This is a genomic window from Enterococcus sp. DIV0660C, assembly GCF_017316125.1.
Lineage (GTDB): Bacteria > Bacillota > Bacilli > Lactobacillales > Enterococcaceae > Enterococcus_B.
The window spans coordinates 57,672-115,342 of the sequence record NZ_JAFLWA010000010.1; the positions used below are offsets into that span (position 1 = coordinate 57,672).

At 36.3% G+C, this 57,671-nt stretch carries 65 protein-coding genes (2 of these 65 cut by a window edge); 10 read left to right on the forward strand and 55 right to left on the reverse strand.

Annotation, left to right across the window (positions count from 1 at the left end; genetic code table 11):
* The 21 genes from rplF to rpsL all read right to left on the reverse strand — a co-directional run.
* A protein-coding gene (gene rplF, locus DOK81_RS02420) for a 50S ribosomal protein L6 (protein WP_067483530.1) crosses the window boundary here: on the reverse strand, nucleotides 1-83 show its beginning. The gene continues 454 nt to the left of window position 1, outside the view; the window shows 83 of its 537 coding nt (coding positions 1-83); the start codon lies at nucleotides 81-83; its stop codon lies beyond the left edge, outside the window.
* 31 nt (nucleotides 84-114) lie between these two features.
* A complete protein-coding gene (gene rpsH, locus DOK81_RS02425; protein ID WP_067483532.1) occupies nucleotides 115-513 on the reverse strand; it encodes a 30S ribosomal protein S8 in 399 nt (132 codons plus the stop codon).
* A 36-nt stretch (nucleotides 514-549) separates the two neighbouring features.
* A complete protein-coding gene (locus DOK81_RS02430; RefSeq protein WP_002356214.1) occupies nucleotides 550-735 on the reverse strand; it encodes a type Z 30S ribosomal protein S14 in 186 nt (61 codons plus the stop codon).
* An 18-nt stretch (nucleotides 736-753) separates the two neighbouring features.
* The gene (gene rplE, locus DOK81_RS02435; protein WP_067483534.1) at nucleotides 754-1,293 is read right to left on the reverse strand and encodes a 50S ribosomal protein L5; all 540 of its coding nucleotides are present in this window, start codon (nucleotides 1,291-1,293) and stop codon (nucleotides 754-756) included.
* Between the two features lie 28 nt (nucleotides 1,294-1,321).
* A complete protein-coding gene (gene rplX, locus DOK81_RS02440) occupies nucleotides 1,322-1,630 on the reverse strand; it encodes a 50S ribosomal protein L24 (protein WP_067483536.1) in 309 nt (102 codons plus the stop codon).
* Between the two features lie 36 nt (nucleotides 1,631-1,666).
* Nucleotides 1,667-2,035, reverse strand: a complete 369-nt coding sequence (gene rplN / locus DOK81_RS02445) for a 50S ribosomal protein L14 (protein WP_002288669.1) — start codon at nucleotides 2,033-2,035, stop codon at nucleotides 1,667-1,669.
* Nucleotides 2,036-2,092: 57 nt separating this feature from the next.
* Nucleotides 2,093-2,359 carry a 30S ribosomal protein S17 gene (gene rpsQ, locus DOK81_RS02450; protein WP_067483538.1) on the reverse strand — a complete coding sequence of 89 codons (267 nt, stop codon included), beginning with the start codon at nucleotides 2,357-2,359 and terminating at the stop codon, nucleotides 2,093-2,095.
* Between the two features lie 24 nt (nucleotides 2,360-2,383).
* Nucleotides 2,384-2,572, reverse strand: a complete 189-nt coding sequence (rpmC, locus tag DOK81_RS02455) for a 50S ribosomal protein L29 (protein WP_002288664.1) — start codon at nucleotides 2,570-2,572, stop codon at nucleotides 2,384-2,386.
* Nucleotides 2,562-2,996, reverse strand: coding sequence for a 50S ribosomal protein L16 (rplP, locus tag DOK81_RS02460; RefSeq protein WP_067483541.1), 435 nt, complete (start codon nucleotides 2,994-2,996; stop codon nucleotides 2,562-2,564). The genes rpmC and rplP overlap by 11 nt, the downstream gene beginning before the upstream one ends.
* A 2-nt stretch (nucleotides 2,997-2,998) precedes the next feature.
* On the reverse strand, nucleotides 2,999-3,655 hold the full coding sequence (rpsC, locus tag DOK81_RS02465) for a 30S ribosomal protein S3 (protein ID WP_067483543.1): 657 nt from the start codon (nucleotides 3,653-3,655) through the stop codon (nucleotides 2,999-3,001).
* A gap of 13 nt (nucleotides 3,656-3,668) precedes the next feature.
* The gene (gene rplV, locus DOK81_RS02470; RefSeq protein ID WP_067483544.1) at nucleotides 3,669-4,016 is read right to left on the reverse strand and encodes a 50S ribosomal protein L22; all 348 of its coding nucleotides are present in this window, start codon (nucleotides 4,014-4,016) and stop codon (nucleotides 3,669-3,671) included.
* Between the two features lie 22 nt (nucleotides 4,017-4,038).
* Nucleotides 4,039-4,317, reverse strand: a complete 279-nt coding sequence (rpsS, locus tag DOK81_RS02475; RefSeq protein ID WP_002288655.1) for a 30S ribosomal protein S19 — start codon at nucleotides 4,315-4,317, stop codon at nucleotides 4,039-4,041.
* Between the two features lie 42 nt (nucleotides 4,318-4,359).
* Complete coding sequence (gene rplB, locus DOK81_RS02480) at nucleotides 4,360-5,193, reverse strand: 50S ribosomal protein L2 (RefSeq protein WP_206898898.1); 834 nt, start codon at nucleotides 5,191-5,193, stop codon at nucleotides 4,360-4,362.
* A gap of 40 nt (nucleotides 5,194-5,233) precedes the next feature.
* Entirely contained in the window at nucleotides 5,234-5,524 is a 291-nt protein-coding gene (rplW, locus tag DOK81_RS02485; RefSeq protein WP_067483546.1) for a 50S ribosomal protein L23, read from the reverse strand.
* Nucleotides 5,524-6,147, reverse strand: coding sequence for a 50S ribosomal protein L4 (gene rplD, locus DOK81_RS02490; protein WP_067483547.1), 624 nt, complete (start codon nucleotides 6,145-6,147; stop codon nucleotides 5,524-5,526). Before rplD ends, rplW begins: the two co-directional genes overlap by 1 nt.
* Before the next feature lie 27 nt (nucleotides 6,148-6,174).
* Nucleotides 6,175-6,804 carry a 50S ribosomal protein L3 gene (gene rplC / locus DOK81_RS02495; RefSeq protein ID WP_067483548.1) on the reverse strand — a complete coding sequence of 210 codons (630 nt, stop codon included), beginning with the start codon at nucleotides 6,802-6,804 and terminating at the stop codon, nucleotides 6,175-6,177.
* A 26-nt stretch (nucleotides 6,805-6,830) separates the two neighbouring features.
* Nucleotides 6,831-7,139, reverse strand: a complete 309-nt coding sequence (gene rpsJ / locus DOK81_RS02500; protein ID WP_005880808.1) for a 30S ribosomal protein S10 — start codon at nucleotides 7,137-7,139, stop codon at nucleotides 6,831-6,833.
* 332 nt (nucleotides 7,140-7,471) lie between these two features.
* Nucleotides 7,472-8,659: an elongation factor Tu gene (gene tuf, locus DOK81_RS02505; RefSeq protein ID WP_206898899.1), complete on the reverse strand. Its 1,188-nt coding sequence runs from the start codon at nucleotides 8,657-8,659 to the stop codon at nucleotides 7,472-7,474.
* Nucleotides 8,660-8,831: 172 nt separating this feature from the next.
* Complete coding sequence (fusA, locus tag DOK81_RS02510; RefSeq protein ID WP_206907753.1) at nucleotides 8,832-10,919, reverse strand: elongation factor G; 2,088 nt, start codon at nucleotides 10,917-10,919, stop codon at nucleotides 8,832-8,834.
* A 90-nt stretch (nucleotides 10,920-11,009) separates the two neighbouring features.
* Entirely contained in the window at nucleotides 11,010-11,480 is a 471-nt protein-coding gene (rpsG, locus tag DOK81_RS02515) for a 30S ribosomal protein S7 (protein WP_067483554.1), read from the reverse strand.
* A 90-nt stretch (nucleotides 11,481-11,570) separates the two neighbouring features.
* The gene (gene rpsL, locus DOK81_RS02520; RefSeq protein ID WP_002294318.1) at nucleotides 11,571-11,984 is read right to left on the reverse strand and encodes a 30S ribosomal protein S12; all 414 of its coding nucleotides are present in this window, start codon (nucleotides 11,982-11,984) and stop codon (nucleotides 11,571-11,573) included.
* Nucleotides 11,985-12,294: 310 nt separating this feature from the next.
* On the opposite strand from rpsL, the gene rpiA reads away from it, so the two are divergent.
* The 3 genes from rpiA (at nucleotide 12,295) to gpmA (ending at nucleotide 14,535) form a co-directional block, all read left to right on the forward strand.
* Nucleotides 12,295-12,984, forward strand: a complete 690-nt coding sequence (gene rpiA, locus DOK81_RS02525) for a ribose-5-phosphate isomerase RpiA (RefSeq protein WP_206907754.1) — start codon at nucleotides 12,295-12,297, stop codon at nucleotides 12,982-12,984.
* Nucleotides 12,985-13,101: 117 nt separating this feature from the next.
* Nucleotides 13,102-13,683: a recombinase family protein gene (locus tag DOK81_RS02530; protein ID WP_206907755.1), complete on the forward strand. Its 582-nt coding sequence runs from the start codon at nucleotides 13,102-13,104 to the stop codon at nucleotides 13,681-13,683.
* A gap of 165 nt (nucleotides 13,684-13,848) precedes the next feature.
* Nucleotides 13,849-14,535, forward strand: a complete 687-nt coding sequence (gene gpmA / locus DOK81_RS02535; protein WP_067483560.1) for a 2,3-diphosphoglycerate-dependent phosphoglycerate mutase — start codon at nucleotides 13,849-13,851, stop codon at nucleotides 14,533-14,535.
* A 58-nt stretch (nucleotides 14,536-14,593) separates the two neighbouring features.
* On the opposite strand, the gene DOK81_RS02540 is transcribed toward gpmA, so the two are convergent.
* The 13 genes from DOK81_RS02540 to DOK81_RS02600 all read right to left on the reverse strand — a co-directional run bounded on the left by DOK81_RS02540 (nucleotide 14,594) and on the right by DOK81_RS02600 (nucleotide 28,036).
* Nucleotides 14,594-15,778 carry an iron-containing alcohol dehydrogenase gene (locus DOK81_RS02540; RefSeq protein ID WP_206907756.1) on the reverse strand — a complete coding sequence of 395 codons (1,185 nt, stop codon included), beginning with the start codon at nucleotides 15,776-15,778 and terminating at the stop codon, nucleotides 14,594-14,596.
* Between the two features lie 73 nt (nucleotides 15,779-15,851).
* Complete coding sequence (gene deoD / locus DOK81_RS02545; RefSeq protein ID WP_206907757.1) at nucleotides 15,852-16,559, reverse strand: purine-nucleoside phosphorylase; 708 nt, start codon at nucleotides 16,557-16,559, stop codon at nucleotides 15,852-15,854.
* A 38-nt stretch (nucleotides 16,560-16,597) separates the two neighbouring features.
* Nucleotides 16,598-17,416: a purine-nucleoside phosphorylase gene (locus DOK81_RS02550; protein WP_206907758.1), complete on the reverse strand. Its 819-nt coding sequence runs from the start codon at nucleotides 17,414-17,416 to the stop codon at nucleotides 16,598-16,600.
* A 34-nt stretch (nucleotides 17,417-17,450) separates the two neighbouring features.
* Nucleotides 17,451-18,617, reverse strand: coding sequence for a phosphopentomutase (deoB, locus tag DOK81_RS02555; RefSeq protein WP_206907759.1), 1,167 nt, complete (start codon nucleotides 18,615-18,617; stop codon nucleotides 17,451-17,453).
* A gap of 102 nt (nucleotides 18,618-18,719) precedes the next feature.
* Nucleotides 18,720-19,676: an ABC transporter permease gene (locus DOK81_RS02560; protein WP_206907760.1), complete on the reverse strand. Its 957-nt coding sequence runs from the start codon at nucleotides 19,674-19,676 to the stop codon at nucleotides 18,720-18,722.
* A complete protein-coding gene (locus DOK81_RS02565; protein ID WP_206898907.1) occupies nucleotides 19,676-20,809 on the reverse strand; it encodes an ABC transporter permease in 1,134 nt (377 codons plus the stop codon). The genes DOK81_RS02560 and DOK81_RS02565 overlap by 1 nt, the downstream gene beginning before the upstream one ends.
* Nucleotides 20,802-22,364, reverse strand: a complete 1,563-nt coding sequence (locus DOK81_RS02570; protein ID WP_206907761.1) for an ABC transporter ATP-binding protein — start codon at nucleotides 22,362-22,364, stop codon at nucleotides 20,802-20,804. The genes DOK81_RS02565 and DOK81_RS02570 overlap by 8 nt, the downstream gene beginning before the upstream one ends.
* Nucleotides 22,365-22,578: 214 nt before the next feature.
* Nucleotides 22,579-23,664, reverse strand: a complete 1,086-nt coding sequence (locus DOK81_RS02575; RefSeq protein ID WP_206907762.1) for a BMP family protein — start codon at nucleotides 23,662-23,664, stop codon at nucleotides 22,579-22,581.
* 61 nt (nucleotides 23,665-23,725) lie between these two features.
* The gene (locus tag DOK81_RS02580; protein ID WP_206907763.1) at nucleotides 23,726-24,127 is read right to left on the reverse strand and encodes a cytidine deaminase; all 402 of its coding nucleotides are present in this window, start codon (nucleotides 24,125-24,127) and stop codon (nucleotides 23,726-23,728) included.
* 1 nt (nucleotide 24,128) lies between these two features.
* Nucleotides 24,129-24,791 (reverse strand): deoxyribose-phosphate aldolase, encoded by a 663-nt coding sequence (deoC, locus tag DOK81_RS02585; protein WP_206907764.1) that lies wholly within the window; start codon nucleotides 24,789-24,791, stop codon nucleotides 24,129-24,131.
* 14 nt (nucleotides 24,792-24,805) lie between these two features.
* Nucleotides 24,806-26,107 (reverse strand): pyrimidine-nucleoside phosphorylase, encoded by a 1,302-nt coding sequence (locus DOK81_RS02590; RefSeq protein WP_206907765.1) that lies wholly within the window; start codon nucleotides 26,105-26,107, stop codon nucleotides 24,806-24,808.
* Between the two features lie 140 nt (nucleotides 26,108-26,247).
* On the reverse strand, nucleotides 26,248-27,264 hold the full coding sequence (locus DOK81_RS02595; RefSeq protein ID WP_206907766.1) for a substrate-binding domain-containing protein: 1,017 nt from the start codon (nucleotides 27,262-27,264) through the stop codon (nucleotides 26,248-26,250).
* A 166-nt stretch (nucleotides 27,265-27,430) separates the two neighbouring features.
* Nucleotides 27,431-28,036, reverse strand: a complete 606-nt coding sequence (locus DOK81_RS02600; RefSeq protein WP_206907768.1) for a class I SAM-dependent methyltransferase — start codon at nucleotides 28,034-28,036, stop codon at nucleotides 27,431-27,433.
* A gap of 252 nt (nucleotides 28,037-28,288) precedes the next feature.
* On the opposite strand from DOK81_RS02600, the gene coaA reads away from it, so the two are divergent.
* On the forward strand, nucleotides 28,289-29,212 hold the full coding sequence (coaA, locus tag DOK81_RS02605) for a type I pantothenate kinase (protein ID WP_206898915.1): 924 nt from the start codon (nucleotides 28,289-28,291) through the stop codon (nucleotides 29,210-29,212).
* Nucleotides 29,213-29,269: 57 nt separating this feature from the next.
* Nucleotides 29,270-30,835: a glutamine-hydrolyzing GMP synthase gene (gene guaA / locus DOK81_RS02610; protein ID WP_206907770.1), complete on the forward strand. Its 1,566-nt coding sequence runs from the start codon at nucleotides 29,270-29,272 to the stop codon at nucleotides 30,833-30,835.
* Nucleotides 30,836-31,134: 299 nt separating this feature from the next.
* On the opposite strand, the gene DOK81_RS02615 is transcribed toward guaA, so the two are convergent.
* Together DOK81_RS02615 and DOK81_RS02620 are read right to left on the reverse strand one after the other, a co-directional pair.
* On the reverse strand, nucleotides 31,135-31,566 hold the full coding sequence (locus DOK81_RS02615; protein WP_206907772.1) for a thioredoxin family protein: 432 nt from the start codon (nucleotides 31,564-31,566) through the stop codon (nucleotides 31,135-31,137).
* Nucleotides 31,567-31,586: 20 nt separating this feature from the next.
* Nucleotides 31,587-32,390 (reverse strand): hypothetical protein, encoded by an 804-nt coding sequence (locus DOK81_RS02620; RefSeq protein WP_206907774.1) that lies wholly within the window; start codon nucleotides 32,388-32,390, stop codon nucleotides 31,587-31,589.
* A 181-nt stretch (nucleotides 32,391-32,571) separates the two neighbouring features.
* Here DOK81_RS02620 and DOK81_RS02625 point away from each other — a divergent pair, with 181 nt between their 5' ends.
* Entirely contained in the window at nucleotides 32,572-33,444 is an 873-nt protein-coding gene (locus DOK81_RS02625; RefSeq protein ID WP_206907776.1) for a hypothetical protein, read from the forward strand.
* 329 nt (nucleotides 33,445-33,773) lie between these two features.
* Here DOK81_RS02625 and DOK81_RS02630 read toward each other — a convergent pair whose 3' ends face one another.
* Nucleotides 33,774-34,553, reverse strand: coding sequence for a sulfite exporter TauE/SafE family protein (locus DOK81_RS02630; protein WP_206907777.1), 780 nt, complete (start codon nucleotides 34,551-34,553; stop codon nucleotides 33,774-33,776).
* A gap of 432 nt (nucleotides 34,554-34,985) precedes the next feature.
* Here DOK81_RS02630 and DOK81_RS02635 point away from each other — a divergent pair, with 432 nt between their 5' ends.
* Nucleotides 34,986-36,008 (forward strand): LLM class flavin-dependent oxidoreductase, encoded by a 1,023-nt coding sequence (locus DOK81_RS02635; RefSeq protein ID WP_206907779.1) that lies wholly within the window; start codon nucleotides 34,986-34,988, stop codon nucleotides 36,006-36,008.
* A 216-nt stretch (nucleotides 36,009-36,224) separates the two neighbouring features.
* Here the strand turns inward: DOK81_RS02635 and DOK81_RS02640 are convergent, their stop codons facing one another.
* From DOK81_RS02640 to DOK81_RS02665, 6 genes are all read right to left on the reverse strand, one after another.
* Nucleotides 36,225-36,896, reverse strand: a complete 672-nt coding sequence (locus tag DOK81_RS02640; protein WP_206907781.1) for an ABC transporter ATP-binding protein — start codon at nucleotides 36,894-36,896, stop codon at nucleotides 36,225-36,227.
* Nucleotides 36,897-36,905: 9 nt separating this feature from the next.
* Nucleotides 36,906-37,976 carry an ABC transporter permease gene (locus tag DOK81_RS02645; protein ID WP_206907783.1) on the reverse strand — a complete coding sequence of 357 codons (1,071 nt, stop codon included), beginning with the start codon at nucleotides 37,974-37,976 and terminating at the stop codon, nucleotides 36,906-36,908.
* A 155-nt stretch (nucleotides 37,977-38,131) separates the two neighbouring features.
* Nucleotides 38,132-38,539, reverse strand: a complete 408-nt coding sequence (locus tag DOK81_RS02650; RefSeq protein ID WP_206907785.1) for an NUDIX hydrolase — start codon at nucleotides 38,537-38,539, stop codon at nucleotides 38,132-38,134.
* A 341-nt stretch (nucleotides 38,540-38,880) separates the two neighbouring features.
* Nucleotides 38,881-39,246: a hypothetical protein gene (locus tag DOK81_RS02655; RefSeq protein ID WP_242589851.1), complete on the reverse strand. Its 366-nt coding sequence runs from the start codon at nucleotides 39,244-39,246 to the stop codon at nucleotides 38,881-38,883.
* Nucleotides 39,247-39,761: 515 nt separating this feature from the next.
* Complete coding sequence (locus DOK81_RS02660; protein ID WP_206907787.1) at nucleotides 39,762-40,004, reverse strand: helix-turn-helix transcriptional regulator; 243 nt, start codon at nucleotides 40,002-40,004, stop codon at nucleotides 39,762-39,764.
* A gap of 342 nt (nucleotides 40,005-40,346) precedes the next feature.
* Nucleotides 40,347-40,922, reverse strand: coding sequence for a TMEM175 family protein (locus DOK81_RS02665; RefSeq protein WP_206907789.1), 576 nt, complete (start codon nucleotides 40,920-40,922; stop codon nucleotides 40,347-40,349).
* Between the two features lie 163 nt (nucleotides 40,923-41,085).
* Between DOK81_RS02665 and DOK81_RS12255 the strand changes: the two genes are divergently transcribed.
* Complete coding sequence (locus DOK81_RS12255) at nucleotides 41,086-41,286, forward strand: hypothetical protein (protein ID WP_242589853.1); 201 nt, start codon at nucleotides 41,086-41,088, stop codon at nucleotides 41,284-41,286.
* A 150-nt stretch (nucleotides 41,287-41,436) separates the two neighbouring features.
* Here the strand turns inward: DOK81_RS12255 and DOK81_RS02670 are convergent, their stop codons facing one another.
* Nucleotides 41,437-42,255, reverse strand: coding sequence for a ZIP family metal transporter (locus tag DOK81_RS02670; RefSeq protein WP_206907790.1), 819 nt, complete (start codon nucleotides 42,253-42,255; stop codon nucleotides 41,437-41,439).
* A 154-nt stretch (nucleotides 42,256-42,409) separates the two neighbouring features.
* Here DOK81_RS02670 and spxB point away from each other — a divergent pair, with 154 nt between their 5' ends.
* Nucleotides 42,410-44,137 carry a pyruvate oxidase gene (gene spxB / locus DOK81_RS02675; RefSeq protein ID WP_206907792.1) on the forward strand — a complete coding sequence of 576 codons (1,728 nt, stop codon included), beginning with the start codon at nucleotides 42,410-42,412 and terminating at the stop codon, nucleotides 44,135-44,137.
* Nucleotides 44,138-44,182: 45 nt separating this feature from the next.
* Here the strand turns inward: spxB and DOK81_RS02680 are convergent, their stop codons facing one another.
* Nucleotides 44,183-44,713, reverse strand: a complete 531-nt coding sequence (locus DOK81_RS02680; protein WP_242589855.1) for a DUF308 domain-containing protein — start codon at nucleotides 44,711-44,713, stop codon at nucleotides 44,183-44,185.
* Between the two features lie 220 nt (nucleotides 44,714-44,933).
* Here DOK81_RS02680 and DOK81_RS02685 point away from each other — a divergent pair, with 220 nt between their 5' ends.
* Nucleotides 44,934-46,556: an ATP-binding cassette domain-containing protein gene (locus DOK81_RS02685; protein ID WP_206907803.1), complete on the forward strand. Its 1,623-nt coding sequence runs from the start codon at nucleotides 44,934-44,936 to the stop codon at nucleotides 46,554-46,556.
* A gap of 55 nt (nucleotides 46,557-46,611) precedes the next feature.
* Here the strand turns inward: DOK81_RS02685 and DOK81_RS02690 are convergent, their stop codons facing one another.
* The 10 genes from DOK81_RS02690 to gyrB form a co-directional block, all read right to left on the reverse strand.
* Complete coding sequence (locus DOK81_RS02690; protein WP_206907806.1) at nucleotides 46,612-47,475, reverse strand: DegV family protein; 864 nt, start codon at nucleotides 47,473-47,475, stop codon at nucleotides 46,612-46,614.
* Nucleotides 47,476-47,703: 228 nt separating this feature from the next.
* Complete coding sequence (locus tag DOK81_RS02695) at nucleotides 47,704-48,996, reverse strand: adenylosuccinate synthase (RefSeq protein WP_206907808.1); 1,293 nt, start codon at nucleotides 48,994-48,996, stop codon at nucleotides 47,704-47,706.
* Nucleotides 48,997-49,205: 209 nt separating this feature from the next.
* The gene (gene dnaB / locus DOK81_RS02700; RefSeq protein WP_206898959.1) at nucleotides 49,206-50,573 is read right to left on the reverse strand and encodes a replicative DNA helicase; all 1,368 of its coding nucleotides are present in this window, start codon (nucleotides 50,571-50,573) and stop codon (nucleotides 49,206-49,208) included.
* Nucleotides 50,574-50,831: 258 nt separating this feature from the next.
* Complete coding sequence (gene rplI / locus DOK81_RS02705; RefSeq protein ID WP_206907811.1) at nucleotides 50,832-51,284, reverse strand: 50S ribosomal protein L9; 453 nt, start codon at nucleotides 51,282-51,284, stop codon at nucleotides 50,832-50,834.
* A gap of 5 nt (nucleotides 51,285-51,289) precedes the next feature.
* The gene (locus DOK81_RS02710) at nucleotides 51,290-53,263 is read right to left on the reverse strand and encodes a DHH family phosphoesterase (RefSeq protein ID WP_206907813.1); all 1,974 of its coding nucleotides are present in this window, start codon (nucleotides 53,261-53,263) and stop codon (nucleotides 51,290-51,292) included.
* A 156-nt stretch (nucleotides 53,264-53,419) separates the two neighbouring features.
* Nucleotides 53,420-53,656: a 30S ribosomal protein S18 gene (rpsR, locus tag DOK81_RS02715; protein ID WP_016623165.1), complete on the reverse strand. Its 237-nt coding sequence runs from the start codon at nucleotides 53,654-53,656 to the stop codon at nucleotides 53,420-53,422.
* Between the two features lie 24 nt (nucleotides 53,657-53,680).
* On the reverse strand, nucleotides 53,681-54,193 hold the full coding sequence (gene ssb / locus DOK81_RS02720; protein ID WP_206898961.1) for a single-stranded DNA-binding protein: 513 nt from the start codon (nucleotides 54,191-54,193) through the stop codon (nucleotides 53,681-53,683).
* A gap of 47 nt (nucleotides 54,194-54,240) precedes the next feature.
* The gene (rpsF, locus tag DOK81_RS02725) at nucleotides 54,241-54,540 is read right to left on the reverse strand and encodes a 30S ribosomal protein S6 (protein ID WP_067483652.1); all 300 of its coding nucleotides are present in this window, start codon (nucleotides 54,538-54,540) and stop codon (nucleotides 54,241-54,243) included.
* Nucleotides 54,541-54,722: 182 nt separating this feature from the next.
* Nucleotides 54,723-57,215, reverse strand: coding sequence for a DNA gyrase subunit A (gene gyrA / locus DOK81_RS02730; RefSeq protein ID WP_206907815.1), 2,493 nt, complete (start codon nucleotides 57,213-57,215; stop codon nucleotides 54,723-54,725).
* Between the two features lie 21 nt (nucleotides 57,216-57,236).
* Nucleotides 57,237-57,671: the final stretch of a DNA topoisomerase (ATP-hydrolyzing) subunit B gene (gene gyrB, locus DOK81_RS02735; RefSeq protein WP_206907817.1), read on the reverse strand. It continues 1,512 nt past the right edge of the window; only the last 435 of its 1,947 coding nucleotides appear in the window; its start codon lies off the right edge, out of view — the gene reads right to left on this strand; its stop codon occupies nucleotides 57,237-57,239.

A 57,671-nucleotide genomic window follows, 5' to 3' on the forward strand; every position in this document is an offset into this window, starting at 1 on the left:
CCTTTAACTGTAATATCATTTCCATCTTGAGTAACAGTTACTCCTGCAGGAATGACTACGATTTTATTTCCGATACGGCTCACTTAAAGACACCTCCTTGTAGATTCTACTTAATTACCATACGTAAGCGATAACTTCGCCGCCGACATTTTTTTCACGAGCTTCTTTGTCAGTGATAACACCGTCAGAAGTCGAAATAATTGCGATACCTAAACCATTTAATACTTTTGGTACTTCGTCAGCTTTGACATAAGCACGCAATCCTGGTTTAGAAATACGTTTTAAGTTTGTGATAACACGTTCACCGTTTTTACCAAATTTTAGGAAAACACGGATTACGCCTTGTTTGTCATCTTCGATATATTCAACATCACGGACGAAACCTTCACGTTTCAAGATTTCAGCGATGTCACGTTTGATTTTTGATGCAGGTACTTCTAAAGACTCATGTTTAACCATGTTTGCATTACGGATACGAGTTAGAAAATCTGCAATTGGATCTGTCATGACCATTGAACTAATTACCTCCTTCTTATGCGAATTTACTTTTTACCAGCTAGCTTTCTTCACGCCGGGAATTTGACCTTTATAGGCAAGTTCGCGGAAGCAAATACGGCAAAGATGGAACTTACGATAAACTGAATGTGGACGTCCGCAACGTTCGCAACGAGTATAAGCTTGTGTTGAATGTTTTGCAGGACGTTTGTTTTTAGCAATCATTGATTTTTTAGCCACGTAGTTCGCCTCCTTTAATTATTTTTGGAATGGCATACCTAATTGTGTTAACAACTCACGAGATTCTTCATCTGAGTTAGCTGTTGTTACAATAACGATGTCCATACCGCGTACTTTATCTACTAAATCATAATCTACTTCTGGGAAGATCAATTGTTCTTTAATACCTAAAGTATAGTTTCCACGACCGTCAAAGGCTTTTTTACTTACACCATGGAAATCACGTACACGTGGTAGTGAAACTGAAACCAATTTGTCTAAGAATTCATACATTCTTTCTCCGCGCAAAGTAACTTTTGCACCAATTGGCATTCCTTCACGTAAACGGAATCCAGCGATTGATTTTTTTGCTTTAGTAATCATTGGTTTTTGTCCAGTGATTAAAGTTAATTCTTCAACTGCTTTGTCTAAGTTTTTAGCGTTTGATACCGCATCACCAACACCCATGTTGATGACGATTTTTTCAACTTTAGGTGTTTGCATAACAGAGCTATAGTCGAATTTTTCCATCAATGATGGAGTAATTTCTTTAAGATATTTTTCTTTTAGGCGGTTCATTCAGTAAGACCCTCCTTCCTTAAAATTATTATTTATCTAGAACTTCACCGGTTTTTTTAGAAACACGGACTTTTTTGCCATCTACTTCTTTGTAGCCAACTCGGCCAGCTACACCAGTAGAGTCGATCACCATCACGTTAGAAACATGAACTGGAGCTTCCATCTCAACAATACCACCTTGAGGAGCAGCCTGAGAAGGTTTTTGGTGTTTTTTGACAATATTCACACCTTCGACAATGACTTTATCTTTTTTAGGAAACGCTGCTAATACAACGCCTTCTTTATTTTTGTCTTTTCCAGTGATAACTTTAACTTTATCGCCTTTTTTAACAAACATAACTGTTTCGCACCTCCTTTGATAAGTGTCTCAAGATTATAAAACTTCTGGTGCTAGTGAAACGATCTTCATGAAGTTGTTTTCACGTAGTTCACGTGCAACTGGCCCAAAGATACGTGTTCCACGAGGGCTTTTATCATCACGAATAATCACTGCAGCATTTTCATCAAACTTAATGTATGAACCGTCTGTACGACGAGCTCCTGATTTTGTTCGAACGATAACGGCTTTAACGACGTCACCTTTTTTGACAACCCCACCTGGCGTTGCTTGTTTAACCGTAGCAACGATAACATCACCGATATTAGCAGTTTTACGACCAGATCCACCAAGGACTTTGATCGTCAAAATTTCACGTGCGCCTGAATTGTCAGCGACTTTTAAACGACTTTCTGCTTGGATCACGTTGTGTATCCTCCTTTCAGATTTTGCATTCAATCTATATAGGAAAATCTCGTGTTATTAGATAATAACTGCTTCTTCGACTACTTCTAGTAAACGGAAACGTTTTGTAGCTGATAATGGACGAGTTTCCATAATTCTCACGATATCTCCCACTTTGGCAGTGTTGTTTTCATCATGCACTTTGTATTTCTTAGAATAGTTCATGCGTTTGCCATAGATAGGGTGATTTTTCTTAGTTTCGACAGCAACGGTGATTGTTTTATCCATTTTGTCTGAAACTACACGACCTTGATAAACCTTGCGTTGATTTCTTTCTTCAGTCATACGCTTAATGGCCTCCTTCCATAATTACTTAGCTTGTTCACGCAATACAGTTTTGATGCGTGCAATCGATTTACGTACTTCTTTAATACGTGCAGTGTTTTCTAATTGACCTGTTGCTAATTGGAATCTAAGATTAAACAATTCTTCTTTTAATTGTTTTTCTTGATCAAGCATTTCGGCAGTGGTTAATTCTCTGATTTCTTTAACCTTCATTCGATTCACCACCCATTTCCTCACGTTTTACGATCTTAGTTTTCATTGGTAATTTGTGAGAAGCTAGACGTAACGCTTCACGAGCTACCTCTTCAGGAACGCCTGCAATTTCAAACATGATTTTACCACGTTTTACTGGTGCAACCCATCCTTCAGGTGCCCCTTTACCAGAACCCATACGTACCCCAATTGCTTTGGCAGTATAAGATTTGTGAGGGAAAATTTTAATCCATACTTTCCCACCACGTTTCATGTAACGAGTCATTGCGATACGAGAAGCTTCGATTTGTCGGTTTGTAATCCAGTGTGAATCAACAGCTTGTAAGCCATATTCACCAAATGCGATTTCTTTACCACCTTTAGCTTCACCACGCATTTTTCCGCGGAATTCACGACGGTGTTTTACACGTTTAGGTACTAACATGATTATTTCCCTCCTTTCTCAGTGTTTTTTTTAGTTGGAAGAATTTCTCCACGATAGATCCACACTTTAACTCCTAGTTTTCCGTATGTTGTATCTGCTTCTTCCCATGCATAATCGATATCCGCACGTAATGTATGAAGAGGAACAGTTCCTTCTGAGTATCCTTCTGATCGTGCAATATCAGCACCATTTAAGCGTCCAGATACTTGAGTTTTGATCCCTTTAGCGCCTGCACGCATTGAACGTTGGATAGCTTGTTTTTGCGCACGACGGAAAGCTACACGGTTTTCTAATTGACGTGCAATTCCTTCGCCCACTAATTTAGCATCTAAATCTGGTTTTTTGATTTCCACGATGTTGATGTGAATTCTTTTACCAGTTAATTTATTTAATTCTTTTCTTAGGCTTTCAACTTCAGAACCGCCTTTACCAATAACCATACCTGGTTTAGCTGTGTGGATTGAAATGTTTACGCGATTTGCAGCACGTTCGATTTCAACAGTTGACACAGCGGCATCAGCAAGTTTAGTTGAAATAAATTTACGGATTCTTAGATCTTCGTGTAAGAATTCAGCATACTCTTTTTCAGCATACCATTTAGCATCCCAGTCGCGGATGATGCCTACACGCATTCCAATTGGATGTACTTTTTGACCCACTGATTATCCCTCCTTATTTTTCTGATACGACTACTGTAATATGACTTGTACGTTTATTGATTGGAGAAGCTGAACCTTTTGCGCGTGGACGGAAACGTTTCATTGTTGGTCCTTCGTTAATAAAAGCTTCAGATACTACTAAATTTTCAACGTCTAAGTCAAAATTATTTTCTGCATTTGCAACTGCTGACATCAAGACTTTCTCGATGATTCCAGCAGATTTGTTCGGTGTGAATTTCAAAATTGAAATTGCATCCGCAACACTTTTACCTCTGATAAGGTCAATTACTAAACGGGCTTTTCGAGGTGAAGTGCGAACTGTTTTTGCAGTTGCTTTAGCTGATGTGATTTGTTCTGCCATTTGGATTTATCCTCCCCTCAAATTAGCGTTTAGTTTTCTTATCGTCTGCAGCGTGGCCACGATAAGTTCTTGTTGGTGCAAATTCACCTAATTTGTGTCCTACCATGTCTTCTTGGATGTAAACTGGTACATGTTTACGTCCATCATAAACTGCGATGGTATATCCAACAAAACTTGGGAATACTGTTGATCTACGTGACCAAGTTTTGATAACTTTTTTCTTTTCAACCCCCGCTTGAGCTTCAACTTTTTTCATTAAATGCTCATCGACGAAAGGTCCTTTCTTTAAACTACGACCCATGGTGAACCTCCTCTCAAAATGTGCGACACATGGTCAAAGAAATTATTTAGTCTTGCGACGACGTACGATAAGTTTGTCTGATTGGGCTTTCTTGTTACGAGTTTTGTAACCAAGAGCTGGTTGACCCCAAGGAGAAACTGGTGCTTTACGTCCGATCGGAGCTTTACCTTCACCACCACCGTGTGGGTGATCGTTAGGGTTCATTACGCTACCACGTACTGTTGGGCGTTTGCGCATCCAACGAGAGCGTCCAGCTTTACCGATGTTAATAAGTTCATGTTGTTCATTACCTACAGAACCGATAGTTGCACGGCATGCAGCTAAAATCATACGAACTTCACCAGAGTTTAAGCGGATCAATACATATTTGCCTTCTTTACCAAGTACTTGAGCACTTGTACCAGCAGAACGAATTAATTGTCCACCTTTACCAGGTTTCATTTCGATGTTATGGATAACAGTACCAACTGGAATGTTTTCCAAAGGAAGAGCATTACCAACTTTGATATCTGCATCTGGACCTGAAACAAGTTTCATTCCAACTTGTAGTCCTTTTGGTGCTAAGATGTAAGCTTTCACTCCATCTTCGTAGTGTACTAACGCGATGTTTGCTGAACGGTTTGGATCATATTCGATCGTTTGAACAGTAGCAACAACGTTATCTTTGTTACGTTTGAAGTCGATTACGCGGTATTGACGTTTGTGTCCGCCGCCTTGATGACGTACAGTGATGCGACCGTTGTTATTACGACCAGCATGGTTTTTCAATGGTTGTAACAATGATTTTTCAGGTGTTGATGTTGTGATTTCAGCAAAATCAGAACCTGTCATGTTACGACGACCATTTGAGGTAGGTTTGTACTTTTTAATCGCCACGTTTTTCCCTCCTATTTATAATAAGTTTTCAAGATAGTGCCTATTCAGCAGCTTCGAATAATTGAATTTCTTTTGAATCTTCTGTTAATGTAACAATCGCTTTGCGACGTTTTTTAGTGTATCCCGCATGTTTGCCCATACGCTTGAATTTCGCACGAACATTCACGATGTTCACGTTTTTGACTTTAACGTCAAAAGCAGCTTCTACCGCTTGTTTTACTAAAGTTTTGTTTACGCGAGTGTCAACTTCGAAAGTATACTTTTTATCATCCATAGCAAGCATAGATTTCTCAGTGATCACTGGGCGTTTGATTACGTCTAGTAAGTTCATTATGCAAGCACCTCCTCAATTTGAGTAAGAGCAGTTTGTGTTGCTAACACTTTCACGTTAGAAACAACGTCTAGAACACTAACATTATCAGAAGTTACTACAGAAACGTTTGATAAGTTACGTGCAGATAAAGCAGCAAACTCATTGCCAGTTTCTAAAACTACTAATACTTTAGCGTCTACAGATAAGTTAGCAAGAACTTCTTTAAATTCTTTTGTTTTTGGTGCGTCAAAGCTTAATGCGTCAACAACAACCAAGTTATTTGAAGCAACTTTTTCTGATAAAACAGATTTCATTGCTAAACGACGAACTTTTTTAGGAAGTTTGTAGCTGTAAGAACGTGGTGTTGGTCCGAAAACTACGCCACCTCCACGCCATTGTGGTGAGCGGATAGATCCTTGACGAGCACGACCTGTTCCTTTTTGACGCCATGGTTTACGTCCACCGCCGCGAACAGCGCTACGATTTTTAACCGCATGTGTTCCTTGTCTTAATGAAGCACGTTGCATAACGATTGCATCGTAAACAACACTTTCATTAGGTTCGATTCCGAAAATTTCTTCGTTAAGTGTGATTTCACCGTTTTGGCTACCATCTTGTTTGAATAATGCTACATTCGGCATTCCTTAGTTCCTCCTTTCTTCCTACTATTATTTAGCTTTCACAGCTGATTTGATAGTGATTAATGATTTCTTAGCTCCAGGAACGTTACCTTTAATTAAGATTACGTTTCTTTCTGCGTCAACGCGAACAACTTCCAAGTTTTGGATTGTCACGCGGTTGCCACCCATACGGCCAGCAAGACGTTTATTTTTGAATACACGGTTAGGTGCAACTGGACCCATTGACCCAGGACGACGATGGTAACGAGAACCGTGAGCCATTGGTCCGCGGCTTTGGCCGTGACGTTTGATAACCCCTTGGAATCCTTTACCTTTCGTAGTACCTGTTACATCAATAATGTCTCCTGCTTGGAAAACATCTACTGTAACTTCTTTTCCTACTTCATATTCTCCTAGCTCAACATTTTTGAATTCACGAATGAAGCGCTTAGGAGCCGTGTTTGCTTTTGCAACATGACCTTTCGCAGGTTTGTTTGATAAAACTTCACGCATATCTTGGTAACCAACTTGAATAGCTTCGTAGCCATCAGTTTCCATTGTTTTCACTTGTAGTACTACGTTTGGAGTAGCTTCTACAACAGTTACTGGAATTAATTCACCAGATTCAGTGAAGATTTGTGTCATTCCCACTTTTTTCCCTAAGATTCCTTTGGTCATGAGTACACCTCCATTAATTTAATTTTTTATAGTTTGATTTCGATGTTTACACCAGATGGTAAGTCTAGCTTCATCAAAGCATCAACAGTTTTTGGTGTTGGGTTCACAATGTCAATTAGACGTTTGTGAGTACGCATTTCGAATTGTTCGCGAGAATCTTTGTATTTATGAGTCGCACGAATAACAGTGTAAAGACTACGTTCTGTTGGTAATGGAATTGGACCAGATACACTAGCTCCAGTTCTTTTTGCAGTTTCTACAATTTTATCCGCTGATTGATCTAAAATACGGTGTTCATACGCTTTTAAACGGATACGAATTTTTTGTTTTGCCATCTTGTTCCCTCCTTCGCCTATTTTGAAAAGTAGACATAGCTCCACGAAAATTTCCGTCACGCTCGTTCGTGGCAAAGCGTCCGGGCGTGTCGCAACCTCTCGTTTCTTAGCCGACAAGAATCAACCTGATTCCGTCTGTGCAATTCACCAAGGTAAACGCACCTTTGTAATTATAGTATATTAAAACATACAACGCAAGGCTTTTTCTTTGGAAATTCAATTTATTTTCATATTTTTTCATAAAGAAAAGAAAAAGCTCGAAACAATCACTAACAATGATTGTTTCGAGCTTTTAAGTCCGAATATAATGTTGCTTTGAGTAAGCTTAAAAATTAAGCTTTGATTTCAGTAACGACACCAGCACCAACTGTACGTCCGCCTTCACGGATTGAGAATTTAGTACCGTTTTCGATAGCGATTGGGTGAATTAATTCAACTTCCATAGTTACGTTGTCGCCAGGCATAACCATTTCAGTTCCTTCTGGTAATTCAACAACACCAGTTACGTCTGTTGTACGGAAGTAGAATTGTGGACGGTAGTTAGTGAAGAATGGAGTATGACGTCCACCTTCTTCTTTAGTCAACACGTATACTTCTGCAGAGAATTTTGTATGAGGTGTGATTGTACCTGGTTTAGCTAAAACTTGACCACGTTGGATATCATCACGTGAAACACCACGTAATAAAGCACCAATGTTATCGCCTGCTTCAGCGTAATCCAATAATTTACGGAACATTTCAACACCAGTTACAGTTGTTTTTGAAGTTTCTTCAGCAATACCAACAACTTCAACTTCGTCACCAACGCGAACTTGTCCACGTTCAACACGGCCAGTTGCAACAGTACCACGACCAGTGATTGAGAATACATCTTCAACTGGCATCATGAATGGTTTGTCGTTGTCACGTTCTGGAGTTGGGATATATTCGTCAACTGCAGCCATTAATTCAAGGATTTTTTCTTCGTATGAAGCGTCGCCTTCTAAAGCTTTCAAAGCTGAACCAGCAACAACAGGAACATCGTCACCAGGGAATTCGTATTCTGTTAATAAGTCACGAACTTCCATTTCAACTAATTCTAATAATTCTTCATCGTCAACCATGTCAACTTTGTTCAAGAATACAACGATGTAAGGAACACCAACTTGACGTGACAATAGAATATGTTCACGAGTTTGAGGCATAGGACCATCAGCAGCAGAAACTACTAAGATAGCTCCATCCATTTGTGCAGCACCAGTGATCATGTTTTTAACGTAGTCCGCGTGTCCTGGGCAGTCAACGTGAGCATAGTGACGTGTGTCAGTTTCATATTCAACGTGAGCTGTTGAGATAGTGATTCCGCGTTCACGTTCTTCTGGAGCACCATCGATTTGATCGTAAGCCATAGCTTGGCCGCCGTTTTTCTTAGATAGTACAGTTGTGATTGCAGCTGTTAATGTAGTTTTACCATGGTCAACGTGGCCAATAGTACCAATGTTAACGTGTGGTTTAGAACGGTCAAATTTTTCTTTTGCCATTTTAAAATGTCCTCCCAAAATACAATATAATTTTTTATTTATCTGATAGGAACATGATGTACTCAACGTACATCACATGCCCATATCATCGATAGTTATTTTACACGAAACTATATTAAAAATATAGTCTCTTTAGATAATCTCTTTACGTGATTATCAAGTTTTTAAGAAATTATTCAGCTTTTCCGCCGTTTTTCTTAATGATTTCTTCTTGAACTGATTTTGGTACATCTTCGTAGTGGTCAAATGTCATAGTAAACGTACCACGACCTTGAGTAGCTGAACGAAGCGTTGTAGCATAACCAAACATTTCAGCAAGAGGAACCATAGCACGAACAACTTGTTGTCCGCCAGCGCGAGCTTCCATACCTTCAACGCGACCACGACGTGCAGTAACGTGTCCCATAACATCACCTAAGTAATCTTCTGGAATAACTACTTCAACAGCCATAATTGGTTCAAGGATAACTGGATTAGCTTTCTTAGCTGCCGCACGTAATGCCATAGAAGCAGCAACGCGGAAGGCAGTTTCATTTGAATCGACATCATGGTATGAACCATCGTAAAGTTTTGCTTTGATATCAACTAATGGATATCCAGCTAAGACACCATTTTCCATAGCATCTTTCAAACCTGTTTCAACAGCTGGGATGTATTCACGTGGAACAACCCCACCGACGATTGCATTTTCAAATTCAAAGCCGCCGCCTTCTTCGTTTGGAGTAAATTCAATCCATACATGACCGTATTGACCTTTACCACCAGACTGACGTACAAACTTACCTTCGGCTTGAGTACCAGCACGGAAAGTTTCACGGTAAGATACTTGAGGAGCACCTACGTTAGCTTCAACTTTAAATTCGCGACGCATACGGTCTACGATAATGTCTAAGTGAAGTTCACCCATACCAGCGATAACAGTTTCGCCTGTTTCCACGTTTGTTTCAGCACGGAAAGTAGGATCTTCTTCAGATAGTTTTTGAAGAGCAACACCCATTTTATCTTGGTCAGCTTTTGATTTAGGTTCAATAGCGACTTGGATAACTGGTTCTGGGAATTCCATTGATTCAAGAATTACTAAATTCTTTTCGTCACAAAGTGTGTCCCCAGTTGTTGTATCTTTCAAACCAACAGCAGCAGCGATATCTCCAGCGTAAACTTCAGAGATTTCTGAACGTGAGTTAGCGTGCATCTGTAAGATACGACCAACACGTTCGCGTTTGCCTTTTGTTGCGTTTTGTACGTATGAACCTGATTTTAAAACACCAGAGTACACACGGAAGAAAGTTAAACGACCTACGAATGGGTCAGTCATAACTTTAAATGCTAATGCTGAGAATGGAGCTTCATCGTCTGCAGGACGTAGAACTTCTTCATCAGTTTTAGGATCAATCCCTTTAATAGCAGGAATATCTAATGGTGATGGTAAGTAATCAAGAACAGCGTCCAATAACAATTGAACCCCTTTATTCTTGAATGCTGAACCACACAATACTGGATAGAAGTCTACATTAAGTGTTGCACGACGAATACCTTCTTTTAACTCAGCTTCAGTGATTTCTTCACCTTCTAAGTATTTCAAAGTAAGTTCTTCATCAGTTTCAGCAACTGCTTCAACTAATTTTTCGCGCCATTCTTCAGCTAGTTCAAGATATTCTTCTGGAATTTCTCGTTCTTCAATTTCAGTACCTAAATCATTTGTATAGATTTCAGCCTTCATTGTTACAAGGTCAATAATTCCTGTGAAGTCATCTTCAGCACCAATTGGTAATTGAATTGGGTGAGCATTTGCTTGCAAACGGTCATGTAAAGTTGATACTGAATATAAGAAGTCAGCACCGATCTTATCCATTTTGTTTGCAAATACAATACGAGGTACACCATAAGTTGTAGCTTGACGCCAAACTGTTTCAGTTTGAGGTTCTACACCTGATTGTGCATCAAGAACTGTAACAGCACCATCAAGTACACGTAATGAACGTTCAACTTCAACAGTGAAGTCTACGTGTCCTGGTGTGTCAATGATGTTGATTCGGTGACCCTTCCATTGTGCAGTTGTTGCAGCAGAAGTGATCGTAATTCCACGTTCTTGTTCTTGTTCCATCCAGTCCATTTGTGAAGCTCCTTCATGAGTTTCACCAATTTTATGGATTTTACCAGTATAGTACAAGATACGTTCAGTAGCAGTTGTTTTACCAGCATCAATATGGGCCATGATACCGATATTACGAGTATTATCTAAAGAAAATTCTCTGGTCATTCTCCTTGTTTCTCCTCTCTTTACTATCTAGTTGCTAAAAATAAGGACATCTTCTGAGGTCGGCATAAAGCCGACCAAACAGAGAGAATCTTACCAGCGGTAGTGAGCAAACGCACGGTTAGCATCTGCCATTTTATGAGTGTCTTCACGTTTTTTAACAGAAGCACCTGTATTGTTTGCAGCATCCATGATTTCTTTAGCTAGACGTTCTTCCATTGTGTGTTCACCGCGCAAGCGAGCGTAGTTTACTACCCAACGAAGACCTAGAGTTGTACGACGTTCAGGGCGAACTTCAACTGGTACTTGATAGTTTGAACCCCCAACACGACGTGCTTTAACTTCAAGAACAGGCATTACATTTTTCATTGCTTGTTCAAACACTTCTAATGGATCGTTACCTGTAGATTCTTTGATTAAATCAAAGGCATTATAGATAATGTTAGCTGCAATCCCGCGTTTTCCATCAACCATTACACGGTTGATTAAGCGAGTTACTAATTTTGAGTTATAAATAGGATCTGGTAAAACATCACGTTTTGCAACAGGACCTTTACGTGGCATCCGTAACTCCTCCTTCCGAAATATAGTTCTTAGTATTTACCTCTTATATAGAAGTAAAGTTTAATTGTTTGTTTGGCTAATTAATTAAAATTAAGCTTTAGGTTTCTTAGTACCGTATTTAGAACGGCTTTGTTTACGATCGTTAACACCAGCAGTATCTAGTGCACCACGAACGATGTGGTAACGTACCCCTGGTAAGTCTTTTACACGTCCACCGCGTAATAATACAACGCTATGTTCTTGTAAGTTATGACCAATCCCTGGGATATAAGCAGTAACTTCAATCAAGTTTGACAAACGAACACGAGCATATTTACGTAAAGCTGAGTTCGGTTTTTTAGGTGTCATAGTTCCCACACGAGTTGCTACCCCACGTTTTTGAGGAGAGTTCACGTTAGTTTGAGTTTTCTTAAAGCTGTTATATCCTTTGTTCAAAGCAGGTGAATTTGATTTTTCCACCTTTGATTTACGAGGTTTACGTACTAATTGGTTAATTGTAGGCATTCCTTGTTTCCTCCTTCCCTCATTCGCATCTAGTTCCACACATCCAGGTGGTTCTTTTTTTGCGATAAAAAATAAATGCAATGTCTGCATCTTTATCAAATATGCTTTGATAAACAGTCAGCACGTCTCTTTACAGAGACCTGTAGATAAAGCACCTTCGTTAGAATAGCATGAATGAAAACCCATGTCAACTTGTTCCATATTTTTTTTGAAAATCATTCAAATTGACTCTAAAGAAAGGTATCTTTTTACTGAAATAAACGCTAAAATAAGCTGGAAAGCTCAAACTCAAAAAAAGGGGAAAGCAAACATGAATCTAAAACAACAGGCTGGTATCGAAGCCGCAAAATTTGTCAAAGATGGTATGATCGTTGGTCTCGGAACTGGATCTACTGCTTATTATATGGTAGAAGAACTTGGTCGCCGGATGAGAGAAGAGGGACTAAAAATCGTAGGTGTAACAACATCAAATGCAACGAAAGAACAAGCCGAAAAACTCGGTATTCCATTAAAGAGTATTGATGATGTTGTTGAAGTTGACCTAACGATTGATGGTGCAGACGAAATCAGTACTGATTTTCAAGGAATTAAAGGCGGAGGTGCGGCCTTACTATTCGAAAAAATCGTCGCTACCTATTCAAAAGAAACGATTTGGATCGTCGATGAATCAAAACTAGTCGAAAAACTCGGGAATTTTCCTCTCCCTGTTGAAGTTATCCCATATGGTTCACAACAGTTGCTACGTCTATTTGAAGCAAAAGGTTTTCATCCAGTTTTACGAAAAACAACGAATGGTGAAACCCTTAAAACTGATAGTGGACATTTCATTATTGATTTACATCTTCAAACTATTGAACAGCCAGAAACACTTGCCGACTACTTAGATAATCTTGTTGGTGTTGTTGAACATGGCTTATTCTTGAATCTTGTTTCAAAAGTAGTTGTCGGATCTGACAATGGAGTGCAAATTTTGGATACACCACACGCTCCTAAAGTATAGTATTTCCAGATAAACCTTCTAGATAAAATCCGCTAAAATACTATCTTTTTTATGGACTTTATGCTAAATTTTTACTATTGTATTCTGTTTAAAAATCACCGCTAGAAAGGAATCATCATGAAAATTATTGGTTATGCACGCACAACCATAAACGATGTTGATTTAACAACTCAGGTTGAACAACTATCTACCTTTGGTTGTCAGGAAATTTTCCATGAAACGTACGAATCAAAAGATGCTGAGACAATGATCAAATTAGAATCCGTCATTGAACAAATGCAACAAGGAGACACACTTGTCATTTGCCAACTGCATCGTCTTGGCAAATCAACGAGACAATTAACGGAATTCACAAAACTTTTTAACGATCGTGGGCTTCACTTAGTAAGTATTGCCGAAGAAATCGATACTCGTAAACCAATGGGCAAAATTTACTTTCAATTGATGGAAGGTCTAGCTACGATGGAATGCTCATTGATTAAAGAACGTACTTTAATTGGCTTGAATGAAGCACGTAAAAAAGGAAAAATTGGTGGTCGTCCTAAAATTGATGCCAAAACTATCAAAAAAATTCGTCGTCTTTATTATGAAAAAAAAGAAACAATCCAATTTATTTCATCAAAATGTGGGGTTTCTGTTGGAACTTGCTATAAATATATAAATCTTCCAGAAAAAGATATTGAGCAATTATATAATTAATTAAAAATAAGTAATCTTTTCGAAGATTGCTTATTTTTTTATATTTTTTGCGTATCTGAACCTAATCTTCTATCATTTTCAATGGAAATCTTTTCAAAAAAATTGTACAATAAACAAGAACTGAAATTTTCAGAAATAAATATATTTTAAAAAGGAGCACAAAACATGCCAAAATTAGTTTTTTCTCGTCACGGTCTTAGTGAATGGAATGCTTTAAACCAATTTACTGGTTGGGCTGATGTAAACTTAGCACCAGAAGGTATCGAAGAAGCAAAAGAAGGCGGACGCAAAATCAAAGAAGCTGGAATCGAATTTGACATTGCCTATACTTCTGTTTTAACTCGTGCCATCAAAACTTGTAACCTTATCTTAGAATACTCAGATCAACTTTGGGTACCTCAAGTAAAATCATGGCGCTTAAACGAACGTCACTATGGTAAATTACAAGGTTTGAACAAAAAAGAAACTGCTGAAAAATATGGTGACGAACAAGTTCATATTTGGCGCCGTTCTTACGACACTCTTCCTCCATTATTGGATGAAACTGACGAAGGTTCAGCTGCAAACGAACGTCGTTACGCTATGTTAGACAAACGCGATATCCCTGGTGGCGAAAACTTAAAAGTTACTTTGGAACGTGCTTTACCATTCTGGCAAGATCATATTGCTCCAGCATTACTAGATGACAAAACTGTTTTAGTAGCTGCACATGGTAACTCATTACGCGCTTTAGCAAAACATATTGAAGGTATCTCTGACGAAGACATCATGGATCTTGAAATTCCAACAGGTCAACCACTTGTTTATGAATTGAATGATGATCTAACTGTTGCTAAAAAATACTACTTATAATTTTTATTGATTATAAGCCAAAAAAGGAGTGGCGATTTTATCGCCACTCCTTTTTTAATTATAAATAATTAGATTCTGTCAAACACTCACGCAAAATTTCTTCGACTGCTTGTTCGTTCAATGGAACATACGCATCTGTTGCAATTTGGCTGTGTTTAACAGCCTGTTCTGCCATCAAAGAAAATTTGGTTTCATCGATCCCTACTTCAGGTAAAGTCATAGGAATACCACATGCTTTAAAGTAATCATAAGTTTTCTGAATTCCTTCTTTTGCAGCAAGATGATTTACTGACTCTTGAATTCCCCACACGTTACGAGCAAATTGGGCAAATTTTTCTTCAGTTTCTTCATTCAATGCATAGTTCATCCAGCGTGGGGTCAAAATGGCTAAGCCAACGCCGTGCGTAATATCATAAAATGCACTCAACTCATGTTCAATTGGATGGCAGGACCACGAACCCGTTTTTCCACTACCAGTTAATCCATTTAAAGCTAAGGTACTAGCCCACATTAAGTTTGCCCGTGCATCATAATCGTCTGGATATTTCAATGCAATTGGACAATTTTTAATGACTGTTCTAAAAATCCCTTCTGCAACGAAATCCTGAATATCTGTTCCAGTTGTCCGTTTAAAATAATTTTCAGTTAGATGGCTGAAAATATCTGCTGAACCTGCCGCAGTTTGATTCTTTGGTACAGTGAATGTTGTGGTTGGATCAAGAAATGAAACTTTAGGTAACATTTCCCAACCACCTAGGCCAAGTTTTTGATTGGTCTCTGGATTTGAAATGACTGCTCCTCGATTCATTTCACTCCCTGTTGCTGCAAGTGTTAACACTGTTACTAAGGGTAACACTTTCCCAACACTTGCTTTTTTGATAACTAAATCCCATGGATCTCCTTCATAGAAAAAACCTGCACCAATTACTTTAGCACAATCGATCGTTGACCCTCCACCAACTGGAAGAATCACATCAATTTGATTTTCTTGGCAAAGAGCAATCCCTTTTCTAACTGTTTCAATACGAGGATTGGGTTCTACCCCACTTAGTTCTGTTACATTAAAGTCATGATCCTGTAGACGACTCATAATGTTTTGATAAACACCATTTTTCTTAATACTTCCTCCACCATAAACAAGTAAAACATTTTTTCCAAAGTGACTTAAGACCTCTGGTAATTCATCCCAACGATCTTTTCCAAAACGAATATCTGTTGCTACATCAAAGCGAAAATTTTCCATTTCTTTTCCTCCTTACTTATTAAAAAAGCTTGGAACCAATATTAATAATAGTCGTTCCAAGCTTTTTCTACAATTATTTTGCGATTGCTGTCTCTAAACCAACTTCAATCATTTCATTAAACGTTGTTTGACGTTCTTGTGCCGTTGTTTCTTCTCCAGTAATCAAATGATCACTAACTGTCATAATTCCTAACGTTTGTACTTTGTATTTCGCACCTAGATAATAAAGTGCTGCAGCTTCCATTTCAACACCCAGAACACCAAGTTCAGCTAATTTTAGTGTTTCAGTTAAATCATCTTTATAAAATGTATCTTCTGACAAAACATTTCCTACGTGAGTTGTGTACCCTTTTCCTTTAGCAAATTTATAAGCTTTCAATAATAAATCGAAATCACCAATTGGCGGGAAATGGAATTGCTGAAAATTCTTTTCAATCATAGATGAACTTGTTGCTGCTCCTTGAGCAATCACTAAATCTCTCACATGGACATCGGTTGATAATGCACCACAAGTCCCCACGCGGATTAATTTTTTCACGCCATAAGAATTAATTAGTTCGTGTGCATAAATCGTTGCTGAAGGCATACCCATCCCTGTACCTTGTACAGAAACACGCTCACCTTTATACTCTCCTGTGTAACCTAGCATTCCACGAACTTGATTATAACAAACAGGATTTTCTAAAAAAGTTTCTGCAATATATTTTGCACGTAACGGGTCTCCTGGAAGTAAAATCTTGTCAGCAATTTCACCTTGTTTTGCTTCGATATGAACACTCATTCAGTTTATCTCTCCTTCAATTTCAACTAATACACTTTTTATAATACTGCTAGTGTTTCTTTCACTAAAGCTTTAAATGATTGTTTAACACGTTCCGTTGTTTCCACTACTTCTTCATGATTTAAATTTGCTTGCATTCCTGCCGCTAAATTCGTGATACAAGAAATACCTAATACATTTAAGCCTCCATGTGCCGCAACAATTACTTCAGGAACGGTCGACATTCCGACTGCATCAGCACCCATGACACGTGACATTTTGATTTCTGCTGGCGTTTCATAAGTCGGACCTGAATACCCCATGTAAACACCTTCTTTTAAGTCTAACCCTAGCTTATTAGCAACTTCTTTTGCAGATTCTCGGTATGCAGGTGTGTAAGCTTGACTCATATCTGGGAAACGTGGGCCGATTTCATCTTCATTTGGACCAATCAATGGATTCGTGCCTGTAAAATTAATGTGATCACTAATCAACATCAAATCACCTGGTACAAAAGATTCATTTACGCCACCGCAAGCATTTGTTACGATCACTGAATGTGCACCAAGTGCACCCATCACTCGGACTGGATAAGTAACTGTTTGCATCGAATGCCCCTCATAAAAATGAAAACGTCCTTGCATCGCTAAAACTTTTTTACCTGATAATGTACCGTAAACTAGTTGTCCCGCATGTCCAACAACCGTTGAAACTGGGAAGAAAGGAATTGTGTCATATGGAATCTTAATTGCATCTTCAATTTCATCTGCCAACTCACCAAGACCTGAGCCAAGAATCATACCAAATTCAATTTCTTTTACCCCTTTATCAAGGATGAATTGAGTTGTTTCTTGTAACATTTCGCTTAATTTTTTCATTCTTTTTCTCCTAAGTTATGGTTTTTAGTAACAATTATTTCAGTAATTTTAAGAAGCTTTCACCATTTTCCGTTGCTGGTACTTCAAAGTTTTCAGCAATTGTTGCTGAGATATCCGCATAGTAACCTTGTGGTAAACTTCCTTGTTCATTCATTTTTTTACTATAAGCCAATAATGGTACGTATTCACGTGTATGATCTGTTCCTGGGAATGTGGGGTCATTTCCGTGATCTGCTGTAATCAACAATAAATCATCATCATTCATTGCATCAAGCAACTCCGGAATACGTAAATCAAATTCTTCTATTGCATGTGCGTAACCAACAACATCACGACGATGACCAAATAAAGCATCGAAGTCTACTAAATTAGTAAAGCTTAATCCATTGAAGTCTTGCTTCATCACATTTAACAGTTGATCTACACCATCCATATTACTTTTAGTGCGGACAGATTGAGTGATTCCTTGACCATTGAAGATATCATTAATTTTACCAACAGCGATCACATCTTTACCAGCTTCTTTTAATGAGTCCAAAACTGTGTGACCAAATGGATCAAGAGCATAGTCATGGCGATTACTTGTTCGAGTAAAGTTTCCTGGTTCTCCAATATAAGGACGTGCGATAATTCTGCCAATCATATATGGATCATCTTTCGTAATATCGCGAACAAATTGACAAATACGATACAACTCTTCCAAAGGAATAATTTCTTCATGTGCAGCAATTTGCAAAACAGGATCTGCAGACGTATAAACAATCAAGTCGCCTGTTTTCATTTGATGTTCACCATAATCATCAATTACAGCTGTTCCGCTATAAGGCTTGTTACAAACGATTTTTCGTCCAGAAAACTCTTCAATTTGTTGTAATAGCTCATCAGGAAATCCATTAGGAAATACCCGAAATGGTGTCTTGATATTCAATCCCATAATTTCCCAATGCCCTGTCATAGTATCTTTACCAACAGAAACTTCTTCTAATTTTGTTGCATAGCCTTGGTGATCAGCTACAGCCTTTACACCGTCTAATGGTCGAATCGTACCTAAACCTAAATTTTCTAGGTGAGGAATTGTTAAACCTGCTTCTTTTGCAATATGCCCTAGAGTATCTGACCCAACATCGTTAAATTTGTCTGCATCAGGTGCTTCCCCAATTCCGACTGAATCCATTACAATTAAGTGTACGCGTTTAAACATTTCGATTCCTTCTTTCTTTTCATCTTTTCTACTTTAAACTAAACAAAAAAGGCGAGACGAAGAAACATTTCCCATAGTCCCACCCTTTTTATTAACTAAAAATTATTTGGATTTGATATAATTCTTTCCATTTGCTTTTGGACCAGATGCTTGTCCTAAGAAAACAACTAAGACGATAATTGTTAACAAGTAAGGCGCAATTTGTAATAACACTGGCGGGATGGAAGAAATTACTGGAAGCTGTGCTCCTATAATACTCAAACTTTGTGCAAAACCAAAGAATAGTGATGCACCCATTACGCCCAAAGGATTCCACTTACCAAAAATCATTGCTGCCATCGAGATGAAACCTTGACCAACAATCGTTCCAGCAGAGAAATTACCTGAGATTGATTGAGCAAATACTGCTCCACCCATGCCACCTAATAAACCTGAAAGTAAAACGCCTGAATAACGCATCGCATAAACGTTAATACCTAAAGTGTCTGCAGCTTGTGGATTTTCTCCGACAGAACGAAGACGTAAGCCAAATCTTGTTTTAAAAATGATAAACCAAGCAATTACAGCAATTAAAATGGCACAATAAGCTGGCAAGAAAGTATTTTTAAAGAAAATTGGACCGATTACAGGAATTTTTGATAACCCAGGAAATGAGAAGTAGCCCAAATTTCTTGTGATGTTATCTGTTTGTCCTTTTCCGTACCATGCTTTAACTAAGAATACCCCTAACGCAGGTGCCATCAAGTTGATGACCGTACCACTAATGATGTGGTCTGCACGAAGACTAACAGTTGCCACTGCATGAAGTAATGAAAATAAAACACCAACTATCCCACCAACTAGAATGGCAATCCAAGGCGTCATCGCACCTAAAGATGGACTCATTGTTAAGTTGAATACGATTGAGCTGAAAGCGCCCATTACCATAATTCCTTCTAAACCAACGTTAACGATTCCGCTTCGTTCAGAAAACGTTCCACCTAACGATGTCAAAATCAAAGGTGTGGAATAAACTAATGTTGACGTAAGGATTAGAGCAATCAATTCTACAGCTGTCATTATAAATTCCCTCCTTCTTGATCTTGATGCGTTGATTTAGATTCAATTGTTTCAACTACAGCTACTTGTTTTTTACCTTGGAAAAATTTTGCCATAATCAAGCGAATTAAGAAATTAATACCAATGAAGAAGATAATCAATGCAATCGATACATTCACGATTTCAAATGGCACACCGGCGCCTGTTTGCATGCCCAAACCACCAATTTTCAAAATACTGAATAAAATTGCTGATAACAACACACCAATTGCTGAACCAGATCCCAATAAAGATACTGCCATTCCGTCAAATCCAATTGCTAAAGAAGTTGTTTGAACAAAGAAGTTTTGGTACGTTCCCAAACCTTCAACTACGCCCCCTAATCCTGCAAGTGTTCCAGAAATAACCATGGATAAAACAATTGTTCGTTTGCTACTCATCCCCGCATATTCTGATGCAAAAGGATTTAGTCCAACGGAACGAATTTCATAACCTAAAGTAGTCTTTTTCATAAGTAACCATACAAGGAACAAAGCAATCAAAGCTAAGAATAAACCAGCGTTTACTCGTGAGCCACCAAACATTTGAGTTAGCCAAGGAACTCTTAATGAAGCATTTTGACTAATTAGATTTGATGAATCCAAACTTGAACGATAACTTTCTGGCATTACGTCATGTAAAGCATAAGTGCTTAAATATAATAAAATATAATTCATCATAATCGTGACAATTACTTCACTGGTTCCAAAGAACGCACGCAACAAGCCGGGAATCGCCGCGGCCATTGCACCAGCCAAAGCGCCTAAGATGACACAAGCTGGAAGCAAAATCACTTTTGGTAAATCTGGAAAAGCCAACGCGAACCACACACTAACGATCCAACCACATAGCGCTTGTCCAGAAAGCCCGATATTAAAGAATCCCGCTGAATTCGCCACTGAAAATCCTAATGCTGTAAAGATAAGCGGTGTTGCTTGTCGTAAAGTTTCACCAATACTTCGTTGTGAACCTAGCGCAGCTTCCAACATAGAAGAATAGCCTTGAATTGGATTATATCCAAAAGCTGCCATCAATAATGCACCTAAAATTAATCCTAAAATTACTGAAAAAATAGGTACAAGTAAATTACGGAGTTTTTCGCTACGATCATTCATGTGCGCCACCCGCCTTTTCTAACTCTTTTCTTGCTTCCTCTAAAGAATAGCCCGCCATTAATAGTCCCAATTCATTTTCAGATGTTTCTTTTGGATTAACAATTCCAACGATTTTACCTTGGTGAAGCACGGCAATTCGATCAGATACATTTAAAATTTCTTCTAATTCAAAGCTGACTAACAACACTGCTTTAAACTTATCTCTTTGCTCGATCAAACGCTTATGGATAAATTCAATAGCACCTACGTCTAATCCACGTGTTGGATTCGCAACAATCAGCAAATCAGGGTCGCGATCAATTTCACGTGCAATAATTGCTTTTTGCTGATTTCCACCTGATAAAGCCTTAGCAGGAACTAATTCATTCGTTGTTCGCACATCATATTCATCAATCAAGTCTCTTGCATGTTCATTGATAACTGAATAATTTAATAGCCCACCTTTACTATAAGGAGCTTGGTAATACGTTTGGAGAGCAATATTTTCTGACAATGTCATGTCTAAAATTAAACCATATTTATGACGATCCTCTGGAACATGCCCGACACCAGACTCCGTAATTTTCCGCGGACGTTTGTTACTGATTTCCTCACCCTTTAAGCGAATACTGCCACTTTCAACTTTTCGTAAGCCTGTTAATGCTTGAATCAACTCAGATTGCCCATTACCATCAATTCCCGCGATTCCTAAAACTTCTCCAGCACGAACTTCAAGACTCAGACTTTTCACTGCCTCTAATCCCCGATTTTCATTTACAACTAAATCTTCAATTGCCAGGACAACTTCTTGAGGACGAGCCTCTTTTTTATCCGTTTTAAACGAAACAGTACGTCCAACCATCATGTCAGCAAGTTGTTGTGAACTAACATCTTTCACATTAACAGTTCCAATCCCTTGACCCCGTCTAATAACTGTACAACGATCCGCTACTGCTTTAATTTCATCTAATTTATGGGTAATCAAAATGATTGATTTACCTTCTTTAACTAACTCTTTCATAATCAAAATTAGTTCATCAATTTCTTGTGGTGTTAAAACAGCTGTTGGTTCATCAAAGATCAAGACATCTGCACCACGATAAAGTGTTTTTAAGATCTCGACACGCTGTTCCATTCCAACAGAAATATCACGGACATAAGCATCCGGGTTAACTGATAGACCATATTGTTCTGATACTTTTTGAATTTCCTCACGTGCCTTTTTGCGATCAACGATTCCCATCCGACTTGGCTCGCTACCTAAAATTATGTTTTCAGTAACAGTAAACGCATCAACTAACATAAAATGTTGGTGAACCATCCCAATCCCTAATTGATTGGCTTTAGTTGGGCTTGTGATTTGAACCTGTTTCCCATGCATCAAAATTTCTCCTGATGTTGGTTCTAAAAGACCGGATAAAACGTTCATTAATGTTGACTTGCCAGCACCGTTTTCTCCAAGTAACGCATGGATTTCCCCAGCTTTTACTTGCAAATTGATGTTGTCATTTGCTTTGAATGTTCCAAACTGCTTGGTAATATTCCGCATTTCGATGACAATATTTTCTTGAACCACATTTTTCACATCCTAACGATTTCTATCTAGGGCAACGATGAGTAAAGATTTCTGGCTATCGGAAATCTATCCTCGCAAATTGAAGTAAACTCACTTCAGGGGGTGTTCCCTTATTCAAATAGTCAAAATTTGACCACTTGAATAAACAAACAACTACTAAAATTGAAACCATAGCCCTGTCAAACAGTTGTCTAACAAGGCTATAGAAAAATTATTATTTGCTTTCTGGAACTTCTGGAACTTTTACATCGCCTGCAATGATTTTTTCTTTAGCAGCATCAACTGCTTTTAGTGCTTCATCAGAAAGTTGACCTTTTGTTAAGCCAACACCATCTTCTTTCAAGCCATAAACAGTATGTTCTCCACCAGGAAAATCACCATCTGCAGATTTTTGAGCTAAATCTTCAACAACAGTTCCTACCCCTTTAAGTGTAGATGTTAATGTAAAGTTTTTATCTTCGCCGTTTAGAGTATAGCCACCTTCGTCTGATTGATCACGGTCAACACCGATTACCCAAACTTTTTTGTCGCCAGATTCATTTAATGATTTTGCTTCTTGGAATACGCCGTTACCAGTTCCACCTGAAGCATGGAAGATAATGTCTGCATTTTGTGCGTACATACCTTGTGCAATTGAACGTCCTTTATCTGGCGCAGAGAAATCACCAGCATATTGGTTTTTCACTTCAATTTCTTTACCTAATTCTTTCGCCCCTGCTTCAACACCAGCTGTAAATCCAGCATCAAAACGGTCGATAACTTCACCTTTTACTCCACCAATGAAACCAACAACGTTTGTTTCAGTTGTGTAAGCTGCAGCAATCCCAGCTAGATAAGAAGCTTCGTTATCTTTAAATGTTGCAGAAACTACGTTATCTACACCATCAATAACATCATCGATAATAACAAAGTTTGTTTCAGGATTATTTGTTGCTTGTTCTTTAATAGCAGGTTGTAATTTATACCCAATTCCAAAGATTGTTTGGAATCCCGCTGTTAAAGCTTGGTCGATATTTGGAATATAATCTGATTCATTTGAAGATTGGAAATATTGGTAACCATCGTTTCCACGTGAAAGCTTGTGTTCTTTACCCCAAGCTTCTAGACCTTCCCAAGCTGACTGGTTGAATGAACGGTCGTCGACACCGCCTGTATCTGTGATTAATGCTGCAGTTGTTCCTGCTGATGAACTTCCACCATCAGTTGAATCTGTTCCACTATTGCCATTGCCACATGCAGATAGAAGTAATCCAGCTGTTAATGCTACGGCACCCAAACCAAATAATTTTGCTTTTTTCATTTCTGTAAAGCCCCCTAAAATAATTGTTTTTTCAACAGTCAGCTGACTGAATGAACGTAGGTTATAGATCTTTTTCTGTGAATGCATACGGTAGTAGTTCTCTAACCGTCATCGTTTTTGTCACACCTTCATCACCGACCAACGTGACTGGCATTTCTGGTGAGCAAAATTCTGCCATCACTTGACGACAAGCCCCACATGGTGAAATTGGTTCTGGTGTGTGACCAGCAACAACCAAATGAGAAAATTGTTTCTCGCCTTCTGATACAGCTTTGAAAAATGCCGTTCGTTCAGCACAATTTGTTAATCCAAAAGAAGCATTTTCAATATTTACACCTTGATACATCTTCCCTGTATCAGTTACTAGACATGCACCCACTGGAAAATGTGAATACGGAACATATGCTTTGTCGAGTGCTGCTACCGCAATGTCAATCCATTCTTGTTTTGTCACTTCACTCATTTTAGTATCCTTCACCAACAGCACCAGACATAATAGCAACTCCAGCACTTGTACCAATTCGTGTTGCACCTGCTTCAACCATTGCCACGGCCTCTTCTTCGTTATGGATACCACCAGAAGCTTTCACACCCATTTCTGGACCAACAGTTGCACGCATTAAACGTATATCTTCTACTTTAGCACCACCTGTTGAAAATCCAGTTGAAGTTTTAACAAAATCTGCTCCTGCGATTTTTGCAAGTTCACAAGCTTTGACAATTTCGTCATTTGTCAACAATGCTGTTTCAATAATCACTTTAACAAGTGCGCGATCTTTTGCTGCTTCAACTACTGCCTCAATATCTTTTTGAACCTTATTGAATTGTTTTGATTTCAATGCGCCAATATTGATAACCATATCTACTTCGTCTGCACCATTATTGATTGCATCTGTTGTTTCATATGCTTTAACAGCGGAAGTATTTGCTCCTAAAGGAAAACCGATTACTGTACAAACTGCAACAGGTTCACCCTTTAACTGTTCTTTTGCCAATGAAACCCAGGTTGGATTGATACATACAGAATAAAAATGATATTTTTTTGCTTCTTCAATAATGCGTAACACATCTTCCTCTGTCGCATCTGCTTTTAAAATTGTGTGGTCAATCATTCGATTTAATTCCATCTTTTTCTTCCTTCCTACTCAGTAATAATATCGTGTACTAAAATTGGTTTTGTAGCTGAATCACTAATTTCAATGTTTTGATATAATAATTCGATAACTTGTGAAAGCTCTTCTGTATTACTATAAATAGTTAATAATGATTCACCTTCTTGTACTGAATCACCAATTTTTTTGTGTAATTTCAAACCCACAGCATGATCAATTGCATCTTCTTTCGTTTTACGACCGGCCCCCAACATCATTGCTGCGATACCTAACTCGTTAGCAACGATTTTAGAAACTAATCCAGCAGATCTTGCAGGAAGTTCTACTTGATGTCGCGCTGTCAGAAGTAATTCTGGTTTTTCAACTACTCGAATGTCTCCACCTTGATTTTGAATCATTTCTTTGAATTTTTCTAAGGCTTTACCAGAAGTTAAGGCTTCTTGTAGCATCACACGCGCTTCTTCCACGGAATCAGCTTTCTTAGCTAAAACAACCATTTGACTACCTAATACGTAACACATTTCGATCAAGTCTTCTGGTCCATGTCCTTGTAATGTTTCAATTGCTTCAACTACTTCTAAACTATTTCCGATGGCTTCCCCTAATGGCTCAGACATATCAGAAATCACTGCTATTGTCTGACGATTAGCAAGTTTGCCAATACTTGTCATTGTTTTTGCTAAGCGTCTCGCATCTTCAATGTTTTTCATGAAAGCTCCGTCACCAGTTGTTACATCTAGAACAATTGCATCCGCACCAGCTGCAATTTTCTTACTCATAATTGAACTAGCAATTAAAGGAATTGAATCAACAGTCGCCGTTACGTCACGTAAAGCATATAGTTTTTTATCTGCTGGCGCTAAATTTCCTGATTGTCCAATAACAGCAACTTGACTTTCATTGACAATCCGAATAAATTCTTCGTCAGAAAGTTCAATTTTGAATCCAGGAATCGCCTCTAATTTATCTAACGTTCCACCAGTATATCCAAGCCCACGTCCTGACATTTTTGCTACAGTCACGCCCACACTTGCAACTAACGGCGCTAAGATCAAAGTTGTCGTATCTCCAACTCCACCAGTAGAATGTTTATCAACTTTAATACCATTCAAAGAACTAAGGTCGATCACGTCACCAGAATTTGCCATTGCTAAAGTCATATTTGTAATTTCTTCATCAGTCATATCTTGATAAAAGATTGTCATCAATAATGCGCTGAGCTGATAATCCGGAATTTGATTGTCTGTATAATTAGTAATTATGTAATCAATCTCATCCTTTGTTAAGGTTTTTCCATCCCTCTTTTTTTCAATCAAATCTACCATTCGCATCGCTTGATCCTCCTAGCCTTCATTCGGTATTATACATTATTTTCATAAAAGGTAAACCACTTTAGTAAACTGGTTTACTAAAAACGCAAAAGGCTTTACCCTGCATTTGTAAACACTTACATAAGCAATATAACGCCCACTTAGCTATTTGTCAATGCTTTTACGCTCTCACGAATAATTAATTTTGTCTCGAAGACTTTGTTCGGAACTTTGCGTTGAGGGAATTCAATTGTATCGATTAGAAAACGAGCTGCATAAAATCCAATATCAAAACTAGGTTGTTGTACAGTTGTTAATTGTGGAATCATGTACTCAGATAATTTTAATCCATCAAAGCCAATAACTGAAATGTCATCAGGAATTGTCTTGCCCATTTCATGAATGGCCTGATAACAACCAATTGCCATTGCATCATTTCCACAAAAAATTGCTGTAATATCTTTGTGTTCCAATAATTTTTTAGTCGCATCGTATCCACCTTGAACCGTTAATTCGCCATGCTCAACGAATTTCCCATTAAATGGTAGTCCATGATCTTTTAGTGCATGTCGGTAACCATTGAAACGCTCTTCTAGTTGATAATAGCCAGTTGTTTCTTTTAACATACCGATTTTTGTGTGTCCTTGTTTGATAAATAGTGAAACAGCTTGATACGCTCCCTCATATTCTTTGACAATTAAACGACCACTATCTCGACGGTTTAAGCCACGATCAATCAAAATAATCGGCATATTTTTATAAAATCCACTGTCTAGCGCATAGGCCTCTGGTAAAACGTTTGGCGTAGCTAATAAAATCCCATCCACTGAACGATGCGCCAACTCACGTAAATATTTGATTTCATTTTCTTGTTTGTGTCTTGAATTACACAACATAATTATATATCCAAGTGGATTTAAATAGCTTTCGACACCTTCAATTAGTTTCGAGAAAAAAAAGTCTGTTACATCTGGAACAATCATTCCAATTGTTTTTGAATGTCGGTTGATTACATTTGAAGCAAAATAATCTGGCTTATAATGATGTTCATTGACAATATTCAAAACTTTTTTTCTAGTTTTGTCACTAAAGCGACTACCTTTATTATTCAAAATTTGCGAAACAGTTGTAACTGATACACCAGCCATCTCCGCAATATCTCTAATTGTTAACTTCACTTTTTCTCCTCCTCAACTTGAACTTTTAATCAGTGTAACAAAACCTTTTCTAAAAAAATAGTTAATTGATAGCACTTTCTTAAAATGAAAATAATTTTTGGACAAAAAAATTGCAAGGAATATTCGAAAGTTGAATGTCCCTTGCAATAATAATCGATAACCAAACTTATTCTTTTACACTTTTAATAATGTAATAACCTTTATCTTTGGTAACAATTGTTGCGTTACCAAAAGTTTCTTCCATTTTCTTTTGTGCGCTTGGTGCGCCTTGTTTTTTCTGGATGACAATTGTTAGCGTTCCACCAGTTTCTAAGAGCGGATAGGCACCTGTCAATATTTCGTGAACAACTTTTTTTCCAGCACGAATAGGTGGATTGCTAATAATCGCTGCATATTTTTCTTGATGCACGTTTTCGTAAATATTTGATTGATGAATGTCCACGTTCGCCAGTTGATTACGATTCGCATTTCCTTGTGCTAATTCCACTGCACGTAAATTAATGTCTACCATTTCAACCATACGTTGGCTGGCATATGCAATGGCTAATCCAATGGGTCCATAACCACAGCCAACATCTAAGACGTTTCCTTTAGCTGGGATTTCTTGCCAATCAAACGCGTCGATTAACACACGCGAACCATAGTCCACCGTTTCACGTGAAAATACGCCAGCATCTGTCACAAAGTGAAATAATTTCCCTTTTAATTCAAACGACCATTGCTCAAAGTCATGGGCAACATTGGGACGCTCTGTATAATAATGATCTGTCATCTTTTCCATCCTTCTTCTGTCTTTGCTGTACATAGTCTACCGTTTTCATTGAAAACAAACAAGCGCTCTTTCGTTTCAAGTTTCTTTGTTTCAGCTGTTTCTTTCTTTGATTTTAACAAATCAAACTGATAGGTTAAAGCTATGTTTCTAAATTCGTGAAAAAGTCTCTTCATTCCCTTTATAAGAGGTAGGGTTTAACACTATTTTATGTTAGAATAAATCCATTGACGGGAGAGAACGCAGGAGGCTATTATGAACGACCCAATGAACTACTATCGTATTGCAAGGGAAGAATGGCAAGAATTTTATCGTAATGGACAAGCACCACTGACACAAGCGGAACTAGACAGTATCAAAAGCTTGAATGATCGAATCTCGATGCAAGATGTTCAAGATATTTATGTTCCTTTAACGCACCTCATTCATCTTTATATGAAAGAATTCGAATCTTTATCATTAAGTAAAGGACTCTTTCTCCATAAATATGTACCTGTGTCACCTTTCATTATTGGAATTGCAGGGAGTGTTGCTGTCGGAAAAAGTACAACTGCACGCTTGTTACAAACGATTTTGTCGCGTACGTTAAAACGACGGAACGTTCAATTGATTACGACTGATGGTTTTTTGTATCCTAATAAGGTCTTGCGTGAAAAAGGAATCATGGATCGTAAAGGATTTCCTGAAAGCTATGATATGGAAATGCTAATTGATTTTTTAAATCAAGTGAAGTCCGGAAAAGATGAGCTGAAAGTTCCAATTTACTCTCATGATGTTTATGACATTATTCCTGACGAGTATGAAGTCATCCAGCAACCAGATATCTTAATAGTTGAAGGAATCAATACCTTACAACTCCCAGCTAACCAACAAATTTATGTTAGTGACTTTTTTGATTTTTCTGTTTTTGTTGATGCTGAACCTGATTTGATTGAAAAATGGTATCTTGATCGTTTTGCAGCGCTGTTAGACACAGCTTTTCAAAATCCTGAGAATTATTATTATCGTTTTGCAATCGGTAATCGTGAAGATGCCTTTAAAATGGCTAAAGAAGTCTGGAAAAATGTGAATTTGAAAAATTTAGAGGAATATATCTTGCCTACACGTGGTAGAGCGGATATAATTCTCCATAAAACTGAAAATCATATCATTGATTCGATTTTCATGCGCAAATATTAGCATTTTAAAATAGTAAAACTATTTTGAGATAAATTTAAATGGATAGGGGTAATAAATGTGACAAACGTTGCCGATATGACGAACGTTGAAAAGATTATCGTATTAGATTATGGTAGCCAGTATAATCAATTGATTACACGACGCATCCGTGATCTAGGAGTCTTTTCTGAATTATTGAGCCACCGAATTACTGCAGAAGAAGTTAAAGCTATGAATCCAAAAGGAATTATCCTTTCTGGTGGACCAAACAGTGTTTATGACGAAGGTGCTTTTAGCATTGATCCTGAGATTTTCAATTTAGGTATACCTGTATTAGGAATTTGTTACGGAATGCAGTTAATTACGTACAATCTTGGTGGGAAAGTTGAACCTGCTAAAAACCGTGAATACGGAAAAGCTTTATTGGAAGTTACAACAGATGATGCTGTGTTATTTAGTGATACACCAAAAGAACAGACTGTTTGGATGAGTCATGGTGACCTCGTAACAAAAGTTCCCGAAGGTTTTGAAATCGTTGGTACAAGTAAAGACTGTCCTATCGCATCGATTCAAGATACTACGCGTAACTTTTATGGAATCCAATTCCATGCTGAAGTGCGTCATTCTGAATACGGAATCGAATTATTACGTCACTTTGCATTCGATGTCTGCCACTGCCAAGGTGATTGGTCAATGGATAGCTTTATTGATATGCAAGTTGAAAAAATCCGTGAACAAGTTGGCGACAAAAAAGTTTTACTTGGCCTTTCTGGCGGAGTCGATTCTAGTGTTGTCGGTGTTCTTTTACAAAAAGCAATTGGTGACCAATTAACATCAATCTTTGTTGACCACGGTTTGTTACGTAAAAACGAAGCAGATCAAGTAATGGAAAGCTTAGGTGGAAAATTTGGCTTAAATATCATTAAAGTAGATGCACGTGAACGTTTCTTAAACAAACTAAAAGGTGTTTCTGATCCTGAGCAAAAACGTAAAATCATTGGGAATGAATTTGTTTATGTTTTTGATGATGAAGCAACCAAATTGGCTGGCGAAGAAGGTATTTCTTTCTTAGCGCAAGGAACACTTTATACTGATGTTATCGAGAGTGGAACTGAAACAGCTCAAACAATCAAATCTCACCACAATGTTGGTGGGTTACCTGAAGATATGCAATTTGAATTAATTGAACCTCTGAATACACTCTTCAAAGATGAAGTACGTGAATTAGGTACTCAACTTGGAATGCCTGACTCTATCGTTTGGCGCCAACCATTCCCTGGACCTGGTCTTGGTATCCGTGTCTTAGGTGAAATTAGCGAAGAAAAATTAGAAATCGTTCGTGAATCAGATGCTATCTTGCGTGAAGAAATTGCAGCAGCTGGACTTGACCGTGATATCTGGCAATACTTTACTGTCTTACCTGGCATCCGTTCAGTTGGTGTTATGGGTGATGGACGTACGTATGATTACACAGTCGGTATCCGTGCCGTTACTTCAATTGACGGAATGACAGCTGACTTTGCTCGTATTCCTTGGGATGTCTTACAAAAAATCTCTGTCCGCATCGTAAATGAAGTCGCACACGTAAACCGTATTGTGTACGATATTACTTCTAAGCCACCTGCAACTGTGGAGTGGGAATAAAAAAAGAAACCGCTAGAAATGCCTAATTTATAGGTTTTCTAGCGGTTTTCTTTTATTGTGGTTACAGTATTCAACTATTTTTTATTTTTACCCCTGTTCTCGAACTATTTTTTTATAGTACTACTAAGTAGGAAAATAAAATTTACGATAAGCCAACCAATTATAAAAATATCTTGTGGATGCATTTCATTGAAATTCGAGATTAACCAATAGATGGCCAATATAAAATTACAAATCCCAACAAAAAATATTAATTTAGATTTTTTTTCCAGAGTCTACACCTTCTCTAACCAACAGTTTTATTCGTACGCTAAAAACTTTTCAATCTCACTTTTATTAGTAGAGCCTTCTAATTTCTCGTCTATCTTTCCTTTTTTCATATAAAGAATTGTTGGTACTATCTTTACGTTTAAATTATTTAATTCTTTTACAAGTTTGTCTTGATTTTCCTTACGGGCATTATCAGTGTTATAATAAAATACTTTTTGTCTTTTTTTTATTAAAACAGATCTTAATTTGGGGAGAAATTCCTGACATTCTTCACATGTAGGTCTACCAATATAAATGTATCCAGTATCGGTATTATCAATTAGCTTTTGAATTTGATTACTATTTATACTATTCAAGGGATTGAAATTTTTTTCTTTTTGATTAGCGTAAAAATATGTTTCACCACTCATTAAAATAATAACAAACAATAAGAAAATAATCTTTTTCTTCTTTCCTATCACAATTTAACCACTCTCCCTCATTATAATTTAAAACAAGCAATGACCCCACCAATATCTGCAGCGCCTATTGTACAAACACCTGCTATACAAGCTGCACAAATCGGTGCAACAGCTGGACATGCTGCAATGCAAGTTCCTGCAATCAAATATGCTATTGTTCCGTTTATTCCTGCGATTGCCGCTATACATCCTGCGATTGCTCCGATACCTCTAGTATTTACATTTTTACTTTCTTTCACACTTTGTTTAAGACTGAACAAGCCTTCTTTTAATTTAGAATTACTTATATAATCTATATCCGTATTTTGAGTGCTAACTTTTTTACCTTCAATGTAAGTATCAATAACAAACTTATTTACTTGATTTTTTGTGATTAAACTTTCTGAATAAGTTACTACATTTTCATTTTTATCAAATACTACTGTTAAATTACTAAAGTAACTGTATTCTTTCCCTTCTATTGGTACAGAGATGGACTTATAATTTGTCTCTTCTTCATCTATAGATAAAAATTTTGAGTCATTCCAAAGTAAATTAATATTTTGTCCATTAAGAATTAGTTTTTTTTCTTTGATAGAATTTAATGTGTTATTTTTCATCGTCTCAATAACTGTTGGACTAGTAATTTCTTGTGATTGAGACGCAATCGATTGCATTTTATCAAAAGATTTATTTACATTTTCAGGGTTGTTTACTTCAGTCTCTTTAGGTTGACTATCTGTTTCAGCATATACAATATTAGTCACTGCGGGGGATACTAATGTTAACAACATACTTAGCAACATTATTTTTATAATTTTTTCTAGGTTGAAATTTCTCATCATGATATTTTCCCTCCGATTTCTTTCTACTTTTTACTTCTCAATTTTTTGTGGTGGCTCAATTTCCCATGTATATGGATTCATAATTATTTCCTCCTTTTTTCATTTTTTCAAAATTAGTTTATTATTAATTCTTATTCATGTGTTAAAATGAACAAAAATGCGTCTGTTTTAGGAGGTATCTATGGATCAAGCTGACCTGTTAAAAAAGTTAAGAGTTGAACGTAAAATATCTCAAGCAAATTTAACAAAACAAATTTCTTCTAGAACAACTTTAAGTTCATTCGAGACCCGACACACACTTCTTTCTTCTGAAATATTGCTTAGATACTTAGACAGAATGAATATAAAATTACCAGAATTTATGTTTTATCTGCAAAACAACAAGATTACTTTGAAAGAAGCTACAGCCAAAAATTTTGTAGAAATTCTTTATAAGAATTCTACCCCCAAAAAAATAGAAGAATTTAGAAATCAACTACTTTCTCTGTTTAAACAAACAAATGATGAGTACTATTTTATTTTACTTATCCAATTTAATATGCTACTAGCTAAAGAAAAGGATGTATTAAATTTGGAAGTATTTGAAAAAGAGATTAGATACATTAGGGACCGGCTATTTAGAATTGAAACCTGGGGCTATTTTGAATTGACGACTTTTAATAATTTAATGTTTATCTTTCCAACTGACACAATAAAATTGCTGTTTAAAAATAGTGAAGAAAAAATGAAACTATTTTACAAAAATAATTTTTATCCATCTCTTTATACATCATTTTTAATAAATGGTTGCTATTTAAGCTTTGAAAGAAAAAACTTAGATTTACTTTCTATTTTTCTAGCTCCTTTAAAGAGACTTGCAGTAAAATCTAAAAATGTATATGAACAAATTTACTATAAAATATTTAGCACATTATCACCGATTTGCGAAGAAAACGTAGCGACCATCGACATTAACAAGATAGAGGGATTAATTAATATTTTCTATCTTTTAGATAACAACGATAAAGCAATGGAACTAAAAAAATTTTTTCATTCTGTATATGCTCAAAAATAACAATTAAAAAAGTTATTACTGCAATTTTCAATTAAAATTTTTGAAAAATAATTGTTCATCACTAAAAATTCATATCACAGTACACCGATATAAACCACTTGAATCACGTGATATATAATCACACTTCTGGTCACAGTTTAAATCTAATCACGCTAGCTCTACTGTTCAAAAACCCAATAAGCTATTGAGTGGAAAGAAAAAAAAGAAACCATGAGTCCTTTGATAGGAACTCATGGTTTCTTTTTTAAAACTTATAGTGTTCTTGACGATAGTGGTACAAGGCTCATGTTATAACTTCTCAATTGTCTAAAGTAATCTTCCGCATCTTCCTATTGTAATAACTGATAAGCATTGTAAAGATTAATGAATAGTACAAGGATAATCACTCCTTGAAAGACAGCCGTAACTCTTTTCGGCGATAAAACATTACTGAATTTTGCTCCTAGTAAACCACCAATAATTGCGGCTGGAATCACAAACCACAACATAGTTAGATCATAGCGATTAAATCCTGTGGTAAAAGCTATCGTAAGTAATTTTGCAAATTGTGAAAAGAAAATGGTACAAATAGAATAAACTGTTGCGTCTTTAATTGGTAGTGAAAATAGCAACATGAGTAACGAGACATTGATTGGACCACCGCCAATCCCTAATAAACTAGCTAAAAATCCTAAGATCGATCCACAAATAAAATACCAACCAACGTGTATGAGTTGAAAATTTTTCCAATCATATTTTGTATAAACAAAAGCAAAAATCAAGGTAAACACAGTCAATATGATTTGAATCAACTGCACGATATCATTATTTCCAAACCAATTTAAACAAACTTCAAATGCACTGTTTCCTAAAATTCCTCCTAATACTGCCCCAGCTGATACCCAACTGACAATTTGCCAATCAAATTTTCGACCACTCGCCAATTGACGCGCAGTAGAAACAATAGACATCGTAAATACTGCTGTAGCAGAATAAAAAGAAATAGCCGTCACGTCATGTGCTCCAATAAAATCAAAAACAGGTTTGATGATCACGCCACCACCCATTCCAGAAATTGCCCCAACGGCATTAGCTAAAACAATGACAATAAAGTAAAGAATCCCTATCACATTTCCACCTCCTACAATCAAATCAGTATTCCTTCTATTTTTGATCTATATTGTTCTAGTCTTTTTCGGTAATCACGATATTCTTAACCATCCCCACACATTTGTTGAAATGGCTAACGTTCACACTTTTTAAGCATGACTGATACTTACAAACATGTCAGAAATATCTGATTCAAATAATTTTCGTTACTATAAATATAAATGATTTTAAAAGGTATTACGAATGTAACCCCTTTATGATCAGTCGAGTATAGATAATAAATAAAGTCTTATGGAAGATCAGGTAGTTCCTGTTTTTGTCAAAAAAGCCAACTATTTTTAGCTCACTTCACCACCGGAACAATTATTCGCGTTTTTAAACAAAAAGTAGTAGAATGAATTCAACTTATTAAAAGTAAGTAAAATTATTCAAGATTAAGGAGGATTTCAATTATGAAAAACATTGGCTTTTTAAGTTTCGGTCATTGGATGGATCAAGGCTCTTTAGTAAAAACAGCTCAAGATGCTTATCTACAATCAATTGAGCTAGCTGTTGAAGCAGAAAAACTCGGCATTGATGGTGCTTGGTTCCGTGTCCATCATTTTGCACCACAAATCGGCTCACCATTTCCACTACTTTCTGCGATTGGTGCACAAACAAGTAAGATTGAGATTGGAACAGGATTAATCGACATGCGTTACGAAAATCCTTACTACATGGCAGAAAATGCTGGATTAACAGATATCATTACTCAAGGACGAGTGCAATTAGGCGTCGGTCGTGGTTCACCTGAACAAGTTCTCGATGGTTGGAAATACTTTGGTTATGATTACAGTGAAGAAGAAATCAAAGAAGTTACACGTGAACGAACACTGGAATTTTTAGAGTTATTGAAAGGTGAACGTTTTGCTGAACCAAATCCAATGCCAATGTTCCCACAAGCACCTGGAAAATTGCGTATTGAACCTTATTCAGAAGGTTTAGAAAAACGTATTTGGTGGGGAGCAGGCTCACAAGAAACAGCTATTTGGGCAGCTAAACATGGAATGAATCTTCAATCATCTACACTTGTTAATAACGAATCAAACGAACCTTTCCACGTCCAACAAGCAAAACAATTACGTGTCTACAAAGAAGCTTGGAAAGAAGCAGGTCATGATTTTGAACCAAGAACACTTGTTACTCGCTCCATTCAACCAATTACAAGTGATTTAGATCGTCGTTTATTCGGTGGAAATGATGATTCCAAGTATGATCAAGTTGGTTTCTTAGCTTATCATCAAAATCCAACAATTTTTGGTAGAACATTTGCTGGCGAACCCGATCAAATCGTAAAAGAATTAGCGGAAGACGAAGCAATCAAAGAAGCAGATACCGTTCTTGTAACTATTCCGAATACTTTAGGAGTTGAATATAACGTTCATTTGCTTGAATCCATTGTAAAAGATGTCGCTCCTGGTCTAGGTTGGCGTTAAAAATTGAGCAGGCAAGACTATTTTTTGTTTGCGAACTTTAATTTTGTAAGATAATAACTTATACCTAAAGTAGCCTTCCCTGCTTTAGGTATAAGTTCTCTTGCTGAAAATTACTCGAAATATCTTCCTTATTAATTCAAATAAAAGCACTTAGGAGAAATAACTCCTAAGTGCTTTTATGTTTAAAACAAATTAATAATCACTTTTAATAATTAATTACTCTTTCTGTTCTGTTAACTGACCATCTTTCATCACCAACACACGATCACAATGTTCAATCAAACGTGTATCATGTGTCACCATAATCGTTGCTTTTTGTTTTTCTTTGGTTTCTTCAGCTAATATTTTTACTACCTCATAAGCTTTTTCTGAGTCAAGACTTGCTGTTGGTTCATCTGCTAAAATAATTGTCGGATCATGGTACAATGCTCGAGCGATTGCTACACGTTGACGTTCTCCTCCTGATAATTCTTCAGGGTATTTATCAAGTAATTTACCTACACCCAACTGTTCTAACAGCTTAATCCCATTATCTAATCGATTTTCTTTACTAACTTTATCAACTAATTTCAATTGTTTTTTTACAGTTAGAAAAGGAACCAAATTAGATGCCTGCAAGATAAAGCCAATTTCCTTAAAGCGCAAAGCTGCACGCTGCTTTTCTTTTTCTTCACTAAATGGACGATCGTTAATCAATACTTGTCCAGCAGAAGGAGCCTGTAACCCTCCAGCAATCGTTAAAAGTGTACTTTTGCCAGAACCAGAAGGACCAATAATTGCTACAAATTCTCCTTTTTCAACTGAAAAATCAGTTTCTTTTAAAGCTTCAATAACGGAATCACCATCTTTGAATGATTTTTTTACTTGCTTGAATTCAATTGCTTTCATTGTCTTCTCCTATCCGATAGCTTTTAATGGATCAATTTTTACAATTGTCCTTACAGAGAACAAGGCACCTAAAACAGCTATCACAATCATCAAGATACTAATACTTAAAAAGAACAGAAGATTTATTTGAAACGGCACGGCTTCAGGCAACAATAAACTTGTCCCCAGCGTTCCTGCTAATCCCGCTACCACGCCGATAATAGCCAATAAAAAAGTCTGAACAATTACTGAATTGGCGATGTATCTACTAGAAATCCCTTGCGCTTTCATAACACCAAAGATTTCTGCCTTTTGCATAGTCAAAACATAAATAAATATCCCAATCACAATTGCAGCAATCACAATCAAAAAGCCAATCATAAAACCAAATGTTAAGACTTGTGCGTTATATCCAGGCAAATCATTTATAAATGTTTTAATACTAATTTTTTTTAGATTATCAGGAATTTTACTTACATGTCCTCTAGTAATTATCGTATTGACTCTCGTTTTTTCGCTAGTCTGACTACCTTGTGTTTCAAAACGAATTTCTTGATAAGCACTCACTGTTATATATAAAACTGGAGCAACACTAAATTTTGCATTCTTCGTGAATCCTACGATTTTTAATTTTTTATCACTCCCCGCAAGCTGAACTGTATCACCCAAATTCAAGCCATACTGCTCTTTTACGCTACTATCCGCCACTGTTTCATCATCAGACTGGAACATTTTTCCATCACTGATTTTCGGAGCTAAAAATTGATCTTGATTAATTCCAAAAAAAGTAACATCAATTTTTTCTTTTCCTTTTTCTTTCTGTATCACACCTGCAGTTTGTGTTAGGTAGGCCTTCTTTTCCGCCTTTACCTCATCAAATTTCGTTAATGGAATCATTGACATATTTAAATTATTATTCGCTTCATCTGCTAATAATATATCGTCTGCTTGCCACTTATCTATCGCTGTCCGATTGTCTTGAGCTAATCCATAAGCTAAGCCTGTTAAAAAAAATACTAGATATGCAATCAAAAACATAACCCCAATTACCAAAGCATACCTCAACTTTGAATACCTGATTTCGTTTATTGCTAAAAACATGACGTTCCCCCTTACCTTCTATCGAATAAAACAAGCGTACCATCTTTCTTTCTAAGGTAAAAACAGAGTGACTTATTTACCATAAAAAAAACTGACTATCTAGTCAGGAAGATAACATATTTAAAAAGTTAAATATAAAAGTAACTGCGTATTTTTTAACACCAAGTTGTCTGTGCTGTCTTTAAATCATCTTGTCTAGAAAGCCATTGAAACAACGAAGCTAAACTAGGAGAAAATTCAACAGAGCTTAGCTCAGAAATAAATTGTACACCTTTAATTTTATTAGGCTCATTCAATGTTGGACGCCCTGAAGCCTGATAAGCAAAATAAAAATGTCCTTCCCATTCCACCTCTTCAAAAAGAAAATCCGCTTGATAAACTTCTTCCACTTGAGAAATTCGTAACGCAGTTTCCTCGTACACTTCACGTATGGCACACTCCATTGTAGTTTCCCCAATTTCTTTTTTCCCACCTGGAAAATTCCAAACATCTACTCTGTCCCTAATCACCAAGAAATCCCCAGCGGTGTCTTTAATAAATACGCGAGAAAAAACTTTTTTCATAAAATCAGTCCTTTTGAGTTATAGCAATAACTTGTTTTCGCTTTCATCTACTAGTATAGCAAATTTAGTAGTTAAATTTAGTTACTCAAAAAACAATTAGAAAAAGCTGCTGCCACTTGATGATTTATGTAAAATAATGGTCATAAGCTTTTTCTGAGTTAATTTTAACGACACCTAGTTCAAGCACTTTAACAACTGATGATATATAGGTACTCTCTTGCTGTGGCTATAATGTTACTAGAAGTAGGAAATGTACGAAAACTAGCAACACCTTGTGTAAGAACAGCCTCTGAGTTGTTTACTCAAAAGCTGCCTTTTTTTACTTAGTTATTTCTTAATTTTTACTTTACTAAGTTGAGAATCTCTTGATAAATATTTTCAATATTCAGCAAGCCATAGTCCCTCTTTGATATTTCAATCACAGGTATTATAGGAAATTGTTTTTCAATTTCTTTTCGTGCAAAACTAAATGAAGGCGTCAATAGAATAACATCTGCTTGTTCTCCGTATTTATTTATCTGACTAGATTCATATGTGTCTACTATGATATTTTTTTCGTTTTTGTTCATCAGTAACTGTAATTTACTATTCAAAATTTGTGTTTGTAACAAGCCTTTATCACTCATGAAACTCCCACTCAAGTCAAAAATCAAGACTTTTATATCAGTTGAAACTTGTTCTATATTCGTATTTTGAGACCTTTTCATCTGCTCACCCCTTTTCATTTTTGAAAAAAGAAAATCCAAAAATATCTGCTTAGTATTAAACGTGTTTGAATATCCAGATTACCACATTTCACTCCTCTTTAAATACTGATTGAGGTGTGACATTTAGGATTTCTGCTGATGCTTTTTGTGTCATTTTTTGATTGTCTCAATTCTTTTATTTTCTACCATCAATGTACTCCTTGAAGAATAGTTTGACAATGAATCTTTTGCTAGACTCACTCTTTCTTTACTCAACAAACATTTTTTATTCCTTTCCACTATGGAAGATTTCTATGTTATTTAACATCCAAGTAATAGCTTATGTAGTAAAAACCTCATATATTGCAAAGCTAATAAATTCCGCATTTTTATCTTTATGAAAATGCTCAGCTATCTGATAAGATTGCCAAAGTAAACTATTGTTTTGATCTATCTATTTTTTATTTACTGTTTATCTAATCTTTAGTTAAAATTTGATATATCAAATTTTAGTTAGCATTCTTTTATTAGTAATTCTATGTACGATCATATTCAGATGGCTCTTTAGACGATGGAAGTTTTTTGGGATAATCTGTCCGTCCTAGTAGAAAATCACTATTCGTTCCATAAAAGTCGGATAGTATGATCAGTAATTTAATTGGAATACTCCGCTCTTCGCGTTCATATTTTGAATATAAAGAGAAGTCACAAGCTAAAATGTCAGCTAACTCTCGAATAGTTAATTGGTGTTCTAATCGCAATTTACGTAAATTATTCATTATTTTTTTCCTTTTTATTTATTGTAACCTATCTATCTCAGTATAAGAAAACTGTTCCCTTTTCCTTCAACAACATAACATTTCTTTTACCTAACCATTCTAGCCACTACTTACTACTAAAAATACCCCCTAAAGGTATACAAAACTAGATTTTCTCCTTATAATATTTGGCGTTTATCTCTTAAATGAATACGGTAAAAATGTGCTAATTCATCATTTATAAATAACACGTTTGTCCTCCTTGTTTTGATGTTTTTTAAGTTATCCACTGTGGAAAACTTTTATGCATATGTTTAATCCACAAAAGAAAGGTGCAAGACTGTTTGTCCTACACCTTTCTTTTCATCCAAAATACTGTTCTACTCTTTTTATTGGAATGAACCACATCAATAAAATCAATACATTTACAACTAAAACTGCTATAGGTGCGACTAACCATCCCAATAATAATCCTAAAATATTCAGTCCAATGGACAGATAAGATTTCCGGTAATCAATCAGTAATTCTTTCACAACACTTTCTTTTTTATTTACTTTAGCGAGTTCTCTTGCTAGAAAATAATAGGTAACATTAGCAAACAAGGTCACTAACCCATACACAAGTTCAGGCACTAGACTATTAATATATTCACTGATCCAAGCAGTTGCAAATGGGAATAAAGATAAAGAAAAAATAAAAACACTATTTCGCCATAATACTTGTCCGTTTATTCTTTTGACCACTAAAAATAAATGATGGTGGTTATTCCAATAAATAACCAGTGTAAAGAAACTGATTACATAAATCAAAATTTTATGTTCAAGTCCAATTAATGCCGACCAAGTATCTGAACCTGGTTGATGTAACTCTAAAACTAAAATGGTCATAATAATTGCAATAACTGCATCTGTAAATGCTTCTAAACGATTCTTTGTCATAATTTTCTCTCCTTTCGCTTATTTTATATGGAAACATTCAAAAAAAGCAAAAGATAATCATCTGAAGTCTGATGAAATAATCAGTCTTTAGTTGGACGTGAAAAAAGTAAAAATTTGTTAAACTTTTTATATAGAAAAAACATATGAAATGAGGGAATAGTTCATGGGACAAAAAAATATAATCGGAAAAGTATTCTTGTTAATTCTTTTTCTAATCATCGCTAGCTCTGTTATCAGTCTGTTTGTTGGTTTACTAAGCGGATTCTTGTGGTTTGCAATCAAATTACTCATCCCATTGGCTATTGCTATTTGGCTAGTCCGATTGATTACAGGCACGTCCGGTAACAATAGACGATACTACTAATTATTGCACGAAAAAAGAAGAGATCTCAAAAAATATTTTCTAACTACAACTAGAGAGCCTTCAATTTTTTATGATTTTTATTCAAAAAGTAAAAAAACCAGAGAAATTTTTCTCTGGTTTTTGCTTTGAATAAAAGTTTAATCAAGTCTGTTATCCTAATGCTACATCTAAAATCATCATAATCATAAAACCGAGCATGACACCAAATACCGCAAAGTGTCGTCGGCTTGACAACGTTTGTTGCGCTTCTGGAATCAATTCTTCTACAACAACGTAAATCATTGCACCCGCAGCAAAAGCTAGCGCATAAGGCAATAATAGCGAAACTCTCGTTACAAGCAATGCACCTAACACTCCTGCAATTGGTTCGACCACTCCCGAAGCCTGCCCATACCAAAACGCTTTTCTTCGACTTAACCCTTCTTGTCTCAATGGAATCGATACTGCTGCACCCTCAGGGAAATTTTGGATGCCTATTCCTAAAGCTACTGAAATAGCGGCTAACGTTGCTGCCTTAGGATCACTAGCATTCGTAGCTGCTCCAAACGCTACACCTACTGCCAATCCCTCTGGTATATTGTGTAATGTAATCGAAAAAACCAATAAAATCGTTCGTTTCAAATGTGTTTGGAATCCTTCTACTTCATGTTTTGGACCAAAATGCATGTGAGGTAACGTCTTATCTGCTATGTAAAGAAAGACACCCCCTAAACCAAATCCTATGCTTACAACCAACCAGGCAATATCACCATTTTCTTCTGCCTTTGAGATTGCTGGATCTAGCAATGACCAAAAACTGGCAGCAATCATTATTCCCGAAGCAAATCCTAGCATCAAATTTAATAACTCTTTCTTGATGTCTTTAAAGAAAAATACAAGTGCTGCGCCTAGCGCTGTCATAAAATAAGTGAATCCTGTTCCCACTAATGCTTGTACCCATGGATCTAACCCTAATAACCAAGTAACCATTGATTTCTCCTTTCTCGTTTACTTATTCATCATACTAAAAAAAGTATTTTTTCGACACCTATCACAACTTATTATGTGAAAAAACGAATTAGTTGGGACAAAATAAAGAAAGAGTTATACTGAGTCTAACAAAATAAAAGGAGTGATACATCATATGTCAACCATAAATTCAGGCGTAGCTATGGTCAAAGTTTTAGAAAGTTGGGGCATTGATCATATTTATGGTATCCCTGGCGGCTCTTTTAATTCCATCATGGATGCTTTATACCAAGAAAAACACTCTGTTAAATATATTCAAGTTCGTCATGAAGAAGTAGGAGCACTTGCTGCCGCGGCAGATGCAAAATTGACTGGTAAAATTGGTGCTGTATTTGGCTCGGCTGGTCCTGGAGCTACACACTTAATCAATGGGCTGTATGACGCACAAATGGATCATGTACCAGTAGTTGCATTTCTTGGTCAAGTCGCTTCGACTGCAATGAATTATAATGCTTTCCAAGAATTAAATGAAAACCCTATGTTTGCCGATGTTAGTGTCTATAATAGAACAGTAATGACACCAGAAAGTCTCCCTCATGTAACCGATGAAGCTATCAAAGCGGCTTATAAATACAATGGTGTTGCCATAGTAACTATCCCAGTTGATTTTGGTTATGCAGATATCGAAGACCAAGAATTCAGTACAGCCTCTACCCACCAGAACAATGTTTTGCTACCAAAAAAAGAGGAAGTAATCAAAGCTTTACCATACATCAGTGAAGCAAAGAAACCTGTACTCTATATTGGCCAAGGGACTCGTGGAGGGTTTGAACAAATCAAAGCTTTCTCAGAACATTTTTCAATGCCTGTTGTTTCTTCTGTATTAGGAAAGGGGATTGTTCCAGATAACTATCCTAATTTTCTTGGTTTTGCTGGGCGTGTCGCTACCAAACCTGCAAATGAAGCATTGGCTGAAGCTGATTTAATTTTCTTCGTAGGAAGTGATTTTCCTTTTGCCAAATACTTCTTCAATCCTGATGCTAAATTTGTACAAGTAGATATTGATGCGTCAAAATTTGGTCGTCGACACCAAACTTCATTAGCTATTTTAGGAGATGCTATCACAACATTGCAAACTCTGGTTGAAGTTGGAAAATCACGTCCTTCAGATAACTGGTTACTTGCGAACCAAAAAAATAAAGAAAATTGGGTCAACTGGCTTCAATCATTTGCAACCAAAGCTGATAAGCCAATTCGTCCCGAAGCTGTATACAATGAAATCAATCGTATTGCAGAAGAATCAGCTATTTTTGTAACAGATGTCGGTAATACAACGATCCAATCTATTCGTCTATTAGATTTAAATGGTCAACAAAAGCATACAACATCTGGTTGGTTTGCCACGATGGGTTACGCCGTTCCGGCTGGGATTGCTGCAAAATTAAGTTATCCTGAACAACAAGTTTTTACACTCAGTGGTGATGGTGGATTTGCAATGGTCATGCAAGATATTATTACTCAAGTAAAATATCAATTACCTATTATCAATGTTGTTTTTTCAAATGAATCCTTTGGTTTTATCGAAGCTGAGCAAGAAGATTCTGAGCAAAATAAATTTGGCGTCTTTTTGGAAGGTGCTGATTTTGGAAAAGCAGGAGAAGCGTTGGGGGCTGATGGTTTCACAATCACTGAATTCTCACAATTGCGACCTGCATTTGATGCTGCGGCAAAATCAACTCGCCCAGTAGTCATCGATGTCAAAATTTCAGATAAGCGTCCATTACCAGTTGAAGATCTACATCTGGATCCTCGTCTTTATTCAACTGAAGAAATTGAAAGTTTCAAACAAAAATATGAAGTACATGACATGCCAGTCCTTCATGAAATTTACGAAAGTCTATAAAAAAATAGCGTATGCTCAAAAAGCATACGCTATTTTTTTGTTTTTTTATCTAAATGCATAAACAATATGAGTGATTCCAAACATCATAAAGTAAAAACCAACTAAGAAACTCAAAGTTAATGCTGAAGAAATTGGGTTAAAAAGTAACACGATACCTAAAAAGATACCTAAAATATTGATAATAACTGTAAACCAATAATATCCTGTACTGATATTTTTTGCCAGATCAGTAACAAATAAAGCAAACACCGAATCAATAATAAACCAAATAGCAAATACAAAAGGCAAGGCCATCACACCTGCATTTACGTTAAACAGCAAAAAGAGTCCAATTAGAATATCAATAATTCCAACTACTAAAGGCATTTTTGCTTTATAACCGGTTAATTCTTTCAAGCGATTACGACCAATAATTTCAAAAATTCCCTTTAAAAAAGCAAATACTGCAAATACCATAACAATTGCCACTAAATTTCCAACTGGGTCTTGAAATGATAATAGCGATACAATTACAAATAAAATACCTATCAGTAGTGATCCCCAATCAACCATTCTTCTATTTTCATTCATTTTCATACCTTCTTTCTTTTATTTACATAACTAATACTAGACGCACTTTCGACGTGCGTCAAAAGTTATGCTGTCTATCTCGCTAAAAATTTTTCAGCAAAATTTTTAAGTTCCACGTGAAACACAATTAAAATTGGTATTACCTTGAAACTTTTACCTTTCCCCTTTATAATTCTATAAGACTCAAATTCGTCAAAACTACTATAAATATAAGTGAGGAAAAAAATTGATTACTGTAAATGATGTAAGTTTGCACTTTTCAGATCGCAAACTGTTTGATGACGTTAATATTAAATTCACTCCGGGAAATTGTTATGGATTGATTGGTGCAAATGGAGCAGGTAAATCAACTTTCCTTAAAGTTTTATCTGGAGATTTACAACCTTCAACTGGGAATGTTACTTTAGGTCCTAATGAACGTATGGCTGTTTTGAAACAAAATCATTTTGATTATGAAGAATATACTGTTTTAGAAACTGTTATCATGGGACACAAACGATTGTATGAAGTAATGAAAGAAAAGGATGCTTTGTATATGAAGGAAGACTTTTCTGATGCTGACGGCATTCGTGCTGCAGAATTAGAAGGAGAGTTTGCTGAGCTAAATGGTTGGGAAGCTGAACCAGAAGCAGCAGTTTTATTACAAGGCTTAAATATCCCTGAAGAACTACACCATCAATTAATGAGTGAATTAACTGCTGGTCAAAAAGTAAAAGTTTTACTGGCGCAAACACTTTTTGGTAAACCTGATGTATTACTGCTGGACGAACCTACCAATGGACTGGATATTCAATCAATCAATTGGTTAGAAGAATTTTTAATTGAATTTGAAAACACTGTAATCGTAGTATCACATGACCGTCACTTTTTGAACAAAGTTTGTACGCACATGGCAGATTTGGACTTCGGTAAAATCAAACTTTATGTCGGAAACTATGATTTTTGGTTAGAATCTAGCCAACTTGCAACAAAACTTCAAGCAAATGCAAATGCCAAAAAAGAAGAACAAATCAAAGAACTACAAGACTTTATTGCGCGTTTCAGTGCAAATGCTTCGAAATCTAAACAAGCAACTTCACGTAAAAAAATGCTAGAAAAAATTACGTTAGATGACATTCAACCGTCTTCAAGGCGCTATCCATTTGTTGGATTTAAACCTGAACGTGAAATTGGAAATGATCTTTTACAAGTAGATAATGTGAGTGTAACCATTGATGGTAAGCAAATCTTAAAAGATATATCATTTACTTTGAACAAGGAAGACAAAGTTGCTTTTATAGCAGATAATGATATTACAACTACTACATTGTTTAAAGTAATCATGGGCGAAATCAAACCCGATACTGGGACTGTTCGCTGGGGTGTAACAACCAGTCACTCTTATTTAGCGAAAGATACTACAAAAGAATTCAATACTGATTTAACGATCCTTGACTGGTTACGTCAGTATGCAAGTAAAGAAGAAGACGACAACACTTTCTTGAGAAGCTTCTTAGGACGAATGCTTTTTTCTGGAGAAGAAGTCTTAAAACCAGTTAACGTTTTATCTGGGGGAGAAAAAGTTCGCTGTATGCTTTCAAAGATGATGCTTTCAAAAGCAAACGTCTTAGTGCTCGATGATCCAACAAATCATTTAGATTTAGAGTCAATTACTGCTCTAAATGATGGATTGATGGCTTTCACTGGTTCTATCCTATTTGCTTCTCATGACCACCAATTTATCCAAACACTAGCAAACCGTATTATTGCTGTTTCTGATAAAGGTGTAATTGATCGAGCAGATACAACCTATGATGAGTTTTTAGAAAATCCTGATGTCAAGAAAAATATGGATGTATTATTTTCATAAAACCCACAAAAAAGCGTAGGGACAATTAACTGCCCTACGCTTTTTTTATTATGGATTAACGACTCGTCCCCATTGAAAAGATAGCAATGCAACCATAACCAGTATGGCTAGCAATCGTTGGTCCTAATGGATAAAGCACAATATTTTTTACTTGGATTTTTTCTTCTAATTGTTTCTTAGCTTTTTCAGCACTTTCTAAATCTCCTGCATAAGCAATATAAATGGTTTGTTCAAGAGGTGCTACAATTGATTGGATCGTTTCATCAACAATTTTTTGAATGGATTTATTTCTTCCACGAACCTTATCAACGTTTGTTAAACGTCCTGCTTCATCAACGGTAATGATAGGTTTTACACTTAAAATACTTCCTAATGTCGCACTTGTCTTAGAAATTCTTCCCCCACGCTCAAGATGTTTTAAATCATCAACAGTTACCCAAGAGCGAACTTTTAAATAATTATTCTTCAACCACTCTAAAACTTCTTCAAGAGGCTTTCCTTCTTCTTTTAATCTGGCTGCAGCTAAAACCAACAGTCCTTCACCAATACTAGCCGCCTTTGTATCAAAAACATAAATTTCTGGATTCTCGTACTCTTCCTTCAATAGCTCAACAGCTTGCATTGCACTACTATAAGAACCGCTCATTGCGCTAGAAAAAGCAACATAAAGGACAGGAATCTTTTTTTCAACATATGATCGGAAAAATTCTAAATAGCCACCCACATTTATTTGTGAAGTGGTTGGCATTGCTTCGCCTTTTAATTCATTCATATATTTTTCATAATCAAAAGTTTTTCCTAAGTCGTCAATTAATTCTTCGCCATTTAGCTGGATTTTCATTGATAAAAAGTCGACATTTATTTCTTTTAATACCTGATAAGGTAAATCACAACAAGAATCAGTCACTATTTGATACACATGATTCAACTCCTTTTTTATTCTTAACCCGCCTAACTACTACATTATAACAAACGTCTTGTAATCAAAAGGAATTTATGGCTATTATTTACGAAAAAACTTGAAGCAACATGAATAAATTCAAGGTTACTTCAAGTTTCAGTTGTTTTATATTAAAAAGTTTTCCCAAGATAACTCACTTCTAAAAGAAATGTCCTGATTCAGTTATCTATATGGGCTAAAAGTGTCTTAAATTTGCGCCCACACGCTTTCTAAGATGTTTGTTTGGTTTCTATCTGGTCCAACTGAGAAAGTAGAAATACGCACGCCTACAAGCTCTGAGATACGTCTTACATAATTACGAGCATTTTCTGGTAATTCTGCTAATGTTTTACAACTAGTAATATCTTCAGACCAACCTGGTAATTCTTCATATACAGGTTTGCAACGTTTTAATTCTTTCAAGCTAGCTGGGTAATGATAAATTAATTCTCCATCTAATTCATAAGCTGTACAGATTTTTACTGTGTCTAAGCCACTTAAAACATCAATAGAGTTAAGTGAAAGGTTCGTAATCCCTGATACACGTTTTGAATGACGCATAACAACTGTATCAAACCATCCAACACGACGTGGTCGGCCAGTTGTTGTACCATATTCCCGACCAACTTTACGAATTTGTTCACCAGTTTCATCAAATAATTCAGTTGGGAAAGGACCATCGCCTACACGTGAAGTATAAGCTTTACATACACCAACCACTTTATTGATTTTTGATGGGCCAACGCCACTACCAATTGTTACGCCTCCAGCAACTGGATTAGATGAAGTAACAAATGGATATGTTCCTTGATCAATATCCAACATAACACCTTGTGCACCTTCGAATAACACGCGCTTCCCAGCATCTAACACATCATTTAAAATGACTGAAGTATCTGTCACATATTGTTTGATTTGTTGACCATACTCATAATATTCTTCAAAAATTTCTTCGAATGAAATTGGTTCAGAGTCAAACATTTTAACAAATTGACGATTTTTGTCTTCTAAATTCATACGTAAACGTTCTTCAAAAATTTCTTTATCTAATAAATCTGCGATTCGAATCCCTACACGTGCTGCTTTATCCATGTATGCAGGTCCGATTCCTTTGATCGTTGTTCCAATTTTATTCTCGCCTTTCGCATCTTCTTGCAATTGATCTAATTTAATGTGGTATGGCAAGATGACATGCGCACGGTCAGAAATTCTTAAATTGTCCGTCGTAATATCTTTTTCGTGTAGATAGGCAAGCTCTTTTACTAAAGATTTAGGATTAACAACAACACCATTCCCAATCACACTGATTTTATCTTTGTAAAAAATCCCAGAAGGAATTAAATGCAGTTTATACGTAACACCACTAAATTTAATTGTATGTCCTGCATTATCGCCACCTTGGTAACGTGCGATTACTTCTGCGTTCTCACTAAGGAAGTCAGTAATTTTTCCTTTCCCTTCATCGCCCCATTGTGTACCTACTACTACTACAGATGACATTCGAACACCTCATTTTATATTATTTGATCCTGAACTATTGTACCAATTTACACCTATATATTCAAACAAAATCGAATGATATTTTATTTTATTTCGTAAAAACGGTTTATTTACGAACAATTTACTAATTATTTAAAAAATTTCTATAATAAAAAAGCTCGGCTTTACTGTCTACACAATAAAACCAAACTTTTCTCAAATAAAATCATTTAGAATTCTTCCCTTGGTGAAAGTGAAGAAAACTTATTGTATTCTTTTATAAAAAGTAACTCAACAGTCCCACGTGCGCCACTTCGGTTTTTTTCAATGATCACTTCGATTACATTATCATTTTGCGGTTCTGTCGCCTCTCCGTCTTCGCCGCCTTCACGATCATAATAGTCATCACGATATAAGAACGCCACGATATCGGCATCTTGCTCAATGGATCCAGATTCCCGGATATCACTAAGAACTGGACGTTTATCTTGTCTCTGTTCTACACCACGTGAAAGTTGGGATAAAGCAATGACAGGTACTTTTAACTCTTTTGCCAATTTTTTCAGCTGACGTGAAATATCAGACACTTCTTGTTGGCGATTTTCTCGTCCACTTCCTTCAATCAATTGTAGGTAATCAATCAAGATTAACCCTAAATTTCCTTTTTCTTGTGCCAGTTTTCTACACTTCGCACGAATTTCAGAAATTTTGATACCCGGAGTATCATCGATATAAATATTTGCTCGTGACAAGCTTCCCATAGCGACAATTAAGTTGGACCACTCTTCTTCTGACAACTGTCCCGTTCGTAAATGACTAGCTTCAATAGATCCTTCTGCACAAAGCATACGATTTACTAACGATTCCGCACCCATTTCTAAACTAAAAATTGCTACAGAACGATCTGTTTTTGTTCCCACATTTTGAGCAATGTTCAGAGCAAATGCTGTTTTACCTACTGCAGGACGAGCAGCAATAATAATTAATTCTTCCGCTTGGAACCCTGCAGTCATTTTATCTAAACCTTGATACCCTGTCGGCAAACCAGTAATCTCTTCATTATTTTGTGCAAGCTGATCTATATTTTCAATCGTAGAGTTCAAAACTTCTGCAATTGATAAAAAACCACTACGATTTCTTTTTTCAGATACTTCTAAAATACTTCGTTCCGCATCATCTAAAATCGACTGAACTTCTTCACCTTGCTCGAAACCCTTAGTTACAATTCCAGTTGCGGTTTGGATTAAATTTCGCAGTAAAGATTTTTCTTCAACAATTTTGGCATAATAAGCCACATTTGCAGCTGTAGGTACTGCCAAAGCAAGTTCTGAAAGGTAACTCAATCCTCCGGCATCTTCTAAAAGATTTCCTTGCTCTAATCGATCTTTCACAGTCACAACGTCTATTGCTTCATTCCGATCATTCAATTCAATCATTGTTTCAAAAATAATTTGATGACCACGACGATAAAAATCTTTTGGCTCTATGTATTCCATGGCATCAATGATCGTTTCTGCATCAAGAAAAACAGAGCCTAAGACTGCTTGTTCCGCTTCAATATTTTGCGGTGGGATTCGATCCTGCCACACTTCACTCATACTTATCGCTCCTTGTCTTCAGTTGCTTCATTTTACAAGAAAATAACTGAAATGTACACCGTAAGAAAGGAGGTGTGACAAGGAATTGTCATACCTCCTTTCTCCAAATAAATAGTGTTTCCCAAGCAACGCCTCAGATAATTCATAATTGTTCAAAAACATGTGGAGCTATTTTTGACAGTTTTTTTTTTTTCGAAGCTGATCATTTGGAGCCACAACTTTATTAACGGTGTTCTCAAAACAGCCGCTTTGTACTTTTTATTCTTGTATAACATGTACCTTAATTATCGCAGTTACATCATGATGCAATTTAACTGGTACATTGGTGTAACCTAAAGCTCTGATCGGTGTTTCCAATTCTATTTTTCGTTTATCAATTTTTACTTTATATTGTTTGTTCAAGCCTTCTGCAATTTGTTTTGATGGAATTGATCCAAACAAACGACTGTCTTCACCAGCTTTTGCTTTGATTTCAACAACTGTGTCTTCTTTTTCAAGAAAATCTTTTAATTTTTTTGCTTCAGCTAAAATTTCTGCTTCATGCTTTTCCTGCGCTTTTTTCTGTCCAGCTAATTGACTGATGCTTCCTTTATTAGCTTCCTTGGCTAAATTATTTTTTAATAAATAGTTTTGTGCATATCCAGTTGGAACTTCTTTAACGTCCCCTTTTTTGCCTTTTCCTTTTACATCTTGTAAGAAAATTACTTTCATTTGGCCTACTCCTTATCATATATTTGATTTATATTGTTATGAATTGCTGCCAATAACTGCTCTTTTGTTTCTTCAACCGTGGTATTTTCCAATTGTGTCGCTGCATTAGTAAAATGGCCCCCGCCACCTAAAGATTCCATGATGAGTTGGACATTGATTGTTCCGCTACTTCTTGCACTAATCCCAATCAAGCCATCCGTTCGCTTAGTAATAACAAATGCAGCATTAATATCAATCATTGACAGCAGTGTATCAGCTGTTTTAGCGGCAATAACACTATTATACTCTTTCTCATTTGTTCCTGCTGTTACAACAATATCTTCTGTCACATACTCACTGTGCGCAATTAGATCACTGATTTCTAAGTAAGTATCTAAATCAGAACTTAATAAATATTGTACTAATGATGCATCTGCTCCGCAAGACCTTAAATAACTAGCCACATCAAATGTTCGAGCTGTAGTTCTCACATTAAAACTATTCGTGTCTACAGTCATCCCAGCAAGCAAAAGAGTTGCTTCAAAACGATCAAGTTTATTGATTCTCGTACTTTGATATTGAATCAATTCTGTGACCAATTCTGAGGCTGATGACGCGGAGGATTCAATATAAGTTAATAATGGTTTATTGGGAAATTCTTCTCCTCGTCGATGATGATCAATGATAACAATTTTGTCAAATTGGTCGTATAAGCTCTGTGAGATTGATAACGACGGTTTATGATAATCTACCATAACTAACAAATCATTATCCTGTTTAATCTCCATCGCTTGCTCTGGCGAAATTATTTGAGCTTCTAATTCTGGATGCTTATGAATTTCTTCTAAACATCTGGAAACATCTGGTATAATTTCGTCTTCATTAATCACAACATATGCTTTTTTTTGATTGAATCGTGCCAAACAACTAACACCGAAAGCAGAACCTAAAGCATCCATATCTGGAAAACGATGTCCCATAATAAACACATCACTTGTTTCCGTAAATATTTTCCGTAATGCAGTACTCATTGCACGGGATCTTACTCTTGTTCTTTTTACATTTTTTGCTGATTTCCCACCATAGTAAGTTGGTTTTGATCCCTCATGGACTTCTTTAACAACAACTTGGTCGCCCCCGCGAACTAGAGCAATATCTAAATTATTCTGCGCTTCATCGCCAATTTCTTCTAACGTTTTTTGCCCATATGCAACACCCATGCTTAGTGTAATCGGTAAATTTTGTTTCTCCGCTTCAGCTCTCAATCGGTCCAACAAATCGAATTTCTTTTCCATCATCTTTTTTAAGTCAATCATTTGTGCAAAAAAGAAAAAACGCTCTGCGTTTATTCTCTTATAAAAAATATGATATTCGTCCATCCAATCAGAAATCAAGGTGGTAATGAATGAATTTAGATAAGAAATTTCTTTATCATCTAATTTATCAATTGCATCTGCATAGTTATCAATTGACAAAATTCCAATCACGGGTTGTACATTTGTTTGATGCAATTTTAATAATTGATTTTGTGTAACGTCACTGAAGTAAATAACCCCTTTGATTGTATCTAAATCAAACTGAAAGGTTTTATCTGCTAAATATAATTGATTTTTATTTTTTTCTTTTGCAGAGAAAAAAGCATCCAATAATTCAGTTTCCGATAACGCACTCTTATCTTTTATATCTAGAGCAAAGGGATTTAACCATTCGATTTTTTGTGTTGTTGGCTGGTAAGCGATTACCCCTACAGGCATAATTTCTGAAACATATGCAAGGTTGGTTTCTGCCACAGTTGATGCTTGTTGAATTTTCTCTCGATTCCTTAAAACTAACCATCGACTCACTTTCAACCAATAACGGAACCAAAGCGCATTCATGATCAGTACAATTAATGCACTAATTAATCGAAATGGAAACACTAGAATGACCGTAACTTCAATTAGAATAAATAAAAAAAAGAAGAATGGTTTAGGGGTAAAATTTAAATTTTCATTTTCCATGTTCTCCCTCCCACTAATAATTAGTTCAATTTTACCATATTTTCATCATTACAAGCGACTAACATCTATATTGCTCACTAAATCAAAAACTAGTTCTCTTTTATATAAAAAAGAAGCAACAACCTAAAAGGTTGTTGCTTCAACTTTTACAATTTATTAGTCTTCACTAACGAAAGGTAGTAAGCCCATAATACGAGCGCGTTTAATTGCAACAGTAAGTTTACGTTGGTTTTTAGCGCCAGTACCAGTTACACGACGTGGCAAAATTTTACCGCGTTCTGAGATAAATCTTTTTAGCAATTCGATATCTTTATAATCGATATATTCAATATGATTAGCAGCAATGTAGTCTACTTTACGACGTTTACGTCCGCCTCTTCTTTGTTGTGCCATTCTATTTCCCTCCTATCAATTCGTTTAGAATGGTAAATCATCATCTGAAATGTCAATCGTTGAACTTGAACCAAATGGATCAGTTGTATCACGATCAAAATCAGGCATACCGTTGGATGATTGAGATGTTTGATTAAAGTTATTGTTTCCACCAAATGTGTTTGTTGATTGGTTTGAGCTTTGATACCCGCCACTTTGTTGACGATTCTCTGATGCAGAACGAGATTCCAATAATTGGAAGTTATCAGCTACTACTTCTGTAACATAAACTTTTTGTCCTTGTTGATTATCATAAGAACGTGTTTGAATACGTCCGGTAACACCTAAGAGTGTACCTTTACGTGCATAGTTAGCCATTGTTTCTGCTGATTTACGCCAAATAACGCAGTTAATAAAGTCAGCCTCTCGATTTCCACTTTGGTTTGTAAAATTACGATTTACGGCCAGAGTAAACGTTGCTACTGCAGTTCCGTTTGATGTATATCGTAAATCCGGATCTTTAGTCAGACGTCCAACTAGTACAACATTATTAATCAAAACAGCCATCTCCTCTCATCGTTTTCTTTTGTTCCATGTGAAACAAATTAAGCTTCTTCTTTAACAATCATGTGACGAACGATATCGTCGTTGATTTTAGCAAGACGATCAAACTCGTTGATTGCACTTGCATTTGATGGAGAAGACACTTTAACGATGTGATAGATACCTTCACGGTAACCGTTAATTTCATAAGCTAAACGGCGTTTTTCCCAATCTTTAGATTCGATAACTTCAGCTCCGTTATCTTTTAAGATTGTATCGAAACGTTCGATTAAAGCAGTTTTTGCTTCTTCATCAATGTTTGGACGAATAATATACATGATTTCATATTTCGTATTTTCCATTGATTTCACCTCCCTATGGACTTTAGGCTCTTGTTATTCCAAGAGCAAGGAGAGTTTTCTAATATAATTAGACTACTCACAATCTTTGATTATACACGTAAGCCACTCTTTGCGCAACAAAAAAATAAGAGTACCTTAAAAATTAAGGTACTCTTATTATAAATGATTTTCAAAGAAAATTTTTATTCTTCTGTTGTTTCTTCTACATCATTTTCTGAATTTACATCTGCAACTTCTTCAATCGCTTCAGGTTCAACTGCTGCCATCGTTACAACTTTCGTATCAGCTTCCATTTTCATTAAACGAACACCTAATGTTGAACGACCAGTTTGAGAGACAGTTGATACATTAAATCGAATAATGACACCTTTATCCGTAATCAACATGATATCCTCTTCACCAGTAACAGTCGTTAATCCTGCCAAAGGACCATTCTTTTCTGTAATATTAGCCGTCTTAATTCCTTTACCACCACGACCTTTTACAGGATACTCGGATACTTTTGTGCGTTTTCCATATCCTTTTTCTGTAATTACAAGAACTTCATGATTTTCTGTCATCAAAGCTGCGCCAATGACATAGTCTTCTTCCCTTAAACGAATTCCCCTTACACCAGAAGCTGTTCTACCCATATCACGGATAGCTTCTTCTTTGAACGTAACAGAGTAACCATTGTGTGTTCCAATAATAATGTTCGATTCGCCATTTGTTAGTAAGACATTGACTAACTCATCACCATCTTTTAATCCGATGGCGATCAAACCATTACTTCTAATATTAGAAAATGCTGTCACCGCTGTCCGTTTTACAGTTCCGAGGCGAGTAGTAAAGAACAGATAATGGCCTTCTTCTGCCTTCCCTGTCACAGCAATAATTGCTTGGATTTTTTCACTAGAATCAATTCCAAGTAAATTAATAACAGGAATTCCTTTAGCAGTTCTCCCATATTCTGGAATTTCATATCCTTTTGCACGATATACTTTTCCATTGTTCGTGAAGAATAGTAAAGTATCATGGGTTGAACAAGATACTAGATTTTTTACAAAATCATCATTATGAACGCCCATACCTTGTACACCACGTCCACCACGTCTTTGGGCTCTAAATTCGTTATTAGCAACACGTTTGATGTAACCATTATTTGTCAAAGTAATAACGATTTCTTCTTCTTCGATTAAATCTTCATCTTCTAGGCTCAAAACTTCACCAACTAAAAGTTCTGTCCGACGTTTATCGCCAAAACGTTGATTTAACTCAGCAAGTTCCGTTTTGATGATTTCAGTAATTCGTTCTGGTCTAGCTAAAATATCTGTCAAATCTGCAATTAGTTTTAGTAACTCTTGATATTCATTTTCGATTTTTTCACGTTCTAAACCAGTTAATCTACGAAGACGCATATCTAATATGGCTTGTGCTTGACGATCTGACAAAGCAAATCGTTCAATCATTGTTGCTTTTGCAATATCGTCAGATTTTGATCCACGAATAATAGCAATAATTTCATCAATATGATCTAACGCAATTCGTAAACCTTCTAAAATGTGTGCTCTTGCTTCAGCTTTTTCTTTGTCAAAAATTGTACGACGTGTAATTACTTCACGCTGATGTTCAACATAATTTTCAAGAATTTCTTTCAAGCTTAAAACTTTTGGAACACCTTTTTCAATTGCTAACATATTGAATCCAAACGAGTTTTGTAGTGAAGTCATTTTATATAAGTTGTTCAAAATAACAGAAGCACTAGCATCACGGCGAATATCAATAACAATACGCATTCCTTCACGAGAAGATTCATCTCGTAAATCAGTAATTCCTTCAATTCGCTTATCCCGATGAAGTTCAGAAATTCGTTCAATTAGTTTCGCTTTATTTACCATGTATGGTAATTCTGTAACTAAAATTCGTTCTTTCCCATTTGGCATTTCAGTGATTTCAACTTTTGCTCGAACAGTAATTGATCCTTTACCTGTTTCATATGCACGGCGTATTCCAGATTTCCCCATAACTAGACCACCAGTTGGAAAATCAGGTCCGGGTAACACTTCCATTAGTTCATTTGTCGTAACTTCTGGGTTTTCTATCAATAAATCAATTGCTGCCACAACTTCTGATAAATTATGTGGTGGAATGTTTGTTGCCATTCCTACCGCAATACCAGTTGTTCCATTGACCAAAAGGTTAGGGAACCGAGCAGGAAGAACTTCTGGTTCCTTTTCCGTATCATCATAGTTACTTTGGAAATCAACTGTATTTTTGTTAATGTCTCTTAGCATTTCCATAGCAATCTTACTCATTCGAGCTTCTGTATAACGCATTGCGGCAGCTCCGTCACCGTCTACAGAGCCAAAGTTTCCATGACCGTCAACTAGCATATAGCGATAGCTAAATGGCTGAGCCATCCGAACCATAGATTCATAAATAGCACTGTCTCCGTGGGGATGGTATTTACCCATAACATCCCCAACAATTCTGGCTGATTTTTTATGTGGTTTATCAGGTGTCACACCTAATTCATTCATTCCGTACAAGATACGACGATGAACTGGTTTCAATCCATCTCGAACATCAGGTAATGCACGAGCTACAATAACACTCATTGCATAATCGATGAAGGAGTCTTTCATTTCATTGGTTAGATTGACATCATGGATGTTTTCACTAAATTTTTCACTCACAATTCTTTTCCCCCTTCATGATTAAATATCTAAGTTTTTAACGTAGTGTGCATTCTCTTCAATGAACGCACGTCGAGGTTCTACGCGATCTCCCATCAGCATTTCAAAAATTTGGTCTGCAGCAATTGCATCATCTACAGTTACACGAGCCATCATTCGATTAGTAGGATCCATGGTTGTTTCCCATAGTTGATGGTCATCCATTTCCCCTAGACCTTTATAACGCTGAACATTTGGTTTAGGTGATGAAGGTAAGGTCGCAATAATATTTTTCAAGTCCTCTTCTGCATTTTTTCCAGGCTGAACATAAGTGATTTTCTTTCCTTGTTTTACCCCGTATAAAGGTGGTTGTGCAATATAAACATAGCCTGCCTCTACGATTGGACGCATGTAACGATAGAACAGTGTTAATAGTAATGTTCTGATATGAGCGCCATCGACATCGGCATCGGTCAT

Coding starts and splice junctions, on each gene's coding strand:
- DOK81_RS02635 (WP_206907779.1), top strand. CDS start 34,986: ATGAAAAACATTGGCTTTTTAAGTTTCGGTCATTGGATGGATCAAGGC.
- rplP (WP_067483541.1), bottom strand. CDS start 2,996: ATGTTAGTACCTAAACGTGTAAAACACCGTCGTGAATTCCGCGGAAAA.
- DOK81_RS12255 (WP_242589853.1), top strand. CDS start 41,086: ATGGGACAAAAAAATATAATCGGAAAAGTATTCTTGTTAATTCTTTTT.
- DOK81_RS02565 (WP_206898907.1), bottom strand. CDS start 20,809: ATGAATGATCGTAGCGAAAAACTCCGTAATTTACTTGTACCTATTTTT.
- rpsQ (WP_067483538.1), bottom strand. CDS start 2,359: ATGACTGAAGAAAGAAATCAACGCAAGGTTTATCAAGGTCGTGTAGTT.
- fusA (WP_206907753.1), bottom strand. CDS start 10,919: ATGACCAGAGAATTTTCTTTAGATAATACTCGTAATATCGGTATCATG.
- deoC (WP_206907764.1), bottom strand. CDS start 24,791: ATGGAATTAAATCGAATGATTGACCACACAATTTTAAAAGCAGATGCG.
- DOK81_RS02590 (WP_206907765.1), bottom strand. CDS start 26,107: ATGCGAATGGTAGATTTGATTGAAAAAAAGAGGGATGGAAAAACCTTA.
- rplI (WP_206907811.1), bottom strand. CDS start 51,284: ATGAAAGTAATTTTCTTACAAGATGTAAAAGGAAAAGGCAAAAAAGGG.
- rpsS (WP_002288655.1), bottom strand. CDS start 4,317: ATGGGTCGTAGTTTAAAGAAAGGACCTTTCGTCGATGAGCATTTAATG.
- deoD (WP_206907757.1), bottom strand. CDS start 16,559: ATGAGTGTTCATATCGAAGCAAAACAAGGTGAAATTGCTGACAAGATT.
- DOK81_RS02575 (WP_206907762.1), bottom strand. CDS start 23,664: ATGAAAAAAGCAAAATTATTTGGTTTGGGTGCCGTAGCATTAACAGCT.
- spxB (WP_206907792.1), top strand. CDS start 42,410: ATGTCAACCATAAATTCAGGCGTAGCTATGGTCAAAGTTTTAGAAAGT.
- rplX (WP_067483536.1), bottom strand. CDS start 1,630: ATGTTTGTTAAAAAAGGCGATAAAGTTAAAGTTATCACTGGAAAAGAC.
- gpmA (WP_067483560.1), top strand. CDS start 13,849: ATGCCAAAATTAGTTTTTTCTCGTCACGGTCTTAGTGAATGGAATGCT.
- rpsH (WP_067483532.1), bottom strand. CDS start 513: ATGGTCATGACAGATCCAATTGCAGATTTTCTAACTCGTATCCGTAAT.
- DOK81_RS02550 (WP_206907758.1), bottom strand. CDS start 17,416: ATGAAAAAATTAAGCGAAATGTTACAAGAAACAACTCAATTCATCCTT.
- DOK81_RS02620 (WP_206907774.1), bottom strand. CDS start 32,390: ATGATGAGAAATTTCAACCTAGAAAAAATTATAAAAATAATGTTGCTA.
- rpsJ (WP_005880808.1), bottom strand. CDS start 7,139: ATGGCAAAACAAAAAATTCGTATCCGTTTAAAAGCGTATGAACACCGT.
- rplD (WP_067483547.1), bottom strand. CDS start 6,147: ATGCCGAATGTAGCATTATTCAAACAAGATGGTAGCCAAAACGGTGAA.
- tuf (WP_206898899.1), bottom strand. CDS start 8,659: ATGGCAAAAGAAAAATTTGACCGTTCTAAACCACACGTTAACATTGGT.
- rpsG (WP_067483554.1), bottom strand. CDS start 11,480: ATGCCACGTAAAGGTCCTGTTGCAAAACGTGATGTTTTACCAGATCCT.
- DOK81_RS02665 (WP_206907789.1), bottom strand. CDS start 40,922: ATGACAAAGAATCGTTTAGAAGCATTTACAGATGCAGTTATTGCAATT.
- DOK81_RS02560 (WP_206907760.1), bottom strand. CDS start 19,676: ATGACAGCTGTAGAATTGATTGCTCTAATCCTTACGTCAACATTAGTT.
- deoB (WP_206907759.1), bottom strand. CDS start 18,617: ATGTTTAAACGCGTACACTTAATTGTAATGGATTCAGTCGGAATTGGG.
- rplV (WP_067483544.1), bottom strand. CDS start 4,016: ATGGCAGAACAAATCACATCAGCTAAAGCAACTGCAAAAACAGTTCGC.
- DOK81_RS02625 (WP_206907776.1), top strand. CDS start 32,572: ATGGATCAAGCTGACCTGTTAAAAAAGTTAAGAGTTGAACGTAAAATA.
- rpsL (WP_002294318.1), bottom strand. CDS start 11,984: ATGCCTACAATTAACCAATTAGTACGTAAACCTCGTAAATCAAAGGTG.
- rplW (WP_067483546.1), bottom strand. CDS start 5,524: ATGAACTTACTAGACGTAATCAAACGCCCAGTGATCACTGAGAAATCT.
- DOK81_RS02600 (WP_206907768.1), bottom strand. CDS start 28,036: ATGACAGATCATTATTATACAGAGCGTCCCAATGTTGCCCATGACTTT.
- DOK81_RS02655 (WP_242589851.1), bottom strand. CDS start 39,246: ATGAAAAGGTCTCAAAATACGAATATAGAACAAGTTTCAACTGATATA.
- DOK81_RS02580 (WP_206907763.1), bottom strand. CDS start 24,127: ATGAGTGAAGTGACAAAACAAGAATGGATTGACATTGCGGTAGCAGCA.
- DOK81_RS02540 (WP_206907756.1), bottom strand. CDS start 15,778: ATGGAAAATTTTCGCTTTGATGTAGCAACAGATATTCGTTTTGGAAAA.
- DOK81_RS02710 (WP_206907813.1), bottom strand. CDS start 53,263: ATGGAAAATGAAAATTTAAATTTTACCCCTAAACCATTCTTCTTTTTT.
- rpsR (WP_016623165.1), bottom strand. CDS start 53,656: ATGGCACAACAAAGAAGAGGCGGACGTAAACGTCGTAAAGTAGACTAC.
- DOK81_RS02680 (WP_242589855.1), bottom strand. CDS start 44,713: ATGAAAATGAATGAAAATAGAAGAATGGTTGATTGGGGATCACTACTG.
- DOK81_RS02530 (WP_206907755.1), top strand. CDS start 13,102: ATGAAAATTATTGGTTATGCACGCACAACCATAAACGATGTTGATTTA.
- DOK81_RS02695 (WP_206907808.1), bottom strand. CDS start 48,996: ATGTCATCTGTAGTAGTAGTAGGTACACAATGGGGCGATGAAGGGAAA.
- DOK81_RS02640 (WP_206907781.1), bottom strand. CDS start 36,896: ATGAAAGCAATTGAATTCAAGCAAGTAAAAAAATCATTCAAAGATGGT.
- DOK81_RS02670 (WP_206907790.1), bottom strand. CDS start 42,255: ATGGTTACTTGGTTATTAGGGTTAGATCCATGGGTACAAGCATTAGTG.
- DOK81_RS02660 (WP_206907787.1), bottom strand. CDS start 40,004: ATGAATAATTTACGTAAATTGCGATTAGAACACCAATTAACTATTCGA.
- rpiA (WP_206907754.1), top strand. CDS start 12,295: ATGAATCTAAAACAACAGGCTGGTATCGAAGCCGCAAAATTTGTCAAA.
- rplE (WP_067483534.1), bottom strand. CDS start 1,293: ATGAACCGCCTAAAAGAAAAATATCTTAAAGAAATTACTCCATCATTG.
- DOK81_RS02650 (WP_206907785.1), bottom strand. CDS start 38,539: ATGAAAAAAGTTTTTTCTCGCGTATTTATTAAAGACACCGCTGGGGAT.
- rpsF (WP_067483652.1), bottom strand. CDS start 54,540: ATGGAAAATACGAAATATGAAATCATGTATATTATTCGTCCAAACATT.
- dnaB (WP_206898959.1), bottom strand. CDS start 50,573: ATGAGTGAAGTGTGGCAGGATCGAATCCCACCGCAAAATATTGAAGCG.
- coaA (WP_206898915.1), top strand. CDS start 28,289: ATGAACGACCCAATGAACTACTATCGTATTGCAAGGGAAGAATGGCAA.
- rplC (WP_067483548.1), bottom strand. CDS start 6,804: ATGACCAAAGGAATCTTAGGGAAAAAAGTGGGAATGACACAAATCTTC.
- rpmC (WP_002288664.1), bottom strand. CDS start 2,572: ATGAAGGTTAAAGAAATCAGAGAATTAACCACTGCCGAAATGCTTGAT.
- DOK81_RS02645 (WP_206907783.1), bottom strand. CDS start 37,976: ATGTTTTTAGCAATAAACGAAATCAGGTATTCAAAGTTGAGGTATGCT.